The organism is Herpetosiphon giganteus (assembly GCF_016907925.1).
In the GTDB taxonomy this organism is placed as follows: Bacteria; Chloroflexota; Chloroflexia; order Chloroflexales; family Herpetosiphonaceae; genus Herpetosiphon; species Herpetosiphon giganteus.
In genome coordinates, this window is record NZ_JAFBCZ010000033.1 from 1 (window position 1) to 57,671 (window position 57,671).

The following is a 57,671-nucleotide window of genomic DNA, read 5'->3' on the forward strand; positions in this document are numbered from 1 at the left end:
GCGAGGATGAACGGATTAATTCGGTGAGCAATTAATCCGTTCATTTAGTACTTCACATAGAAGATGGCAAAAATTGATTAGCGATAGGGGCTGATATTGTCTTTTGTATCAGAACCGATAAAGAGGCTTGATACCGCTCAGGGAGCACGTGCAATTCGGTTGAAACGGTGATCTTCTTGCGACGGTTGGGCAAGAATGCTACACTAGTCGTACACGACTGCACCGTGGTCATCCATCACCAAGGAGGCGTGGTATGCCAACCATTACGGTTCCCGAAGCGCTGGCGTTGCGCTTACAACAACATGCCTTGGCCCAGCACCAATCCGTGGAAACGCTGGCGGTCACGTTATTGACCACGGCCTTAGATACCGTGGCTGATCCGCACGTCTTGGCCGTCGTCCAGCGGATCCAGTCCACGCCAGCCAATCCTGCCCATATTCGTCCAGCCCACGGCGCACTCGCCGCCGCACTCGCGGATGATCACCCTGATCCTGCGGTCGGGCAAGCGTGGGATGCAGCCTGGCAGGCGGTTGAAACCCAGATCCAGACCTTGAATGCGGATGATGCCGCCCGCGAGGAACCACGCTAACATGCCCATCTATCTGCTCGATACCAATCATGCCTCACCCTTAATCACGCCGGGGCATCCGCTGCGGCAGCGGGTCACGAACGCCATTGCTGACGGCGCAACGTTTGCGATCTGTGTCCCGATGGTCACGGAACTCATTTTTGGCATTGGCCTCTTGCCACGCGCGGTGGCCAATCGGGCGGCGTGGGCGCAGCTGCAAGCCCTCTTTCCCTGCTACCTGCCTGACGAAACCGATGCTGTGCATGCTGCCGATCTCCAGATTGCCTTACGGCGGCAAGGCCGTCAATTGGCGACTGTGGATGCGCTGATTGCCGCACTGGCGCTCCGCTATGGATTAATCCTCTTGACGACCGATCGTGATTTTGTTGCGGTTCCGAATCTCCAGCAGGAAAATTGGCTGCGCTAACAGGGTCTCATTTTCGGACTAGCGTCCTGATCTATTGTCCCATGCAGACTTCACAATCGTTGAACATGAACATGGATCGTGGAGCACGGTCAGGCTCGTCGCTTGGCATAGCGTGCCTCAACCGCCTGCTGCCAATCACCCTCACTTGGCACGATGGGCAAGAGCACCTGTTCGAGTGCATCAAGCTGTGTTGGCGATGCGACAGTGACGCGAATCCCGTCGCCGACTGGCGTTACGACGGCATAATCGGCGAGCATCTGCGGGGATGGAAGCTGATCCAGCAACGTTGGGCCGATCCACATGCGTTCTGTAACGCTCCGCAGAAACCGCGCACACCACGCATAACGCATCGTGATTTGTCCATGAACCCCACAGACGAGTTCATAAGGGTTGCTGTCCAGACTGTATGGCACATTCCTCCAGCGCGCCAGATAGGCCTGAACCCCGTTGTATGTGGCAAATAATGCGTCAATAATGCCCGTGAGGTGTGCGATCAGGAACTCCTGGCGGTCTGGTGTGGCCCTACGCAGATCAACCCACAGGTTTAGTTGTGGTGCACTATCGTCGGGGGTATGCTGCAACAATATGGACATCCGCTCAACCATACCACCGGCACGTCCCATTCCATAGTTGGTATCCACAAGATTGTCCAGATCCAGCATCCGTGGTGGTGTGGGCGGAGCCTCAAGCGTGACCCGAATCATGGATGTTCCTTGGAGGGTTGATCGGAGTCGTTTCCATCGTTTTCCCGCTGACATCGTGCGTGACCGCATCTTGGTCGTGGTACTCCGTTGATCAAGTGCGGTGCGGGCATTAATGCGATAGTGCGCCCGCTGATCGGGATCAAGGGCTGTATGCCAACGCTCAAGACCATCCAAAAAGGCCGCGCTCGCATGCACGGTCGGCGGCAGCACCAGATGGGCCTGCAAAATCTGGGGGGTATTCAGCTGAAGCAAATAGCCCATCAGGGCCTCATCCGGTACGCGACGTTGCGCCATCGCCGATCGTTCGGCCATCCGCAACGGGGAGCGTGCAGCAGGGTGCGTGACGCACGGCAGATCAAGCGTGGTCGTTGCCGCTGCCGTGGTCAGCAACCGTGTCTCTAGGCTGAGCCGCCCCGCGCCAGCAGCGAGCACGATGCCTGTTACCCGTACCGTCATGGTTGCATGGGCTTGATCGTGGAAAATAGCACGCCAATTCCATGCCTCTGGCCGCAGGTGTGAGCCAACGCGATCAGGCGGGAGCAGCAGATCGGGAAACTCGACGGTGACACGCTGATCGCGCTCGTCGTCCTGCAGCACGTGGTTAAAGTGTTGATGGCGTTCGGGATCGGCCACCCATGTGCTGATCGATTCGAGCCTGATTAATCCCATCGTCACGGCGGTTCCGTCTACACCCACCACTAATCCATACCCAGGTCCACCTGCGGAACGCACCATCCATGTCACCGCAACGCGGTGGCCAACCATGCCCTCCACGGACATCGGATGTCCCCCCCGCAGTAATTGCGGTTCGCCCTGAATCGGTGTTCGGTGATGGGGAACCTGCGTGGATTGGAAGCGGAGCTGGAGGACATCCGCAGCAGCCTCCAGACCACCACACCAACGCGGATTGATGCCCAAGAGGGGGGCCATGGCATAGAACGTTGTTTCCGCAAAGATCGGACGACTGTCGAAGAGTTCCTGAAGCATCGGAGAGGATGCCGTTGGCATCAGCAGATCCTCCCAGCGTTTCGCATGACCAGCGACTTCTTTCCAGCGCCGCCGGGGCAAGCGTGGGCTGAGGGCATCCGGATCGCTGACATAGTGATCCACGAGGATGCCCTGCTGATATAACCAGAGTTGGAGGAGATCGCTATCAAAGGCGCTTGCAATGAGGACGGTTGTCCGCAACGTTGCGGACAGTTCCTGGGCGCATGTTTGCAACGCATCATCGCCAAAGTCGGCGGTAACGCCCCCATCGAGAGTAATCCATCCAGAGTCGCCAGTCGGACTGACGCAAATAATGCGATCAACACTCGGCGCGTCGGTTGCTGCATCGACGAACCCTTCCGTCAGTACCCGCGCGCGCAGTGTCTCCACCAGACGATGACGGAGGGTAGTGGATGTCGTCTGGTCGCCGAGGACGTGGAGTGTCGTGAATGTTGTTCCCATGGCTCTCCCTTTCATATGCATCAGCGAATGGTTTCTTCAACATCCGTGTTGCCGTGGGTGCACAGCATCGACGAACCCATTCGCCACCGCTGGCCGATCGCGTACCGAGCCGCTAGCGGGCTTTTTTCATGGCGGGCATGGGGCAAATGGAGTATCCATTGTAATGGGAGGGCTAGCCCGTGTAAAGCTTGATGCACCCTCACGATTCACGCTCGGCCACTAAATCATTAGCCAAGGGAATGCGATCATTCGCGATGGCCTGCTAGGCGACATAGCGTCCCGGCGTGGCAAAATTTGCCCACCCGCCCGCATTGCGCAAGGCCTGAATCGGTTGGAAAGAGACGATTGAGGACTGATATTGTCGTTTGTATCAGAACCCATCATTCCCAGTGAGGCTGCTCAGACAGAAGAAAACCGTATCATTCCTGTGAAAAATCGAGAGGATGATAGAGCTGATGCTAGCAGAATCATGCTAAAATAATACCATGACCAGCGTGCTACCAACGGAGGAACGCCATGACCCAAAGTTCAAAAAAGTCACCGCAGCGCCTGCGGGTCTTGGATCAGAAAGCCGCGCGCCGTGCAGCGGCACCGACACCTCGTCCTTTGAAACCAGCACCCAGCACGGGACAGTCACTTGCCGCCTTTCGCGGTCGCTGGGCCGGAGATGATCAGCATGAGCGACTGGCAGAAGTGTACCAACTGCGTGGGCTGGCGGGCCTTGATTAATGTTTCTGCTGGATACCAATCATTGCAGCCTGATTCTCCAAGGCAATCCCATCGTGCTGGAGTACTTGGCCACCATTGGCCAAACACCCGTCATGACCTGTGTGATTGTGCAAGGAGAATTAATTCTCATGGCCGAACGGTCAGCACGGCGTGCCGAAAACCGCCGCACCATCGATGCCTTCTTGCGTGAAATCACGATCTTTTCGATTGACCAGATCACGGCGCACACCTATGGCAGCCTCAAGGCCGCCGTCTTGCAGCACTTTGGCCCGAAGGAAAAAGCCAAACAACGGCATACCGCGCTCCACCAACTGGGCTTTTCGGAAAATGATCTCTGGATTGCCGCGATTGCCCTCCAATATCAGCTCACGCTGGTCTCGATGGATAGCGATTTTCAGCGGATGCAGGCGGTGGTCTCCCTGCCCACGGTGCGCTGGGATCAGGCTTAAGCGGGAATCTCCATGAAGACACTCATCGATGCCAGCTTCAGTGCGGTCCGGGGTCAGCTGGATGCGACCCTATCGACTGCCGAGCCGGGTGAGGAATCAGACACAAGAATGCGACAAACACTGCGACACCGATGCTGGATTATGCTCTGTATGCTCGCGCTGCTTGGCAGCTGTGGCCCCACCGCCACGGGTGGTATTCCTGAGCGCGATGATCGGTTTACATTTACGCCGCTGACGGATGACATGGCGCGGTCTGGAACATCACGCATGCCCATTGATATGCTCCAACGAACGTTGCAGATACCCTATCGTGCCCGCTTTCGGGGATCGCTCTTGGCCCTGTTTGGCGAGCCGTTAAGCAGTTCCACCGATGCGGAAAGCGCCTTTTCCTATGTCCTTTCCGTCCAGAATGATCGCGGCGAGACGTGGGTTATGACGGCCTATGAAGGACCGACCGGGCCAGCATTTGGTGGATTCATGCCCGCGACGACGGATGAACCGATACGCGGAGCAGAAGCACTTCTCGCCCTGATCGAGTCCACGCCACCCGCCGATTTTGATGCGGTTCTTGAGGCCGATGACTATGACAGCCGTATTTTCTATGGCTGTCGCGCAGGAGATTGTTACTGGCGCGAAGAACCCCAATAACGGATAATCGCGACTGTATACGCGTTTGATGCTTGGAATCGGCAATTCTGACCACGCTCGGTACGCTACATCTGCGGTGTGAGCCGTGAACGGTTTTTCTATGCTCTGTTTTAGAGGAGGCACCAGTGAGTCTTGAGCAGCGTTGGGACCTGTACCAAGAGCATGGATACCGTGCCGATCAGCCAATTGGCGCAGATCCGCTGGATCAGTTCTATGCCGCACTGCTGGCGTTCGGCCACCAAGACCTCGCCCGTGCCGCCGAGTTGGCGCGTCAGGCGGCAGCAGGTGACCCAGACGACCGGGTGTTTACCGAGGCGGCGGCCTACCTGAACCGCGTGGCTGGTCAGGGCAAGCACAGTGTCTATGTGAGCGGCGACGCGTTTGCGGCCTTCATCGGCGGCGGTGGCAACGTTCCGCTATACGCGGCAACGAGCGCGGCCCTGCGTGCCGCCTATGACGAGTACGAACGGCTGGATGTGCTGGATATCGGCGTTGGCAATGGCCACGCCCTGCTCCCGGCACTGACCCCAACCATCAATCGCTTGGGGGTGGTCGAGCCATCGGCGGCGCTGCTGGCCGAACTCCACGCGCGCCTGGATGCCAGCGGACGATCCCGTGAGGCCTTTGCTGGCACCGCGCAGGAGTTCGCGCATCACGATAACGGTGGGTGGACAATCATGCAGGCCACCTATAGCCTGCACTCGATCCCGCCTGACGAACGACCGGGGCTGTTGCGTCGGCTCCGTGACCTGGGCCAGCGCCTGCTGATTGTCGAGTTTGATGTGCCAGAATTCACTGCCATGTACGACCCAGCGCGGGTGCGCGATATTCTGGGCCGCTACGAGCGCGGACTGGCCGAGTACACTGACGACGGCGGCCTCGTTGCCCAAGGCTTTCTGATGCCCGTCCTTCTCGGATACTTCGATCAGACGGCGGCCCGCACGACCTACGAGCAGCCGATCGCGGCATGGGCAGACCTGGTGCGCGCGGCTGGCTTCACAGCGGTCGAGGTACGCCCGTTGTATGACTATTGGTGGGCGACTGCGTGTTTGGTGACCGGCAGCGGCTAGCGGAGTGCGGCGGAAAACGCATGGTCGCCGCTTCAACTCAACAGTGCACCTATGCGTTCTCCACCCCGTTGAAGCGGAGGTGATGCAACAACGGGGGCAATATGCGAGCGCATCACCCTCCTCATCAGCGTTTCGGCGGTACATTCCCCAGCACGGATAAGGGGGTATGGTACTGATTTAGGATACAAATACGTTCGCTGTCAGCCGAGACTATCACAACTCATCTCTCGTATGGTTTGTTGATCATTTTTGCCTTTTCTTTTTGGTATCCTGATGCAGGCGTTGCACGCGCCCTACATCCTGTTGGAGAGATTGCGTATCGGGGTGGGTGAATCCCAAGATGCGTTTACTGATGGAGAATGCTTGTTCATAGAGGGATTGTGCTTTCGCATACTGTCGTTGCGTTTCAAGCACACGTGCCAAGTTGTTCATTGTTGCCATGGTATCGGGATGATCTACTCCTAACATTGCTTTCCTCACCACCAACGCCTGTTCGAACAACGCCTGCGCCTCGCCATACCGCCCTTGCTCATCTAAGACCATTGCCAAATTGTTAATGCTTATCGCCGTATCCGGATGATCTACTCCCAACATTCTTTCCCGCACTGCTAATGCTCGTTCGAACAACGCCTGCGCCTCAACATATCGCTCTTGCCGCTCCAAGATAAATGCCAGATTGTTTAAGATCGCAGCAGCCGCCGGATGATCTACTCCCAGCACAGCCTCATTGATGGCCAACGCCCGTTCGAACAACGCCTGCGCCTCGCCATACTGCCCTTGCTGCGCCAAGACCGAAGCCAGATTATTTACACTCGTCGCTGTATCGGGATGATCTGCTCCCAACATTGCTTCCCGCACCGCTAATGTTCGTTCGAACAACGCCTGCGCCTCGCCATACCGCCCTTGCCGCTCCAACACCAGTGCCAGATTGTTTAAGATCGCAGCCGTCGCCGGATGATCTGTTCCCAGCACCGTTTCATTGATGGCCAACGCCCGTTCGAACAACTCCTGCGCCGCGCCATACTGCCCTTGCCGCTCTAACACAACCGCCAGATTGTCTACACTCTGAGCCGTCTCTGGATGGTCTACTCCCAACACCGCTTCCCGTACAGCCAATGCTCGTTCGAATAACTCTTTCGCCTTCGTATACTGCCCTTGCCGCTCCAACACCAACGCCAGATTGTTCACACTTTGAGCTGTCGCCGGATTATCGGCCCCCAACACTGCTTCATTGATGGCCAATGCCCGTTCGAACAACCCCTGCGCCGCGCCATACTGCCCTTGCCGCTCCAATACCAATGCCAGATTGTTGATGATCATCGCCGTCTCCGGATGATCTACTCCCAACACCGCTTCACTGATTATCAGCGCCCGTTCAAATAATGCCTGCGCCTCCCTGTATGCTCCCCGCTGTTCTTCAAAACCTCCAAGATTATTAGATAATCGTGCCGCACGTACACCACCGCGCTCCAACGCCCGCATGGTTGCTTGACGCAGATGAGGTTCAAGGGACAGCATATTGCTTGGCACACCCGTAGCATGCGCACGAGATGCAGCAGTGCCAAGCCGATCCTCGACCATTAACAGTGCTTCTGGAGATCCTAATCGCGCGTGGACAACTTGCGCCATTAAGGGATGTAAGATCACTGTATCCGTGCCATCTAGCAATCCAAGCCGTTGTAAGAGCCGCAGTGCATCAACCGCATCATCGTTATCGGTACCATCAGGCACAAATGCCAACACTAGATAACGCGACAATGGCACACCATGCGCACACCATGCTGCGCCATCGAGCATTTCCAATGCTAAGGCATCGATGGCATTGGTCGGATCAAGCTGGTTAAAGCTCAAGCTGAAGGTCGCTTCGACATCTAGTTCATGCCGCGTGGGCGAAGGCAATGCGCCATGGCCCTTGAGCGAACGATGGGCAATTGTTAAATCCTTGCGGTACTGGTCAACCGTATGATGGGGATAGGTGTTGAGATAACTGCCCGCAAGATGGAGGGCCAATGGCAAATGCCCAAGATCGGTGACAATCGCATCGGCTTCCATATCGTTCAATCGCGCACAGAGATTTTGCAATAACGTGCGACTATCTACTAACGAGAGCAGACCAAGGCGGATTTGGGTCACACGTGTCCAGTGATCGGATCGCGAGGTTACTAGCACCCGGCAACCGCCAATAGTGGGCTTCCATTGGTCTAGAATGTCCTGATTTTCACAATTATCAAAAATCAGCAAGCGCGGCATAGGGGATTGCCACGCAATCATAACCCGTTGTGCCTGCTCATTAAGTGCCATTCCAGCAATATCAATGTTAAGTCCAACCGCACAGGACGCAATCTGAGTGGCTACTTGATCGGGGTCGGTACAGTTCAGCCAAAACACCCCACCATGAAAATACACACCATAGCGATAGGCAAATTCCGTCACCAAGCTCGTTTTACCAATGCCACCCAATCCGGTGGCCACCGCTGGCATGACGACCGCTGGCCGAGCCGTGCCAATCGCCTGCGCGAGCGCTTTCAACTCAGCCTCGCGCCCAACAAAATGGGGACTCGCTTCAAAGGGCAGGCGTGAGGCGTGAGGCAAATCCAAACGTGGAGCAGGAACATCGTTCAATGGTATAGAGGCTATCGCAGCAAGCGCTGCGGGCAGCGGGTCAATCGGCTGCGGAAGTTGCACGGTAATCGTATGATCTGCATAAACATCACCAACCGAGATCAAAGCATGAGAAGAATTGGGAGATTCAGGAAAAAACAGAGAAACAGCATGACCATTAATGAGTGCTGGATTGCCCATAAGTATTGATTCAAAAGCAGTAGTTACCTTTTTATTATCATAATTAGGGTAATTAGTAAGAAACGCATCTACCAGATACGGGATAGCAGGATTTATAGGTCGATCAAGATCCGTTATATTAAGGATCTCTATGCCGTTAAGTTCTTGTACCTTAACAGGAATACCATGTTGATTGATTAAAGCTATCTCTAGCGAGGCATCATGTTCACTACTTTGTGGGGAGACCAGAAATTGTGCTGGGCCGTAACTTCCGCCGAATCGGTGCACTACGATCTGACGTTCAATGGTATCAACATCAAAAAGTTCATTTCCGTTAATTATGCAAGTAAACGGATATTCTTCGCCTATAGTATGCCATATATCTTCTTGAAGGGATGTATTAACAATATCAGCAGTAATAAGGTATGATTGATTGATATACATCCGCTGCGGATACACTACCTTCAATTGGATTTGAAATCCTAATCTATCTATAGTCATACGATCTCTCCTGATCGTGGTCTGATTTTAAGCCGACAGAGTGGATTTCCATAATAAATATACATATGACTATATATTAATGCAAGTCCTACATTCCTCGGGCTATCAGATGCATGCTCATAATCATCAATGGCTCTGCGTCGCATAAAACGTAAAAATTCAGGAATGGTAATCCCAGTAGGATTCGTTGATGCTGTATCAAATAGTTGCTGTGCAAGCCTTTGTGCAAATTCACTCTGTACTTGTCCCGTTACCCCGATGTATCCATCTGCTTTTCGTGATAATATAACCTCAGCAAATCCTGTAGAAATCCCTTTTTTTGTCATCGTTCTTCCTGAATAACATGCATTAATAAAGACAATTGTTTGTTTAAGATGATCTGGCTTGAGTCGTTCAAGATCAAGAACTGTCAAGTAATCTTCAGGGGACTTGGATATTCTTGGCCCAATACGATTTAACGTCGCATCATCCATATTAAATTCACCATGACTAGCAAAATAAACCATTCCTATTAATTCTAGTTGTGAATAAACATCATTTATAAATAGTATAATATCTCTATAAGGATTATTATATTTTTCTATCATTTGAACTTCAATATTTCTTATATATTCATCTTCATGGTCAATATATGGCATTATGTATCCTATAACTTCTTTCTCATCAAATCTTAAACGTATATATCTGTCAAAATCACTTACCTTAATCCAACGTGTTATCTTAGCAATATATCCAATATACTTTCCTGATTTTATTTTTATAAATTCCCATGGAATATTCTTATTAGAATTATCAATAATAATAATATTAAGATCGTCATTAAAATATTCACATAAATCAATAAACCAACCTCCTATTTCAATAAAATCTCTTGAGAATTTTGATAAAGCACTAATTATATCATTAATACCTCTTTTATTCTTAATTAAATATTCAATTGATATATCATTTTCTATATCAATTGACTCAATATTAATATTAAATTTCCCATTAAATCCTTGAATTGATATTTCTTTATCTGATTGGCGGTTTACATAAATAATTACATATCCATATGGCAATTCATAATTCATATCAACATCAACAATTTTTTCTAATTCTTTCATATTAACATCTTCTATTCGTGTTATTAATTCTGTATTAGAGTTATCTTCCATTAAATTTATGACACCTCCTAGTAATTTTATTGCATCATCATTAGTGGTTTTTACTAAAATTGAAATCTCGGCTGCAGGAATTTTATATCCTTTATTTACTTTTATGCTAAATTTATATTCACTGCTTACACCATTCCAAATAAGATTATTTTGTTCAATAATCATATCAGGAACAGATGATAGTAGACTTATGGTTCTAATCTCTGCTATTTGAAATTCCATCACTCCTGATGAAAGAGAATCACCGCGAACTGGACAAACATGTATCGCATAGGTTTTAGAAGGATCAATTATCCATTGATTTGGATTCATAGAAGATGGGGTTACAACTCTGCTCTCCTCGCGTATTTCTAGTTTAAACCATACAAGGGGTTGCTTTTTTCGAGAATGAACAGAGGATACCAATTTTGGCCAGAAACCCATATTACTGTCCTCTTTCTATTCGGGGAAGAACAGTAATCAAATCCGCTCCAAGAGTTCGTGCAAGAAGCCTTGGTAATGTTCGTAGATATTTAGGTTGGGGATCAAGTACAATCATCGTTACGCCTTTTATTTGACGTAACATCTCAGCCTTAACAAAGGCATCATCAATTCCCTGGCGTTGCACTGCTTCGGTCGGGATCACTCCTTCCCTACTATTTTGGAGGGGAATATTTCCTCTCCCATCAGTTAATACAACCAAGGTAATATGCTGCGTGTATCGTCTATTATCAGATAGTTCACGAACGATCGTTGTATACGCGACATCAAGTCCATGCGCTAAGGGGGTTGCACGTCCTGATGGGGTTGTTAGGATTCTCCCTAGTTGTGGAACTAAGACATTTTTTAACTCAACTGATTGTGCTCTAATTGATTCTTCTGGTATGGGATTGTGTATTCCAATCTGAATAATATGAATGCGCGCACGGTGATGATACGCTTGCTGTAAATAGGGATTTATGGCATCTTCCCATTGACAATAGGAAAAGCAGGTATAGTCTAAAGCTAGAATAAGTAAATAATCTGGATTCGGTTGGCGGATATAGGATTGAATATGTTCTCTGTTGATCACCATTGCTTGTCCGTTCTGCTGTTCTTCACGACGATGCCGAAAAGCAGTAAAAAGCGTTGGTATAATTGCAATATCAGTTGTATCCCTTAAAGGACGATAGCCTATTGGATGCCCAAAACTTAATCCGGACAAAGGCGAGGGTCGTATAGAATACTTTAGTGCCGCTTGCTGATTGTTAGTAAAAGAAAAATTATCTTCTAGATACATCATTTCTTCGGTAAATGAAATATCTTCGGACAATGTTGTCATGACTTCCGAATTTGCAGAATCGGCCAAAAAGTTACTCGTCAAATCTGGTACATTTTGAGGGAATGTCCGATCTTGTGGTACGATGAATGAAGTTTCCTGTGTAGGCTCCTGTGATATCTGATTGCGATATGAAGTACCTACAATTTTCGGTTTTTCTTTCACATTCCGACCAAGCAATCTAGCAGCGGTCTGAACATGGAGGAGCCGAACATGCGGTTCGCCTTGTAACCGTGCCAATGTATAACTTAACATAGTCAATGTAATATCTCGTCTCATTCCCAAACCCGACATTGGATAGGTACAAAGATACTCAAGTAACGATTTATCAAATGTTGGATGTATAGCGATAGCACGTTTTAATTGGTGTCTTAATCCAGACTGTTGCCACAACACATGTATCCTTTTAGGCTCAAGTGTTCTTGGTCGTATACGAACAGAAAATCGATCAAGAATATGGGGTGATACAAGTGTAATATCTTGCTCCATAGCCTGTGCAATCCACCACATATTAGGTTCCCACAAATCTTTCTGCCCATAACGTTCAATTGCTATATGTGACTGATTAATGCACACTATACATGTACGCTTTGCCATAAGATTGATACGTGCAAGATCGGGTATTTTAATGATTCGAGGATTAAGCTTATCGGAGTATAATATACCCTCACTGTTAAAGGGGAACCCAGGAATTTCTGGAAACCCCCATAATTCATCTTCGGTTGAATAAGGAAGAATAACGCCTTGACGTGGTGTATAAGAGGTCAAACAAATCATTTCTGAAAGTATCGATACAATGCTTTCAAGAATCTGTGCAGACCCATCCAATATGAGAATATTCCGAAGATAAGAACTTAAACTCGCACTGGCCAATAAATGAAGAATATCGTCTTCAATCATGATAAATCAATTCTGCTAAACGCTCTTCCTCCTCCTCTGTCCATCCATAGTGCATACTTTCCATACGCCGATGATAAATTGCAAGTGGAGCTATCTGCTTAAGATGGTCTCTTGGATCATCAATATGTGATTGAAGAGCCTTCGATGCCTTGAGGGCTAGTGCCATCATCTGATCGCCCCGATGACCCTCAAGATTGAAGCCCTGCGCAATTCGCGCACATCGACGAAGATCATCATCACTTAATACTATAGTAGTCGCATCTATCCGTGCACGATTAAGGATGTCTCTTCGGGTATGATCATTGGCAAGTATGTCTTGGAGCCATGGAGTGATGTCATGGTCGCGATTATAGCTCTCCACTGCCGCATTAAAATTAAGTAATGTACGAAGGATATCAACACGTATTTCAATATCATCTTCGGTAGACGGCATAACCATCAAGCCAAACCGATCCAATAATTGAGGGCGTAATAATCCTTCCTCAGGATTCATGGTTCCAACGAAGGTGAAATTTAACTTTTTCGATTGTTCATTTCGTCCTTCACGCTGAATCGTTAATAAACCGGTGGCAGTTACATCAAGGATAATGTTAACAATATGATCATCTAATAAATTTACTTCATCGATATAGAGTAATTTTTTATTCGCCTCTTCTAATAATCCTTGTTCTGTTTGGGCCTGACTTTGAAGTAGGGAGGGAATATTCCACCCTCCAATTACCCGATCAGTGGTTGCATTAATAGGGATTGTTACGGGAACATGTCCGTCCATCATCATAGAGAATGCTCGTACAGCCGTGGATTTTCCCGAACCTCGATGACCACTAATTAAGACGCCTAAAAGCCCTGGTTCTACATAGGCTAGTTCCAAAGCCAACTTCAGGGTATTTTGTCCAACAATGGCACTATAGGGCAAGATGGCCGGATGAAACGGTGAAGGAATAGACATTACTGGTGTTTCCATAATAACTTTACCTGTAATTGTGCTTCTGCACCAACTTTAGCTAAAATTGCACCCGTTTCTGTACTTAATTTAATAGCCAATTGAATTTCAAATTCATTAGGACGAATGGACTGATCAAATGCCTTAATATGAGTGATGGCAGCCTTGGCACAATTTCGCACTAAGGTGAAGCCTTCTCCCATTAAATCCGCTGTTGAACGAATAACTTTTTGGGGGCTTCGAAAATGCTGATCAGAGAAATCATCATGAACCCCGCTTCCATCGGCTGTTACATCACTTGTCTCAATCAAAAATGTAATTGGCTCTCCATCAACATACTCGGTTGTCTCAATAATAGTCATAATGTATACCTCATCTAGAATGGAGTAAAAGTATCCTAGCAAACAAATATGGTCTTGACAATAGGATCATTAATCTTACAGGGATATACGATGGAACTAGTTAAAATGATGCTACAAAATTCAATCCCCTTTTCCATCATCTCCACACGCGGGATGGACACGCCACCATGCTCATTCCACGCCAAATCTATTCAGCCCGATTGGCGGCTATCGCCTGAAGCTGACCAATCATAGGCTGATAGATCTCCCCCAACCCCGTCATATCAACTGTCTCCCCTTGAAGGATTGCCCGTGCTGCTCGTAACGCGCGAGCAGCATCCATCCAGGGCGAGTCCTCTGATCCACCCGCAGCGGTTTGGTCACTCATGGTGCTCAGGCGTACGACAAGCTGACTGATGATGGCAGGATCATTCTGTTGGAGCGCATCGGCAGTGGTCTGCAATAGGGGCATGACGTGGCGGTAGATTGGATGGATGGCAATCCGCATCTGCGCAATAGTAAACTGGAAATGGTCGCTCAGTTGCGGGAGTAACATTTGCCATAGGGTTTCATCGTCACGCAGCCAGGCTTGAAGCGTCTGCATAAAGCGTGCAGCGCCCTCCATCGGCAGCGCATCGTTCGTTGCGAGTGGCTCAAGCTGTGTCGCAACCTGTTGGCGGGCAGCAAGGTCATCCGTTTTGAGTGCTGTAACTACTGCCTGACAGACCTGTTCTAGCACGGCCTCACATCTGGCGGTCTCACGCGCACTGCTGAGCCACTGGTCAATCAGGTCGGTCATGCTGCGTGGTGGTTCAATCGCGGCACGCATCTGACGTAGAAGATCGGCAAACAGAGGTGACAACTGTGGTGCCAGCCGTACCATCCGCTCCCCATCATTCCGCAACCATGCTTGCAGAAATCCCAAAAATGTATGCGCACCATCAAGCGGCAGAGGGGGTCGGCGACGAAGGATCACCAGTTGCTCGGCGAGCCATGAACGCAGCGCCGCACTATCTAGCTGGATCGATTGCACTACCCGTTGACACAAGGCTTGGATGAGGATTGCCAGCGTATCGTGATCCTGAGAATGTTCCGTCCACAGCAGCAATTGCTCACGCAACGGCAACATCGCCTGCCAAACCAATGATACATGAGCGATTCCTTGAGCCGCCGCCTTCATTCCGGCAGTCATTGCCTGTTCCTGTGCCTGCGCAAATTGGGCAAACCCCTCCACATGAGCATTCTGCGCAAGGAGCATTTCCCCCAGCAAATATTGCGTGGTGACCGCTGCCAACACATTGCCACGTCGTTCGGCGATTATCAATGCTCGTTCATATAACCCCTGCGCCTCTCCATACCGGCCTTGCTGTGCCAAGAATCCCGCCAGATTGTTCATGCTCGAAGCCGTATACTGATGATCTTCCCCCAAAACCGCTTCAATGATGACCAAGGCCCGTTCGGACAACGACAGTGCCTCGGCATACCGCCCTTGTTGCGCCAAGACCCCCGCCAGATTGTTCATACTCGAAGCCGTATGCGGATGTTCGGCACCCAATACCGATTCTCGCACCACCAACGCTCGTTCATATAATCTCTGTGCCTCGGCATACCGCCCTTGCCACGCCAAGACTGAAGCCAAATTGTTCACACTCTGCGCCGTATCCGGATGATCTTCCCCCAACGCCGCTTTCGTCACCGTCAATGCCTGTTCATATAATCGCTGTGCCTCGGCATACTGTCCTTGCTGTGCCAAAACTCCCGCCAGATTGTTCATACTTGAAGCTGTATCCGGATGCTCCATGCCGAACACTGTTTCCCGCACTGCCAACGCTCGTTCATACAAGCCCTGTGCTTCCCCATAACGCCCTTGCTGCTCCAAGACCGAAGCCAGTCCGTTCATACTCGCAGCCGTATGTGGATGTTCAGCCCCCAACATTGCTTTATTGATGGCCAACGCTCGTTCTAACAAGACCTGCGCCTCGGCATACTGCCCTTGCTCCGCCAAGACTCCCGCCAGATTGTTCAGACTCGCAGCCGTATGCGGATGTGCGTCCCCCAACACTGCTTCATTGATGGCCAAGGCCCGTTCATACAACCCCCGCGCCTCGGCATACCGCCCTTGCTGTGCTAAAAATCCCGCCAGATTATTTATACTCGCAGCCGTATCCGGATGATCATCCCCCAACACCGCTTCTCGTACTGCCAAGGCCCGTTCATACAACCCTCGCGCCTCGGCATACTGTCCTTGTTGCTCCAAGACCCCCGCCAGATTGTTCATACTCGAAGCAGTATCCGGATGATCATCCCCCAACACCGCTTCATTGATGGCCAACGCCTGTTCACACAACGCCTGCGCCTCGGCATACTGTCCTTGTCGCTCCAAGACCCCCGCCAGATTGTTCACACTTGTCGCCGTATTGGGATGCTCATCCCCCAAGACCGCTTCATAGATGGCCAACGCCCGTTCATACAACCTCTGGGCCTCCCCATACCGCCCTTGATTATCCAAGACTGAAGCCAAATTATTGACACTCGTCGCCGTCTCCAAATGCTCGACCCCCAACACCGATTCATGGATGGCCAACGCCCGTTCATACAAAGGTTGCGCCTCTCCATACGCTCCCCGCAGTTGTTCAAAAAAACCAAGGCTATTCGTGAGACGGGCGGCGCTTTCATCTTCACGATCTAGCGCTCGTATAGTTGCATAGCGCAGGTGTGGTTCAAGGGATAACATGTGGCTCGGTATCCCATGCTTATTAATATGGACTGCTCCTGCCTTAATCCGATCTTCGACCACGGCCAGCATTTCCACTGATGCTAATCGCGACTGGACAAATTGCGTGAGCAAGCGATGTAACACCACCGTGTCTATGCCATCCAGCAAGCCTAAATGCTGCAAGCGCCGTAACGCATCAACGGCATCATCGGCATCGGTATCATCGGGTACAAACGCCAGCACCAAATCACGCGGCAGCGGCACGCCGGGCGCACACCACGCCGCCCCATCGAGTATGCTCAACGCCAAGGCATCAAGCGCATTGGTTGCATCAAGCTGGTTGAAACTGAGCAGAAACGTGGCTTCCACATCCTGTTCATGCCGTGTGGGTGAGGGCAACGCTCCCTTGCCCTTAAGCGACTGGTGGGCAATCGTCAAATCCTTGCGATATTGTTCACCCGTGTGATGATCATAGATGTTGAGATAACTTCCTGCGAGATGTAACGCGAGCGGCAAATGCCCCAGATCCTCCGCAATCGCATCCGCTTCCTTATCAGTCAACCGTGCACACAGTCGCTGCAAAAGTGCTCGACTTTCTGCTGGTGAAAGCACCCCAAGCCGAATCTGGGTCAAGGTTGGCCACTGATCCGACCGCGCCGTCACCAGCACCCGACAGCCGCCGACCGTGGGCTTCCATTGCTCCAGAATCATATAGTCTTCGCAGTTGTCGAAAATCAGCAAGCGCGGCATCGGGGATTGCCATGCCACCACCACCCGTTGCACCTGTTCATCAAGCGGCATGTCTCGCGTATCGATCTCCAATACCGAAGCGCATGCCGCAATTTGACTGGCCATCTGACTAGGATCTGCACAGTTCAGCCAAAATACCCCACCCCGAAAATACCAGCCATAGCGATACACAAATTCCGTCATCAGACTCGTTTTGCCAATCCCTCCTAGCCCACTCGCCACCGCCGGAATTACCACCGCTGGCTCGGCATTCCCGACGGCTGCCGCCAATGCTTTTAATTCCGGTTCCCGTCCCACAAATGAGCGAATCGCTTCGAACGGCACACGGGAGGTTTGCGGCAAATCTGCACGTGGTAAGGGAATCTGATGTAATGGCAACTCGGCCAATACGGCAAGCGCATGCGGTACTAGGTCATACCACGCCAGAAACCAACGACTTGTCACATCCCAGCCACTGAACTGTGGTTCCGGTGCACCCGTCCATTGGGGCGATTGTTGGCTTTCCTTCAGCCGCTCTGTCAGATAGCCATGCAACAAACGCAGGGTCACATAGCCATCACGATCATGCCGCGCACCCTTCAACCCATCGATCAGGTGGTACGTATAGACACTCATCCGAGCCGATTCTCGGGCAACCGTCAGTCCATGGGTCGATACCAGCATCTGCCGATGGGTAGGGGCATTAACCCGGGGTTGATTGAGCGTACCCAACGTCGTTCCAAGCAGACCGCTATAACAACAATCTACAATCAGAATCACATGCCCCACCGCATAGCGTCCATCCCGCAAGATCTCCTTTAACCAGTACAGACTCAGACAGGTGTCGGGCTGCTGCGCAATGATGGTCGTAGCAGCATCGGGAGTCACTAACACCACATCATTATCACCACTGGGGGTCGTTGCCAGATAGCCATGGCCACTGAAATAGATGAGCAACGTATCCGCCACGGTTAATGTGGTCATGGCCTGCACAATGGTGGCGCGAAGTATTTCCCGTTGCGCTTGCGCCCCACACCATTCCTCAACGGTAAACCGGCATGCGGGACTGTGGAGTACAGCAGCGAGTTGGGGGACATCTCCGTGTTCGGGAGCGGTCAAGGATTCCAATGCCAAACTTGGATGTCCCACATTGACCCCAATCAGGATCGCGTGGCGGGTACTCGGATGGGAATCCAAGGGATGTGGACGAATCACGTTCATGCTATTCCTCTATTTACTCAGCCTGCCGAAGCTCTAGGAGGATCGGTTCATCGGGATTCGCTGCCAATAAGGTGGCTAAGAGTGCGTCCTGCGATGCTTGGTCGATGGTCATTGTACCGGTTGCGGTCGGTGCATCTGCCGGAATCACATAGCCGACTTCTAACGATGTATCTGGATGTGTTTCAGCCAATCGACTCAATAGCGCAACGATTCTGGTAATAAGGTACGTACAAAATGGGAGAGAGAGGTAGGGAAGTACATCACCAAGAGATTGGATTGCATACTGCGATCCTCCTTTCATTCCGGTTCCCGCCCCACTTAGATAAAGCGGGGAAGTAATACACTCTCTAAGCGCCGCGCCAACAGTTTGCTCCAAGCGCACCGATGCGATGGTTGCATCGCCACCCTTGGTCATCATCACGTGCACATATACTCGACTCATAGACTCTATCCTCCACGTCTAGAACTACCATTAGGGCACATTGTTGTTAAGGACTACGTGATAGTGGAACGGTTATGGACAGCGGACTCGTTGGCATGAGAGGGATGGTGGATGTGAGTGGGGCATTACCCTGACCACAAGGAAGAGTTGCCAACGATACCTGCTGATATGCGATACTTTGCACATCTGCCAGTTTGACCATGCGCACTGTCTGCGGCAGGCAATCACGAGTGAGTGCGGTTGCAACAAAATATTGGTCGCTATTAACAGTCACTACGACCACTTGGGGATAGGCATACAGACCAAGGGTGGGAGATAACGGCACCACAGGGATACTCCCAAACAATGGTTTGTTTAGGATGATATCCGCCACGAGCGGTGTATCTCGAAAATCTTTGTAGGCTTGCTGTTGAGCGTTATGAAAAGCCATATCTGCCGTTCCTAAGAGAATCAATAGTGCTACCATGAGGATACTTATCTCGTCAAAGAGGGGCAGGCGCAGCGTGTTCGGCAAACGTTGTGTTGTCGCATAGGTGGTACGACTAATACCAAGAATACCCGTTGTTATGCCAATCACCAGAGGCCAACTATCCTTCAAGCCGATAAAAAAGGCAATTATCCCAATGCCTATCCCTGCAACGAGACCCATGATACTGGCCATCGTCCAGGATCGTGGTGATACGATCATGCCTAACCACGTGATCAAACTGAGCGCCAGTAACAGAAATGCCTTGGCCAAAGCGGGCCAGCCAAATTCGCCATATTCCCACAGGGTCCATGTTAATTCACTGCGTGGAATTGCCAAGGCTTCGTAGTACCCAAAACTAGCTTGACGACCAAGAAACCAGAGCGGGGCAACAAGGAATGCTGTTGTACTAGTCACACCAAGCAGCAGGTTTTTTAGCGTCGTTAGCGATGATTGAGGATCATTCGGTGCTGTCATCATCCCTCCACGTTCATGTATCTTAAGGCTAGTGAGATCTGAGTAGTAGGTATACGCTGGAAGCATCTATACTCATCACTATAATCAAACTTAATGCTTCATACTGCTTAATGATTTAAGGCTTTCACTCTTTCTCGATGACTACGAGTAATTTGTGTATCAGGATGATTCATGCCCAGCACTACTTCAAATATGGCAAGCGCCCGCTCATAGTATTCTTGAGCTTTTTCATATTGCTGTTGGGATTCTACTACTAATCCCAAATTGTTCAGGGTTTTGGCTGTTTCGGAATGCTGTATCCCCAACATACGTTCTTGAATTGCTAAGGCTCGTTCTAATAATTGTTCGGCTTCTATATCTTGCCCTTGATAATACAACGCCATTCCTAAATTTTGCATGCTCGCCGCCATATCAGGATGAAACTGACCTAAGGTTGCTTCAGTCACTTCTAAAACTCGTTCCAAGATTGATTGTGCCTCTGCATATCGTTCTTGACTGCTTAAAACCAGTGCTAAATTACTCATAATAGTGATCGTTGTTGGATGCGACTCTCCAAGAGATTGTTGATGGATATTTTTCGCTTGTTCCAATAATTGATATGCCTGGGGGTAGCATTCTTGTTCATCTAAGAGCAATGCCAAATTGCTTAAGCTTTCCGCAATTACAGGGTGGAAACTACCAAAGTTTGTTTTTCTAATCCGCAAGGCACGCTCATACAATTCTTGAGCTTCGCTATATGCTCCTTGATGAAACAGAGCAAGCCCTAAATTATTTAATCTGGTTGCCGTCTCTGAATCTTCTGCGCCTAATACCTGTTCACTGATTGATAATGACTGTTCAAATAACGCTTGTGCCTCTGTATACTGGCCTCGTTTTAAGGATATCATGGCCAAATTATTATAACTTTGGGAGGTTAAATCATGGAGGAATCCAAACACTTTCTCCCGTATAAACAAGGCGCGTTCATGTAATGGTTGTGCTTCGGCATATTTTCCTTGATAGACAAAAATCTCTGCAAGATTATTGAGACTGTTTGCCGTCTCTGGATGTTCTACCCCAAATACGCGTTCATTTATTGCCAGCGTTCGTTCAAATAATACCTGGGCTTTATGATAGGCTCCTTGTAATTGTTCACAAATCCCAAGACTAGTCGCTAGCATAGCAGCATGTTCATCGTCACGATCGAGCGCTCGTATAGTCACATGGCGCAAATGCGGTTCAAGCGCCAGCATGTGGCTTGGTATTCCACCATCATTGATATACGATGCCCTAGTATTAATCCGCTCCTCCACCACGGCCAATATTGCTGACGAACCAAGCCGCGCGTGCACAACCTGGGCGAGCAATCGGTGCAGCACCACCGCATCCGTCCCATCAAGCAACCCAAGCTGCTGTAAGCGCCGTAACGCATCAACCCTATCATCGTTATCGGTTTCATCGGGAACAAACGCTAATACCAAATCACGAGGAATTGGCACGCCTGGCGCACACCACGCCGCGCCATCGAGCATGCCCAACGCCAAGGCATCAAGAGCATCGTTTGGATCGAGCTGGTTGAAACTCAGCATGAAGGTGGCTTCCACATCTTGTTCATGGCGTGTGGGTGAGGGCAACGCGCCCCGACCCTTGAGTGAGCGATGGGTAATCGTTAACTCCGTGCAGTATTGTTCGACCGTATGATGGGGATAAGTCGCAAGATAACTGCCCGCCAAATGCAAGGCCAGCGGCAAATGTCCCACAGCCTCGGCAATCGCATCAGCCTCGGCATCGGTCAGCCGCCCACAGAGGCGCTGCAATAACGATCGGCTTTCACCAGAAGAGAGCAACCCTAACCGAATCTGCGTCACGGTTGGCCACTGGTCCGATCGTGCTGTCACCACCACCCGACAGCCGCCGACCGTGGGTTTCCATTGATCCAGAATGGCATAGTCTTCACAGTTGTCGAAAATCAGTAAGCGGGGGATGGCCGATTGCCATGCCATCACCACCCGTTGCACCTGTTCATCGAGTGGCATGTCCGTCGTATTAATATCTAATCTCGAGGCAAACCCAGCAATTTGACTATCTATCTGACTAGGATCAGCACAGTTTAGCCAAAACACCCCACCCCGAAAATACCAGCCGTACCGATACACAAATTCCGTCACCAGACTCGTTTTCCCAATCCCCCCCAATCCGGTCGCCACTGCCGGAACTACCACCGCTGGCTGCGCATTCCCGACCGCCGCCGCCAATGCCTTCAATTCCGGTTCTCGTCCCACAAACGAGGGACTTGCGGTGAAGGGCACACGGGATGTTTCCGGTAAATCCGCACGCGGCGGGGGAAGCTGATTCAATGGTAAGTCAGCCAACACGGCAAGGGCATTCGGTATCGGGTCATACCATGCCAAAAACCAACGACTTGTCATGTCCCAGCCACTGATCTGCGGTTCCGGTGCACCCGTCCATTGCGGCGATTGTTGGCTATCCTTCAACCGATCCGTCAGATAGCTATGCAACAACCTGAGGGTCACATAGCCATCGCGATCATACCGCGCACCTTTCAGCCCATTGATCAGGTGATAGGTGTACAAGCTCACCTGATTCCATTCCCGTGCCACCGTTATGCCCGATGTCGATACCAGCATCTGCCGATGGGCAGGTGCTTCGACACGCGGTTCCTCAAGGTTCCCCAGGGTCGTCCCCAAGAGGCCGCTATAACAACAATCCACAATCAGAATCACATGGCCCACTGCATAGCGACCGCTTCGCAACATGCCCTTTAACCAGTGCAGACTCAGACAGGTGTCGGGCTGCTGCGTAATGATGGTCGTATCAGCATCGGGAGTCACCAACACCACATCATTATCACCACTGGGGGTGGTGATCACATAGCCGTGGCCACTGAAATAGATCAGCAGCGTATCCGCTGCGGTTAATGTGGTCATGGATTGCTCAATCGTGGCGCGGAGTGCATCCCGTTGCGCTTGTACCCCACACCATTCCTCAACGGTAAACTGGCATGCTGGACTCCGCAATACGGCAGCGAGTTGGGGGACATCTCCGTGTTCGGGGGCGGTCAAGGAGTCCAACACCAAGCTGGGATGGCCCGCATTGACCCCAATCAGGATCGCATGGCGGATGCTTGGATGCGCTATGAACGGTGACGTGTTATCCTGCATATTTCCTCAATTACCCGAGATGACTGAAGCATTGCAAAATGATGTAGCCATCATTGAATAAACCATCTATTCAATCGTAACCTCATCATTCCTCGCCCACACGCCCATACTTCAGAATAGCCTCAACATAGAGATCAATCAGATGAAAGAAATAAGGATAGGCTGTATATTGCTTATGCCGCACAAATTTTACTGCCATCATTTCCAGAAATTGCTTGATCTCTATGTGGCGTGCATTTTGATAGATGTCAAATTTTCGAATGCGTTGGGCGCGTACTTGCACGTCCTGTAATCCTGTTGGACTTCCCACCATGAAACACTGTTCATCATCAAACCAGATTCCTTGCGAGGATTGGACATCAACCCCTTTCGCACTCAAAAAATGGCCTTGGTGCCGATACCGATCAATAAATTTCTTTCGGTTATACTTGCCACGATCATCAGGGAGAATATTAAAAATCTGCGCAATAGTGTGCATCAACGGTTCCGACGTCAGTTCATTGAGTGACACTGACATCCGTGACTGGGCCAGCTCATCTAGGAAACGGTTATACTGTTGATGTTGCTCTTGCACGGTTGGTAGACTATCAGTATCTTCGATCTCATCTATATCGTCATCAAAAACCTGTTGGGACTGCGTGAGCGGGCGTGGATCAATGGGTAACTTGAAGCTCTCAATCGCCATAGGCATATTAAAGGCTTCTTGGCGCTGGATGATTGTGGGATAGTCATACAACACTTGTTCTTCAATATCTTCTAATTCGATGATCACCTGTGGTGCCAGAATAAAATCATAGCGTTTAATATCCTCTTCCTCTCGGTCTGGTTTCCACTGTTTCTTATTAAACGGCTCAATAATATCCTCATCCCAATCAAGCTCATAGTCATCAAGCAGGGCATAGAGATGTTGTCGGGCCACCGGGTCACGAAGATCAACAAAATTAAGCGTTGATCCCTTTAAGAATAACAAGGTATGAAAGGAGGTACCATCATAAGTCTTTTTTCGGATAAACGCGACGGATGGCATCATATTGGTGTCCATATCAAACATCGTAATTTGGCGTTGCATTGGTTCTGGAAATCCCGGCAAACGGCTACTCGGTGATTTTTGATGGACAACCAAGTTTTTAAGATACAACTGATTGAGACACACATCAAAGCGCAGATCATAACGTCTTTTCTTATCTTTAAGATTAAGCATGCCATAGTTCAAGTAGTCTGTTGCAGAATTCGTATCGACAGGATTTTGGGGGTTGATATTGATCGATTGCTTCGGAATATGCGAATAGTGCTGGTAGAGGTGCTTATAGGGATCTTCATAGGCTTCTAATCTACCTGCAAGCTCGAAATCCTCTGCTTCGTAGTCTTGTAGAATTAACACTGGAAGTATCTCATCTTGGGGCATCGATGTTGTCCTATGAAAGGTGTAGTCTGGATAGGTATCCTGTAACAGTGTCTGATATGCTGTTGTAGGAATGGTCTCTTGGTTAAGGCGATTATCAAAGATGAGGATCGTCCCAAACGCGTGTTTCGGCAACACAGTGTGCTTGCTTTTTACCGAATATTTTTTGAACGTGCGCACCTTTGGGGTTGCGCTAATCCCATAGGTTGCTAAATACGCAGTAAAACTATCAATAAAGGTATATAACAAATAGCCACGCGTATATTCTGGTTGGTCTTGTTCATGAAAATTAAGACTGGCTGGGCTTGAACGACTATGATAAATCCGATAGATGACGCCTTCAAAACTGCTGATTTCTGCAGGAGTTAATCGTCGAAAAAAGGATTGGCCATCTTTTGGGGACATTTTACAAAAGTAGGGAAACAGTGATGGCCAATCTACTTTAATATCCTCTTTTTTTATCGGAAGGAATCGTGTCGCGTGGCCAATGATTTTAAATTCCTGACATACACCTTCCACGCGTTCGGGATTTTTTCGATCCCCTTTGATTTCAATCTCTAGGCAGATGATGGCATTTTTTTCTGGTTTGGCTTGGATATAATATTTATTCTGGCTTACAAAGGCGGCGCTCCGGACGCTTTTAAAGTAGGATGCCTGTAAGAGTTTGATGACAAGATGGATCGGTAGATTACTCCATTGTCCTTCACTCCAAGGGAGGGGATCTTTACTCAGAAACGGAACGGTTATCGTATGGGGTGTACTCTCCAATGGATAGAGCGCATAAATACTGGGCGTTGGCCTATCATAACTAAAGAAGTGATATGGTTCCGGTAATTGATCTTTCAATGTGGTATGAAACCGCTCAAATTTATATTTATTTTTCATAAATCGAAAATCTGCCGGAACAGCGTACTTAACTAACCGAAATTTTTGCTGAAGCATGTGAAAATCGATCGGTGTATCAATGCACAACGTTGTCGTTCGCATCGGCATACTCTTGTTCATCTTAAGCTCCTTAGTTACCACGGGCTTCATGAATCTCTTTGATCACATGATCCATCTCGACACTAAGTGTATCGGGACGTGTCGCATTAATGACACTTGGAACGAAAATGATCGATGCCGCGTCCATCGTTTGGACAGGTTTAAATGCGGCATCAAAGTATTGATTTCCTCGCTCTTCCCGACTGCTTAGATTAATATAGATAAGCTTGCAGTTCTCGGGATGATTATGATGAAAAGCACGCAGTGTCATCAACTTTTGGACGGCTTTGCGCGTAAAATCGGCATTATTCAGATTTGGTCGCCATGCGGGATCATCCGAAGACAAGGTAAACTGTTCGAGTGTGCGCTCGCTATAATTCTTACAGTCGATATACCACGGTAGTCCAGCCAATTTAAGATCAACGATTTCAAACAAGCTATTCGGCATAGTATCAAGATGAATCAACTCGTCTTGGAAAATCGCCGCCACGGCTTCTTCACCAATGGCACCTAAAAGGATTGCTTGATAACAGAAGGGTGTTAACATGCGGTTCAGTGTTGGACTAAACGCTAATTCATAGCCCTTCCGTTCAAAATGCTGCCGAATAACGGGATGTTTCACAATTAAATCATAGGGACTATTGAGTGGCCATGGACTGACCGTTGCATGCCATATTCTATGGGGATATAGGGTGAGGGTATCCCAATCAATAAACACATATCCATCGGCAATATAGGATGTTGAGAACCAACACCCATAGCGATCAAGAAGCGGGCTATGGATCGTATGTTGGAGCACATCATGCCGTAGCTGAAGCCATATATTCCGTATATCCTCATTACGCTGACCGCGTCGGAAAGCACCGAGGTCATCGAGAAGTGTATTAATCGCTGCCTCACAGGCATTGTTCTGGGCATGGAGTCGTTCTTCCGCTTTACGGCGCATCTCTTTGACCATGCGCTTCGTTTGATTCGTTATCTGGGCAAATACCTGGCGAAGATTATTAGATAGCGTTGGCAATCGCTGCTCACGGAGCGATGCATATGCATCGCTCGTACTAAAGAGCTCAAAAACTTCATACACATCACGACTCATGTGGATGGTTTGATCAGGCATCACACTCCAAACGCGTTCAACACGCCCGATGGCCTGAATAAAGGTTGCAAGCTGGTTTAGGGTTGCATCATGACGCATGGTCATATCCGTATGATACCGACTATTAAGACTTGCATTATGAATATTTGTCAGTTGGATTTTGAACTCTTGCTCGCTAATGACTTTCCCCTCATATAATTTTGCGAGATACCAGATATTCTGTTTGACAATTGCATTGCGTTCTTGTTGTGAGTGCTGTGGGTCTGGCACGCCAAAATAGAAATAGGGACTTTCGAGCAGATGGACATGCTGAATATCTTTCTCTTCCTGTTGGTGGTCATCAGGGTAATATTGGAGATTAATTCCATTGCCTGCTGACGGGTAGGTTGTGATAATCAGGACGGGTTTTCCACGCCAAAAGAGGCTTTGATAATACGCCTTAAGTTGCTGTTCAGCATTGATCCGTTGACCTTGTTTCGCATCATAGAAAACGACAAGATAGTCTCGGCCTGCAAATGCCAACTCATAACTCGCGAGCAGACGATCATGCGGCTTAGGGATGTCGTCAAGCAGCGTAACGCGAAAGAGATCATCTTCTGGATACGGATGGGTAACAAACATATGCTGAATTTGGCGATACGAATTAAAAAAGAGCAAGTGCGTATCGCTGCGCTCAGCCGAGGGCTGATCCGCTATCCATAGTAGGGTCGCAAAGAAGCGTTCTACGCGCTTCCGCCGATATCCTTGCGGATCATTGCCGCCAAATCCGTCATCATCGGCAATTCCCTTGGTAAACTGCATCAGTTGCTTGTGAACTTGATTTGTCGAATCAAGATCGGTCGTGGGGATCACGGTAACCCTATTGCCTCGTTTTATTTGCTTGTCGGCATTCAAATGCTGCACAATCGCAATATCGTTCTCGGTTACAGGATGATAGTGTAAGCCTTCTTGCTGTTGAAGCCAGGTATCGTTGAATCCGCGCAGATAGCGAGGAATATCAGCGGTTGCCGAAAGTCCAAAAACGAGATTATGAGTTGCGAGATTAAGGAGCAACTTTTCAGGCGTAGTATAGATCCCATAATAGGCTAAATCAACCACATCCGGGTCACTCGTATGTTTGAGCCGATGCACTTCATACACACCATACCCACGATCAAGTAAGGTATTAAAGCGCGTGCGTTGGACAAGCGGCAGGTGCGGTGGTTGACGAATCTGCTCTAATTGGCGTTTAAAAACGGTTGTGTCAAAACATTGCTGGACTAATTCACGATACAACGCTGGATCAGCAGACTCAAGGTCTTTTAATACGCGAAGAATATCAGTGGTTACCTGATGCACGACACGAAATAGTGTATCAACATCAATCGTCGTTCCTTGCCGAGCAGCAGTAACAAGCTCAAATGATCGTGTGGTTGGCTGCACATAGAGGTCGTTGGTAAGGAGTGTTCGACTCGTTTCAAAAATTGTGATTGGTTGTTGCATCTCGTTCGAATAGGTAAATTGATTAATTTGGGGATAGTCTAATCCTGCCAGGTGCAATTGGTCAATTTGCTCAACAATATCCTCAATGGCCGTTCGGACGGGAGTAGTGCTTAAATACAGCGTGGATGGTAATTTATGCCGTTTCATCGCCCGATAGAAGGCTTCAACAAAGTGAAGTGGGGCATCAATTTGTCCATCATTGCAAATCAAGTCGATTAAGTTGTTCTCTAAAAAATCAAACTCATCAAGAAAGATAATGTGCTGTCCATGGTCACCCATCAAGGTACTGAGATTGACATGCGTTTTTCCGTCAAAGAATCCATAGAATGCCTTCTGAATCGTGAGGAGCAGGATTCGTTTCGTCGCATCATGGCGAAACTTAATATACGGAAAAAGCTGCTGAATAACGGGATGTTTCAGGAGGGTCTGATGATCGTGAGTTCGTTTGCGCGTAGCGGCATCAATCAGAAGGCGTTTCACAAAGTTTAGGATGCGATGAACTTGACGGCCAAGATGATCTTCAAGAAAGGGAAACTGGCGTATGTGTGCGAGATGCGAGCCAACGTCATGACAGAGTTTCTCAATACCTGCTATCCCACCACGAAGGGTAGTGCTTTCTGCATACTTCACGACGAGGGGATGGCGTAAAAACTCGTAGAAGCGCTCGCGATGGTCATCATGGAGGAGGCTATAGACGGTATCCGTGTCATTTTGAAGATGGACATAGCCAATCCCATCAGCGTCCAGTCGTTCAGCCATCTCTTGCAGCAATTGAATGCGATTAGCGCAATACATATATTTTCTATCGGTTTGCGTGTGCTTAATGGTTGCCGCAATCCCACTTGTTTTCCCCAGACCCGTTCCACCAAGAACCTGTTTAATCCCAGTAGTATGGGCGGTAATAATAGGATGGTAATAGTCAAAGTATGGGTGAACGAATGACATAACACCTCATCTCAAGATAATTCAAAAGATATCCTAGTGTAGGGAGACAATGTGACATCCGGTGACATAGAGCTATGCTTCATCCAAACCAATATGATAGTCGACATAGAGAAGGAGAGATTGTATGGAAAAATTACTATCATTCCTAGATACGCTTGATGGCTTAAGCGAAACAGCGAGTGCGTCAAAGGACCTTTACAATCCGCTCATACCGATAGATACGCCTGATATAATGACTGGGAGACGCATAAAATAATCCGTATGGTCTATCAAGCGAAGCTTACCCCATATATTATATAGATACAATTCATCGCAATTTCTAGCATGAATGGCGCAAAAATCACCTCCATGGGTGAGACTTACGCCCTCGTATACCATGGATCATCCGCGCAAAACGCCGCTAATAGGAGAGCGCTAAAAACTCGGGAGCAGCGGTCTCAGTGGCTAACGGCTCCCGCTATGGGTACTTCGGCTTCGAAATCTCAACCAGTCGGCTGATCGGCACCACCGTGTGCTGCTGTTCGCCATCGCGTTGCATGCACCCGACTTTTTTCTCTACCCCGCTCAACATGATTGATAAGACGCATTATCAATCACGTTATCCCTCCCTACCCCATTAACGTGATTGATAATGCGATCATATTCTGCTACACTGATGCCAGTATATCGTGATTGATAATACGGAGCGCTCTATGCACGAATCGTTTGGTCGCTATATTGAAACCTTCAGCGTTGGAAAATCGATCCATACGCTCCGAGCTATCCGATCGGATCTCCAGCGATTTGCAACGTGGTGGGAAGAGCGGATGCAGCAGCCTTTTACACCAGAGCTCGTGCGTGATCGTGATATGACTGCGTGGCAGATCTATCGCCAAGTCGAAAGCGGCGCGAAGCCCACGACGATTAATCGCGAATTATCGTCGTTGCGGGGGTATTGTGCTTGGGCAGTGAAGCATGGATGCATGCCAACCAACCCTCTGGCGGATATGCGGGTTCTTCCGCCTGATCCCTTGGCACCCCGTTCGCTTCCGATTCTCGCCATCGATATGCTGCTCCGCGAAGTTGGCAAAGATGCAACGAATATATTTCGCCAGCGTGATGAAGCACTGATCGCCCTGCTTGCCTATGCTGGTCTGCGGGTACAGGAAGTTTGCGACCTGCAACTGCGCGATATTGATCTCGCCGGCGAAACGATTACGGTTCGCCGAGGCAAGGGCGGAAAAGCGCGGCGCGTCCCGCTCCACCAATCGTGTCTTAAGACGCTCGCTGCGTATCTCGTACTCCGGTGTCCACCCGGTATTCCTCCGATTGGTGATCCCGCAGAGCGAAGAGCCGTCTTTCTGGGAATGGATATTACCCAGCCTGGCCAGCCGATCGAAAACCCCATTAGTCCACAGGTTATTCAACGGCTGTTCCGACGCGTGGCCCAGCAAACCCAACAACGACTCTTGGCCGATGCCCATCGAACATCCATCGCAACGCGCAAACAGAGCCTGATCCAGGCTGCACAGAGTTTGACCGAGGCCTCACCACATAGTTTACGCCACAGCCTCGCCCGGAGAATGTTGCATAATGGTGCCACGATCGTCGAAGTACAAAAAGTTCTTGGCCACAGCCGTCTCGAAACAACCGCCCGCTATCTGATGCCCAATGAGGATGAGATCCGCGATGCAATCAATCGCTCTGGTCTCTAATACTATTTTTGCAACCAGATGCGCCTGATCCGTGCCTCGTGCCCCCTAGAACAAGAGAAGAGCCATTGAGTCGTTACGCTGAATTGTAATGGCATCAATCATCTCAGCATGGCGAGATGATTGATGCGGAGGCGCTCCTGTATAGTTCACTATTGTCGTATACGCATGGCGTACCGAATGGGACATGCGCTATCCATGAGCATGAACGAATGGATGATTTAAAACCCTAGGTTTCTGTTCAAATGCTCTCACTCGTCTAGACATGGTCGCTTGAAGTGGCGCTGTGGAGGCATATTATCAGCACACGACAGAATGACCATGAATAATGGCCAATTCCAACGATGCTCAAGGAGAATTGAATGACGATTATTGACATAACCAAAGCGCAACACGATCTTGCTGCCTTGATCGAGGCCGCCACCCAAGGTAACGAGGTGATTATTACCCGCCCCGATGGCAGCGCGGTGCAACTCATTCCCGTGGCGAAGGGCACGCCCCAGTTTGGCAGCGCCCGTGGCAAAATTCGCCTGAGCGCTGATTTTGATGATCCGCTTGAAAATGGGATGGAGGATGCGGCATGAGGTTTCTGCTGGATACGCACACGCTGTTGTGGTTTTTGGCAGGCGATCCCCAGCTGCCCGCAGCGGTGCGCGAGCGGATTGAGCAGCCCAACGCACGCTAAGCCACGACATGATCATGTCGTGGCTTAGCGTGCGACGCTCCTTAGATTCATGGGCCAGAACCAAATGGAGCGTTTTTATGTCTGATAACTCCATTTATCAGACATAAATGGCCTATTTGAGCGCTGATGATGTCTGATAATCCTGCAAATACGTCCGCTATTCAATATCTGATAATCATCAGCATATGAAAAAATAGCCCATCAAAATGCGCTAAAACCCCTATGTTGCCGCTCGCCGCATCAACGTTGGGTTTACCCCATTCATGGTGTGTAGCAATTCAATGATGCCATAGGAGCGTCTTTTATCAAAGATGGCGATAAGGTTGATGCCTATGGGCTAGCTGGATTAATCCCCTATATGACTCCATTTGGGATCATCGATTCTAGGCTAACTTGTGTTGAAAAATATGTTAGGTGGTCGCATGGAACTTCGATAAATCTTATGGGCTCTTTAGAACGGGGAGAAATGTTCCGGACACTGCTTACAGCCACCGCGATATCGTTGGGTTGATCGTCAAAAGCCAGACTTGCCAAGCGATGCAGCGTTTCTTGAGAAAAGGCTTGTGTAAGACGTTGTATCAGCCGATGAAACCTCTTGTGTGCCTCAGGGCTTTGCAGTCGCGGAATCAAACTGGTGTTACCAGCAATAACAGTGTAGGGGATTTTGGGATCAGCATTCTCTGCCATACCAGATAGAAATGTTGAGGTAGGATGCATCTGATCAAGCGTTACATCAACATGCTCGATCAACGACACCAAACCAGATAAAATTTGGGCCGTCCATCCAAGTTCTGGAGCCATATTTAATCCCAGTCCAAGTAATATTGTGCCCAGATCCTGGTATACCGGCCAAGGAGATCCACCGTTGGGTGTGCCAAGTAATACAAGGTGCTGTACAACATCCTTGCCACCCAATTGCTCAATAAACCATCGTGAGACAAGGCCACCCATTGAGTGAGCGATGATATGAAATTGCGTATGATGGCCAGGTTTTAGGCCCACTGCAGCGAGTCGTTCTCTAAGTTTAGTTGCGGTAGTTTCGATTGAGGTTTGGAGATTCTCGTAGTCGAAGGCCAAGATAAGGTCATAGTGATCCACAACAGATTTCAGAGCACCAGTCTCTGGAAAATTAATAGGGCGGCTGCTCGCAACCATACCTGTTGTATCTCCAATAATGCCGTGGATATAGAGCACAATTCTTTGTGCCGCAGCGACTTGCTCTGCGATTACCTTGGTATTATCCTCATAGCTGACGATACCATCGTCACTGACCGTTGCGGAACGCAGCAACGGATAACGCTCTGGCTTGCCCAAACGCCGGCGAATGACGGTTTGTAAGAGAATCCGGATAGAACCTGTTAGGCTACGGTCACCGATCTCCAGATCGCTAGAGTCATTAGCTAGAATGGGTGGAGGCAGATGACGAAGCACGACTTGGAAACCGTCTGCTGTACGGACGCTATGACCGAGGGGCAGGAAAAACTCGCCATCAAAAGCATAGGGCAACAACGCTGTATCGCTTCTCAATACTGTATCGCGAGATTCTATGGTGATGATATTTAGCAGTAATGGTGCTTCTGGCGTAACTGCTTGATAATTAACTACATCTAGTAGTTCAATCACGCTCAGACCAGGATCGTTACTACGGCTAGTTGTGAACTGATATAAAAATGTATCCTGTGGCATATCTCGTAGCAGTGCTGGTTGAGCTTGAGTTCCTAAATCACGGCTCATATGCGGTAGGGTTGTAAGCCGAACACGGCCCTCCAACGCTGGATGTGACGCTAAGCTAACGATTACCGCACCATTGTTTAGAAGCTCGCGAGGCTCATCACCAGGTTTGGGAAGAGCTACGCTCATGCCCGGATGGACAATAGTTATTGATGCTTCACTTGTGGCCCAATCGACATATTCATCGCACAGGCCCGCCTTTATCGGCTTGCGAGCCCGCACATTGCTGAGCAGTTTGTCGAGCGATGTGGGAAAGTTAGTTCTTATATCACGCAACGCGAGCGGAATATCAAGCTCATCCTGTTCTAACAGCGTGGCATCGAATGGCTCTGTACTAATAATCAGCTTGTACTGATCTTGATATTCAGTCATACCTTGTTTCAGCAGGTCAGCAGGGATTTCTGATGGGATTGGCATTCCTTCATTAGCCCATACCTCTCCTTGGCTCTCAACAGTTGTTTTTGGCTCAATCCGCACAGTACCACCACGAAAGTAGGAATTTGTATCAATGCCAAACTCTTCGGATAGGAATGCTAGCGTGCAGAACATGGTTCTTGATGTAGTATTAACCAGGCGGATTTTGTATGCTGGTGGTTCCCAACGCTGGCGGGTTTGATTGTAACGATACTCAAGCCGAATATTCGCATTATCTGGAAATACCTCAGTTTGTTGTGATTGATCAGACTGCGAACGTACCCCTGGAGCGCCAGTAACACCATAGATCTCCAGACGCACTGCACCATCCAATGAACTCCCTGGATTCTCTAATTCGGCAACAGTGGACCAGCGCGCTATGTGTTCTAAGCGTCGAACGACGATTAGCGCCTGCTCACTATCGTAACCGCTTACATCTATAGTCAGTGGTCGTGAACTATAGGGGTGGGTAATAGCGTAGCTATTGGTACGGGCTAAAACACGCAACTGGGCGAGTGATGGCTCCGTAACAAGCTGAAGATAAAGCGATGGCTGACCTCCGCCGCCCGACTGCGCCAATGCATCTTCGACCAATGCCAGACCGGCTCGATCACCCTCAAGAACCACACCTAGTCGTTGGATAGGAATGCTAATGACTATCGCCTTATATGTTTCATCATTGACAAGCGAACCTTCATCGGCAGCCTTGATACTAACAACACTCGCCTGCGGTAGAACCATACTGATCTCTGCCATTGCCAGTGCCTTATCCAGCTTACTCAGTTCGTCGGCAGTGCTTGTGAGAGGAAATATTGCCAATCGAGTTGTCTCAGGTGTTGTGGTAAGAGGAATACCATGTACGGAGCCACCGTCAATTGTCCAATTTCCTTTATCACCGCTGTAAGCAAGCGTAAAATATGAACTTCTGTTGATTGCGCCACCCAGGAATGGCCGATCGAGATCGTTGCTAGCAGTTGCCTCGACTTGCGGTGTCTGATTCTGAACCCGATTTTTAACCAGCATCTCAACTTTCTTGAATAGGTCTCGATATGTCAGGCTATGTCCAGATTGACGCAATGTTTTCAGTAGGGCGTAAGAAAAGATGCCGCGGGATTGTCCATCAATGGACAGTTCCTTGGCAGTCTCGGAATCATAGCAAGCAGATAACACTATATGTTTCCCAGCTGGCAGAGCTACCCAATTCTGTTCAGAAGTACCAGTACTGGCAGTAAAGGTGTCGAGTTCGGCGGCAGTAAAGGTAGTATAGGTGTCTAATGGACGTTCGCGTTGATCTGTTATAGCACGGCGAATACTAACAGTACTTGTTACGTCATCACGGGTTGCCGTACCTGAATGGCAGGAATCGAGGATCACCACAATGTGTGGGTCTTTGGCGGCAACCTCAGCAATAAGTTTACCCAGTTCTTTATCAGACAGATCATAGTGATTAGGAGTGCGGCTGTCGTAGCATACTAACGTCTCGTTTAATCTGTCCGGCTCAAGATGCCAGAAAATCTCTGGAGCTGGCTCTTGCGATCCGTGTCCACAGTAGTAGAAAAGCGCTACGTCGGTAGCATTAGCCTTACTAAGATGTGAACGAAAACCATTTATGATGCCTTTGTATGTTGCCTGTTCATTAGTGAGCGGAAGTACATCAAGGTGATAGCTAGTGCCAGCGACGCGTTCATACAAAAAATTTTCAAAGGAACTAATATCGTTAACACAGCCATGGAGTGATCGGATCTGAGGCGCAGCGTACTCATCAATACCAACTAAGAGCGCATAGATCGTGGGAGTACTCATACAGTATGCTCCTTCTAATGTTTCACGTCTTATTCAGCTGTCCAGTATAGCTTCTCCAACACGACAATCTGCAGCAACTGGTTATCCGATTAAATCGCATAATCTTCGGCTTCGCGAATCATTGCATTAATATCGTTTTCACTTAATCCAAGCGTCCCAATAATGGTAAGCTGTTTAGAATTTCCAGTGCGACTATTCTGCCCTGATACATGAATAATCCCATCGGAGTCAACCCGAAAGACTACCTCGATAATAGGTTGACCAGCAGGTGCTGGCTCGATACCTCTTAGCACAAATTGCCCTAGTGGTTCGTTCTCAGCAACTTTAGCTTTTTCGCCTTGAAATATTTCAACCTCGACCTCTTCTTGACCATCAGCAACTGTTGAGAATTCCATCGAAACTTCCACGGGTACAGGAGTATTACGTGCAATCAATGGTTGCATAAACCCACCTTTTTTGCGTACGCCTAGGGTAAGTGGTACAACATCAGCCAACTTTATCCCTGTATCCTCACCTGCCAGCATAGCCCCTTGCACCGCTGCACCTAATGCGACCACCTCCTCCGGTGGAAGATCGGTGTTGGGAACACGGTTAAAGAACTTCTCCACAGCACTGCGGATCAGGGGCATACGAGTCTGCCCTCCTACTAGTAGAACCTCTTCAACATCTGATGGCTGTAGTTTGGCATCGGCCAATGCCTTGCGGCAAGGCTCCAGAGTGCGCTGAATAAGTGGTTCGGCGAGTATTTCTAGCTGTTGGCGGGTTAATTTCACATCCAAATCGTCCATCTTGATAGAAGAGCTAAGAGGTCCGACAACCTGAATGCGGGTTGTAAGTTCAGTAGAAAGCTCTGTCTTGGCACGCTTTACTGCTGCTCGCAAGAGGGACAGGGCATGAACATCGTTACGCAAGGCAGTGGACTGCGATCCGTCTATCTGATCCAACACCCACTGAACAATTACCCTATCAATATCATCACCACCAAGGAGCGTGTCCCCGTTAATAGCCCGTACTCGAAATGGCCTGCGTCCGAATGCCTCTAAAAGTGAAATATCAAAGGTACCACCGCCTAGATCATAGACCGCGATAACACGACGATCTTCAGAAGATTTTTTGTACCCATATGCTAGGCAGGCTGCTGTTGGTTCGTTAAGTACCCTTGGTATATTTAGGTGAGCAATCTGCCCAGCATCAAGAGTTGCTTGACGCTGCGAGACATGAAAGTAGGCAGGCACAGTTACTACCGCTTGGTTGATTGAGTGGCCGAGTTTATACTCCGCGTTACGCTTCAAATGTTTTAAGATCTCCGCTGAGACTTGGTGGGGTGTTAGGTGGTAGCTACCAATTACCGCCGCGATTCCGCCTCTCCGCCGTTTTGCAGCTTGCACCTCATACGATACATATGACTTATGAAGAGCTTCTTGCACAATTTCATCATCATATCGCCTACCCATAAACCGTTTGATAGATCGAATTGCGGCGGTCGGTTCCCTTGCCGCAATAGATTCTGCCTTGTAGCCAACCTCAAGTTGCTGGATTTCAGTATTAAGGGCAACTATGGAGGGAATAATAGGATTGCCCTCAGGGTCGGGGATAATTCTAGGCTCGCCATCTTTCCAGATAGCGATAGCTGACTTGGTTGTTCCGAGGTCAATTCCAACAATTATGGTCATAAACTCTCCTTTACGTTAGATCCGAGAGGATTAAGGATTCAGATCGAGTTAGGAGTGTTGGTAACGGTAGCAACTTACGCCAGCAGATGTGCCAACCCATAGTTCACAAGTGCTTCCTACGACACGCACTGAGAGGGCGGTAATCCAGTCATCAGCCAGGCCCGAGTTTTCGCTTGTAAAGTGCGATGGCTCAATGCTGGTAGTTAGTGAACTGTCTAGCAGAGGATGTCGCTCAAGGCCATTTTTGGTGCCCAGCCAGAGTCCGCCTTCAGATCCGGGATTGAAGGCTAGAGCGTAAATTGATGAGGTACCAAAGCGATGCCAGTCAGGGCTACTAAACAATCCTTCATCTGTGCCAACCCACAACTCATTGGTGTGTGGATCAAAGGCCAATGCCTGTATAGAACGGTGCTCGAGTTCGCCCCGGACCAACTCAAGCTGATCAATATCTGGGCGATATGCGAATAATCCGGCGGCTGTACCGATCCAGATAATGGCGTTGCTTGTGCCTTTTGTAGTGGGAGGCTGGTAGCACATAACCTGAATAGCTGGATTTGGGGCAAGATATCCCTTCCACGTGGAGTTGCCGTAGCTACGTCCATACAGTGCATCGGGTGTGCCCATCCATAAACCTCCACTCCTATCCGCCGCCACTGCCAGTACATGGGTAGTGGGTGAGAATATTGGGAGATCAAAACACTGCTTGATATAACGTAGCCCGCTCTGTCCCGCAGCGACCCACAACTCATCAGGGTTGGTACCAGGAACTAGTGACCGGATATTCCAGGGGAGTGGCTCGTTCCCATTGCTGCTATTGACTTTATGCCATTGACCTGCATTAAAATAGAATAATCCTCGGGCTGTGCCAGCCCAGACCGAATCTGCGTCAGAATAGAGGCATTGGATACTATTGCTCAGCTCATCTTCGGGATCTTGTCTAAAGGCTGGAGTGAGGCCATTCGTTTCCACCCGATAGACTCCCTCAGATGCGATGGCCCAGATTGAGTTCATTCCATTCAATATGCCGCTACCAAGTAGTTGTGGGAGGACTGTCGCAGATGGCCCGCTTTCCCAGACACCATTAACAATTCGACCTACTCCACTGACCGTTGATATCCACATTGTGTGGTTATTTCGATCGAGCGTCAGGCTGAGAACTTCGGATATCATACCTTGAACAGCAGTCTCATACGAAAAGCAGGTGGGATCGAGGCGATACAATCCCCAGTTTGTACCGATCCATAACATCATATCAGGACCGTAAGATAATGCTCGGATTTGTATCCTCAGTCCACGATTACCCTCCTTGTCAATCGAGAGATCAACAAAACGGGGCTTACTAACACCAGTATTATAGTACAAACCCCAGTCTGTTCCCAACCATATAGAACCATCAGCATCGGCCAAAATTGCTGATACATCGCCTTCTACACCATCCAATATCCTTGCTGGCTGTAAGTCAAGTTTATCGACTAATGGGTCGGTTTCAGCTATCGCTATACCCCCATTAACATGCCGTAATACGGCAACGATGCCACCACTAGGGCGCGCAATAACGTGCTGTGCTCTCCAGTCTAGCCCGGTTTGATAACACTGCCAGCCATCTTTCGAATTAAGAGTAAGTTTACAAATCGCACCGCTTTGCGTTACGGCCCATACATGTCCCGCTTGCTCCACCGCAATGCTTTGAATCGGATTACCAACCAATCCGTGTTCGCTGTTGTGCCGGATTACTTGCCGCAAGGCGGGTGACCAGCAGAGTATCCCCCCCCACGTGGCAATCCAAAGATTTGTTTGTGAATGATCCAAAACAAGGTCACGCATTTGAGATTGACTAGAGAAGGTTGTCCAGTTGGGATACGGTGGTACTGAAGGAGCAAATTGGAAATGGCTATTGATTTGCACATATGAGGCATCAATGGGTTGTATCTCTCGTAGTTGCCTGGGCTCTATTGCGCGGGCTTCTGGATCAGCCATGGGTCACCTCTCCGCCAATTTTGGCTTTCAGTTGCTCTTGTAGAACGTCGATCTTCTTTTGTAAGCTTTGATTTGCAGTTAGCTGCTCAACGGCAAGATTATCGAGAAATTGTTCCCATTGATCGGTGGTTAGGAGCTGACGGTCTTGCCACAAAGCGTAGGTTGAATCTTTTTCAAGCCGCCGTACCTTGATCTTCCAGAAACCCAATCGATCGTTTAGTGCTTGTTGCCAGGTATTAAGGCGGCTAAGTTGATCATCCAACGTTTCATATGGAGTGCGTTGCAACCAGATTGCACCCCAAGTTAACAATTCTAAGATATTCCCTATATCCTGCTGATCGTCAACTACACAGGCATTGATCTGTTGCATAATCATTTCGTGATCCTCAAGCGAGACAATCTCCTCCAGATAATCAGCCAAGTCGCGTTTACGTTTATCGCGCAGGTCTGCCGTTAGATTCTGAGCAGGGACTTGTGTACTGGCGATAGGGATATTGACAACAGTTGATGCTGTTGTCGAGGTCTGATTATGCGCCTTTGGTGGAGTAACTATAGGTTTGAGTTGTATTCGCAGATCTTCAAGCCGTTGATTGAGTTCAACGGCTATGCTGTTGAGAGTCTGGAGGCGAGTTGCATACTCCCTACTTACTGTAAACAGTCCGGCCTCAATTTGCACGGCACGTTCTCGAACAGCAATGATCTCTTCCAAAATGTGCTTAAGGTTTTCGAACATTGCATTAATCTGATCCTGAACTGTCATTGCATTCCTCCGAACTTACCACAGTTGAATTTTTTGATCTGAGACGGCATATAGTCCATATGCCAATCCTAAGGGATTATTATAGTGTTTTAAGAAATAGAGGCGCGTTGCTAACAAGACCTCAGCAAGATACTCCAGACGATAAATCTCTACATTTAGCTCTGCGGCATCTAAGATCGCGTGAACTTCCCGCGAGGGATTTGGACCAGCCAAAAGCAGTTGATAAAACACACGGGCGAACTCACTAGCGAATACATCGGGCATCGTACATGCTGTCGCAATCACACTGCCAGCTCGAAAGTTAAGAAAGGCACTTGGTAAACTAATTGTCTGCAGCAGATGCCCCAGATTTTGAGTCTCACACGCATTCACAAAAATAAAAGGATTATGGCGAAAGCCCTTCTTTTTATAGTTCAGGAGGTCAAGGATCGAGATTTCCAAGTCTTTGTTATGCACGGTAAGATTAAGCGAAGCCTTTGTTGCTCCAGCATAGGCTGGATTATTACAGTGGCATGCAAAATGAATGATTCCATAGGGGAAATTTTGGTCGATAAATAGCTCCATCAATGTATCTGAGGTTAGTGTGTCAGCAGATAAAGCCTGATCAAGCAGAGTCATTTTTAATGCTATGTCTAGAGCTGTTAGATTGGTACGAAGATGCTCTACCTCTTTAGACGATGCAATTAGTTCACTATGAATGCCTGCTAGAATACCTTCACGAAGATTGATGAGCTGAATCATAACAGTATCCCAAAAATAGCGACCCAGTGGATAGCGAAAACCCCAGAAACATTCAGGATCAACCTTTCCGGAAGGATCACCGCTGTACAGAACCTCCCATATTAAATTCAATTCCATTGGTATTTCTAATGTAAGTCTGGGCGGTAAATTAGGGTTCTTATGATCTTCATTGAGGAAATGGGTCTGCGTTATCTCATCAGATAGGATTGTATTATAGGCTGCGAGGCCAATTTTTCGCAGCTCGGTAAGGTAATTCGACTGCCCTGTTAAATCAACCCCTTTTCTTTGGACATCCTTACGCAGTTTATCCAAGACATTAATGATTTCATTGTTTAGGTTTAAAATATCTCCAGCAGCAAAGCCAAGCGAAAACCTCTGCCCATTAATTCGTCCATGCGATGCACCAGGTTCGATAGTCATGCCGATTCGCATGCGATCTCGGGTGGGATCTTTTCTTGGTCCAAACGAATCAGATGCTTTGAGATTACTCATACGCGGTGTCCCCCGCATCTTTATCGGCAACAGTAAAAGAGATCTGCATAGTCTTTAGATACTCATTATCCTGAAAAAATTGAGCATTGAGTCGATATATTCCTTGCTTGGGTGCCATCAGCCTGATTGTTGCTGCAAGCATCTGCTGGCTAACCATCTCCATCGCTATTGGATCCGAAAAAGCTGGCTCCAAATTTGGTGCCATAAACAGGACTGTCATGTTGTCCGGCAGTTTCTGGACTCGTACTAGACGTTGATGATGCCACTCTGGTGGTGCAAGTCGAACGCTAGCTCGGAAGGTATAGGCTTTATGAGACTGCAAGGGATCATCGTCATCAAGGCATTCCAGGACAGTGTAGCCATCACTCACTTCCGGCTGATAGGGTCTCGCTTGGGGATTTCCAAAAGATGTATAGGCGAGAGCATCGGGATTTCCTGGCAGTGCTTGAACTACCGCATGCCGCGCCCTATGTAAGGCTACACCTAACGTCACATTTTGGAAACCGAGTAAATCGTAGAATGTGGACCAGAAGATTCTGTCTGCAGCAGCACATGTCGACCACCAAGGACCTACTACTGCGCTTGCCCCTGCCCGAAGGAAAGGTAGTACCCGTTCCGGTAACAGCCATTCGTCATCATCAGATGTCATCGTAGTGCTACGAAGCATGCTGAGGGTAATTAATGGCCGTTTCCGTTGGAGATCCAGTCGTGCGCGAAAGGTCTGTTCGTGTAGTTGAGATTCCTCCTGTGCCAGCGATACTCCTCGGGGCATAATCTCACGCCCGGTGGTGGTATCAATAGCACGCAGCACATGTAATCCATAGAATCCCTGGTCTGGGTCGGCCACAGTACCAATATCATTAGTCAATTTCGCACCCAGCAGCTGTGCCCAGCGAGCCGGATTCGCGTGGGCAGTAGCAGTATTTTGGTAAGTTGCAAGGGCTAGATCACCAATGACTATCTCGGGATACATGATTGAGCCTAATCCATGAATCCAGCGGCTTAGTTCGTAGCGCTCGCCCAGAAAGCGTGGTGCTTGGTCATCCTGGTAGGGTGCCACCAATTCCCAAGGTAGCCAAATATTTCCTTGCTCGACAATCAGCCAATTGGTAATGGACTCCGCATTTAACCAGAAGTGCTCACGAAAGGCGGCGGCTGTATTCAGTGGGAAGAGGAGATCGTAGAGGTAGGTGCCAAAACCCAGTAGAATGGCCTGTGCATCCTTTGGCGCAGCACTAGAGGCATGATGTCGTGCAGTAACAAGCATGGATTGAAGGCGGGAAATCGCGCCTGATGGCAGCAGGCATGTACCGACATCAGCAAGCCAAAGTGACTTGCCCCTCAGGCGACTGCTAAGACGATAGGTCAACATGCAAGAGCCATTCGCTCCATCAGGTAGGTGAGTGTCAACCTGAAGGAGAAAAGGTGGCAACATACCGACCTGCACATCAAGCCTTGGCAAAGGTGTTGGAAACTCGGTATAGGCTGGTGCATCAACACTGATGGTATATTCATTACTCTGATAGCGGGTACGCTGACCTGTCTGTGGGTCCTCTATATAGAGATCGATCGTAAAGGTATGCTCTCCCGGAAGTTTGGCTTGAAGCTCAAACTTCTGCGTTATAAAGGTACCATCGATGCGGCGAGTCATGGTGGCAAGATTGGGGCTGCAAAGGTGCATTAGAGTGTCAGTAGGGCTGATAGCGCAATATACCTCATCAAGATTGACTGGTAGGGTAATCGGACCCTCCATCGCTATTAGTACTGCAGATACCTGCACAGTTTGGCCAACTGTGCTGCGTAACGGTAGATTAAGATTCAAGCCATAAGTAAGTGGAACAGAGCGAACGGATAACACCAAACTATCTAATACAAACACTTTGCCGCTCGATCCGGTGATCTCAATACTGCTGACTCCCTCAACCATATTGTGGTCGTCGTTGTTAATCCACTCGTGCCATATACCACCACGCGGGAACGGCACATCAAGGTACTCGGTGTTGATCCCAAAATTCAGCACTACCACAACGTGGCTGCTCTGATCATCGCTCCAGCGATAGTAGGCCAGTAGCTTACGATCATCATCCATTATGAGTGGAGCAATATTGTTGCCAAACAGTGCTCTGCACTTGGCATGCAACTGGCTCATCCTGCGATAGAACGAATGCAGGTCGTTGCCCTGAGCATCCTGAAGCAACTCCCACTGCAGCTTGTTTTGCTCAACAATGCGCTCAGTTTTCATGCCGAACTCTTGGCCGTGGTAGAGCATTGGCACACCGACAGCGGTAAATAGGGTAATCGCGCCCAACTTGGATTTGTGGTACATGATGTCTGGCTGAATGTTGGGGTTATTCATAACTTCATAGAATAGTCGCTGCTCATCATGCATCTCGATGAAGTTAATCATCTGGGGGTCGCCAGTATAACCAATGGCTCGAAAATGACGCATGGTTTCATATAAGTCGGCGTATTGTTTGCCATTAAACTCGCTCTCTCGTAAGTTAGCAATCATTTGGTTGCGGAAGGGGATACTCCACGAAGCATCGGCATCGGTATTGCGTACCATTGAGGTGTAGTCGTCGGTGTTCTCGACGATCAGATACACGTGCGATTTAACCTGGCGGGCCTGCCAGGTTAAAAACGAGATGCCGTTCTCGCCGTGATCCCCGATCCCGATCGCGTAGTAGTAGCGCAAACCATCGACGTGCATATCCACCAGCCAGTAGGTCTGCACATCGCTCAGCAACTGCTTGACTATCTCACTCTGATGATTGAGCGTGGGGAATCCCCATGGGCTAGCATCGCTGCTAAAGTAGGGATTTTCATCGTAAGGATAGAGATAATTAATTGGACTTGAGCTATCAATAAGACTAAATACCACATCAAGAAATATCCCAATGCCGTGCTGATGAGCCAGATCGATTAGATCGCGTAGATCATTGAGTGTACCGTAGCTGGTCTTGGGCGCAAAGTAATAGGATGGATTGTATCCCCATGAATTATCACCGGGAAATTCAAAGATCGGCATCAGTTGAATAGCAGTTACCCCAAGGTCTTGTAGATAGGAAAGTCGCTCAATAATGCCTTTGAAGGTGCCTTCAGGACTAAAGTCACCGACGTGAATTTCGTAGATCAACAGCTGATTAAGAGGCTTGATAAGAAATCCATCGTCATTCCACTGATAGGTGCTGGTACCGACACGGATGATCGTGGCCGGCTGGGAACCGCCAATCCAGCGGACCTCGCGGGCGTAGGGGTCGCCAATGATGGTTTTGCCATCGATCACAAACTGATACGCGTGCTCGCCGGCCGGCAAATTCTTGACAATCCACCAGATGCCCTGCTTGGATACGGCCAGTGGGTCGGCGGTGCGATCCCAGCCGTTGAATGAGCCGATCAGGTGGATGCTTTTTTTCCCCGGTGCGTACAGCGCGAAGCTGACCTTACCCTCGCTGCGGTCGTAGGCTCCCATCCAAACACCTTCAGGAAGATTTGCCTTAATAGGCGGGATTGGAAGCGTCCAGAAGCGTGCTGTAGTATCGCGTGATGCAGAGATTGCTGTGCGACTGTCAGGTGTTACAGCGATGCGGTACACAGCATCGCTGTGTCCAGTAAATGTTTCTAAGACGGCACCAGTGGTTGCATCCCAAACAATCACATTTCCATTCTGCGACCCTGCTAAAATCATCTGGCCATCTGGTGTGATTGCAACGCCCGTGAATCCATCTCTATCAGTAGCTATAGTGCGTTCCTGAACACCTGTCACAATATTCCATAGCCTTAATGTGCCATCTTCCGACGAAGAGATGACCAATCGACCATCGGGTGTAACCACAATATGTCGGATTGCGCCAGTATGTCCAGTTAATGTACGCTGTGCTTGACCTGTGTACAAATCCCAGATTCTTAATGTACGATCTTCAGATCCAGATATTGCTAAGTCTCCACGGGGCGTAACCGCTACAGTCCATACACCTGCTGTATGTCCAGCGAATGAGAATATTAACGCTCCCGATTCACTATCCCACACTCGTACCGTTTGATCGTCTGATCCTGAAACGATACGCCTATCAGAAGTCATTGCAACTGCAAATACGGCTGCACTATGACCAATACACATCGACACAGTAGTTCCAGTTTCTATATCCCAAACCCTTATCGTTCGGTCACTGGATGCTGATGCAACTCTACTACCATCAGCGTTAATAACTGCCCCCCATACCGCCGCAGTATGGCCTATGAATGTTCGTACCAACTCACAGCTTTCTGCATCCCATACTTTGATTGTTGTATCTATTGAACCAGTAATGATCAAGCGACCATCTGGTGTTACAGCAACTGATTCTAGACTCGATGTATGACCAAATAGTATTGTTGCTTGATCTGCTGCCAGCGCAAGATGTGTGCTATAGTGATTCCTCGCATAGACACGCCGTGCCTGCTCGATGGGGTCACGATCATCAGTCCAAATCGCATCCCCATCCTTCGCACACCAGTCAGCCAGTCGTTGGTGCCAACGTTTGACTTCGCGGGGATTGAACACCGATGCCGTCAAATAATCGCGAAAGAGCAGGTGATGCAGCGCAACCCGTTGATCGATCCCTTGACTGACCAAGCCCCCCAAGACCCACACGGCATCCTGCATGGTATCGTAGTCATGTCCCAGTAAATTACCGAGCACAGCCAGCCGGAGTGGTTCTTGGGCCACGAGCAATAGCGCCAGCATCGGTTTCCAGACCGTATCCCATTGTGTCTGTGATCGACTCTTCATCCGCTCTAAGGTAATCCCAAAGAGATTGCTGGGATTGTGATCAATCTGCCGAGTCAAACTGATCGCATTGACCACCAACGCGCCCTGCATCGTATCCGCCGCCAGATGGACAAACAACGCATTGCCCTTCAGCGCGGTATAGAGATCATGCAACAGTTCATTCTCCACATCAGGCTGGACGGATCGCCACAGTGCCAAGGCATCTGGCTCGCTGAGTGGTGGCAGATCATAATCGACGCGATGCAGAATCTCCAGCGGTTTCAAGGTCTCATCGGGCCGTGAGCCAAGCACGATCACGATGCCTGGTGGCGGCTGCGGTGGGAGAAAGGATAAATCGCGCGAGCCGTCACTCTCAGGCTGTAATTGATCGAGGTCATCCAGATAGATTGTCTCGTGAATTCCTTGCTTGGAAAGATCATCCAGAATCCGCACAAATTCGCCCTTCATCGCCGGATAGCTTTCTTCGGGGAAGTAGGAAACGGTGAGATTGTGTTTCAGAATCAATTGGGCCACCACGGCCCGCAACAAGCCCAATTGATACTCGCGGCCTGTCGTGAGGGCAATAAAGTGGTGGGGTGTTTGCGCAATTCCCGCTTCCTGAACCATTTTTGCAATGATACTGCTCTTGCCTTCGCCTGCCGCCGCCTTGATCAGCACATAGCCACCCGTGGAGCGCATCGCTTCGATGAGCCCGCGAATCGCCGCCAGTTCGTTGACCCGACCAACGAAGCCCTGAAGGCGCAGCGTCAGGAGGCGATCACTCTCGATTTGCTGCGCCGCTTTCGTGATGCGTTCGCGGTCGCGTTGGGCAAGTGGATCAACGGGCTGTGGCGTTTGATCTCCCCACAGCTGGCCGTGCGGAACCCGACTATACAGAGTTGGAAATCCCCATGCTCCATGCTTATGGCCATCGGCCAAAATCGCCTTGCGAGCCGCAATCAATGCCTGATCAATTGATCCGCTCGTGCCCAAGGTGGCATAGAAGGCGTTGGCAAAGCAGTGTCCCGTCCGATTCAGGATCACGGCCTGCATGCCAATCACGGCGGGAATGCGATCGGTCATAAAAATAGGAGCAAAGCTGGTGAGGAGGTTCTCGCCAGCGCTGAAGACCACCAGTTGCACCCCTGACTGATGGATCATGGTGCTGAACTCGCGGGCCGAGAGGCGATCACGCGACTGGTCGGCGCGTTCGATGTCGAGGTAGCCCATGCCCCGTTGGATGTTGCCATGGCCGATGTGGTGCACGATATGGGGTCGCTGGTTGGTGAGCAGATCGGTCAAGCGGTCGCGCGTGAGATGGGGGATTTCGATCAGATCAATTGGTCGTGAGCTATGCGTGATGGCAGCACGGATGATTTCAACTTCGGCTTCCGCCGCAATCGGGAGGTTTGCCAACTCCATAGGCAAGGCCGAGGTCACGGCGAGGCGGATACGCTCACCCGAGGAAATACCCAACGTGGGAATCGGATCATTCCACGGAAAGGTACGCACGAGCGCATGTTCCAGCATCAGGGGACGGCCCGCCTCAGTCGCCATCAATTCCCAAGGCAGGGCGGCGGCTGCGCTCAGGCGGGTATCGGTATCAATCGCCAGCTGGATGCGCAACGCCGCGTTGTGCTGGTCGGCGTGGGTGCGAGCCGTGGCAAAGGCTTCGGCAATCGTTCCTTGAAACAGGGTTTGGTACAGGAGTTGGCCAACCGCGATGACCACTGATTCATCAATCGGTGTGTGATAATCCAGCGCTGTCTGGTAGACGGTCAGCGTCGGATCATCAAGCGGCAGCAGCAGCGGTTCGCTGACCTCATGCCCTGCTTGGGTACGGGCAGTCACGGGATAGCGATCCCCGTGGGGGGCGGCAATCGTGAGATGGAAGGATTCAAAGGCGCTGCTCATCGTGACAAACCCTCGGCCTGCTGGCACTGTGTGGTTAGCGGTGGTGTCTTATCCTAGCAAAACAATGGTCACGATGCAAGCGATTGCTGACGGTTTTGTGGCTATGGATGATGCCTATTCTATCCGATGCCCCATACCTTGGTATCAGAGCGCGATTCCGCAACCCAAAACTTTCGCGTCATCACAAACGTTCGATATAAGAAACGGGGGGAATCTGCGTTGGTGAGCGCACATTGCATGTCCATGCAGCGAAAACGGCCCCACCATTAAATAATCTTAATGGCGTGGCGTTCGGTAGCACGAATCTTGGGCTTGTGATGAAAATTGAAAGCGTTGTTATGCAAAAAAACGCTTATGTTCAGTCTGCGGCTCGCTGCACGAATGTTGGTTGACATGGCGCGGTCGCTTCTCTATGATAAATTATTGATTGTTACAAAGTATAGGGGTTAGGAATGGGACCACATTCAGAAACCGTCAATGCGTACAATACATTAATGACCCAAACAGAAGATAGACTTCGCGAATTATATCCTGATGTTATTTGGATGACAGGCCGCTATAGTGATCTCAAAAACGTGGATGGGATTGGTCATGGCCTAGATGGATACGAGAAACCAATAGTTATTTTCCTTATAGGTGAAATCGACAAGGGAAATAACCAAACAGAAAGCAGAAACACCGTTATTCCTTGGGATGTTGAACAAAGGATGTCGCCTTATTATGACGATGTATATGGCCTCACTATCGTAGATGCCGCCAAAAAATTACGCAATGAACTATTAGAAGCAACGAAATAACTTAAAACAACAGAACCCTTTTCGCGATACAACATATATTGTTTAATCTGCTGTATCGAAAAGGTTTGGGCTATTCCACTTGGCAAATCCTAACGCGATTCAATCACGACATCATGCACGCGAGTCGTCCCCCATGGGGGTGATGTTTGTGCCATCCATGCCAGAACTGTGCGACAATAAGCTCTCTCTAAAGAAGAAGTCCCACTTAAGCGCTGTGTGAGGATTTGCCCATGGATTTCCCCGCGTTCATGACCATCGTGGCTGATGCCATTCTTGCCCACTGCCCGCAGTATGATCGTGCGAGTGTTATGGTGGCACTCAAATCGGTGTTTGCTGGCCATCCTGCGCTGCTTGGTGGAAATACGATCTCCATGCTGTTTGGCCAGAACAATGATTTTACCAATGCCACGGTGACGATTGGGGATGTGCATGCAGGCCACACGATAAACGTCCACCTCCCGCAGCCGCTTGATCCGACCCTCGCCGCGTTCATTAGCCGCTTGATCCGACCCTCGCCGCGCTCATTGCCCGTGCCTCGTTACCTGCCACCATCCACCATGGGGATATGACGATCAACGAGAGTAGTGTTTCAGGGATTGCCGTCCGCGACAATTATGGGCCAATTCATCAGACGATTCACCAGCATCAGCCGCATGATCCGCTACCTGCTGCCTTCGCTGCGCTCGCCTCACTTCCGCTCGACCATGTGCCCCAACCCCGTGCGGATTTGCCTCACGCCTCGCGCCTGCCCTTTGAATCGAGTCCGCACTTTGTCGGTCGTGAGGATGAATTGAAACAGTTAGCGGCGGCGATTGGCACGGCGCAGCCAACGGTCATCATGCCAGCAGTGGCTACGGGCCTTGGTGGGATTGGCAAAACGAGCCTCGTGACGGAATTTGCCTATCGCTATGGGGTCTATTTTCATGGCGGGGTGTTTTGGCTGAACTGTGCCAACCCTGATCAGGTGGCGAGTCAGGTTGCGGCCTGTGCGCTTGGCTTGAAGATTGATACCACGGGTTTGTCGCTCGATGAGCAGGTACAGCGGGTGCTGAACGCGTGGAAATCCCCGATGCCGCGCTTGCTGATTTTTGATAACTGCGAGGATCGTGCGGTTCTCAAACGGTGGAAGCCCACCGTCGGCGGGTGTCGGGTGCTAGTGACGTCACGATCCAATCAGTGGCCAATGCTGACGCAGATCCAGCTTGGGCTGCTCTCACCCGCCGAAAGTCGATCACTTTTGCAGGCGCTCTATGCTGACCTCACGGATGCTGAAGCTGATCTGATTGCCACTGATCTTGGGCATTTGCCGCTCGCTTTGCATTTGGCAGGAAGCTATCTCCATACCTATCGTCCTGCCATCTCGGTGTATCGTGTTGCCTTGGGTATTGCCCATGAATCGTTGCACGGGCATGGGGCGTTTGACTCGCCAACCGCGCATGAACAAAATGTCGAAGCGACGTTTATGCTCAGTTTTAATAAGCTTGATCCAGCCAACGCGATTGATGGATTAGCCTTGCGCATACTCGATGGGGCGGGGTGGTGTGCGCCCGGCGTGCCAATACCACACGATTTGGTGCGGACATTCGTGCCGAATGAGACGACCCAGACTGCGAGGATTGATGCGGTACGGCGCTTGCAGCAATTGGGATTGCTCGATGACACCGAAGCCGTGGTGCTACATCGCTTGCTTGCCCAAGTTGTTCAAGCACGATTAGGCTCGCCTGAAACGTTGGGAGTGGTAGAAGATAGTATTTATGCTGCGGCATACAATGCGAATGGGACAGGTCACGCTAAGCCACGACATGATGGCTCTGGAACATTCTTGGTGCAACGGCTATGCTATGCTTGAGGTATGCATGAACTCCAAACCACGCTTCAAGCACTCGTCGTCGGCGATGATGGGATAACCATTGATACGATCACGACGCAGGCGCAGCACTGCCAGATCGCAGCGCATTGCACGACCAGCGTCGCGGCGTGTCCGACCTGTGCCACCCCATCGTCGTCGGTGCATAGTCGCTATCGCCGCCGCCTTGCCGATCGCACCGTCGGCACGACATCGATCACCCTTCAGCTCACGGTGCGGCGCTTTCGCTGTCGCCATCACGGCTGTCCCCAGCAGATTTTTACCGAACGCCTTCCAACCCTCGCCGCTCCTCGCCAGCGCAGCACCATTCGGCTCACCCACGCCGTTCAAACCATCGGCCTTGCCCTTGGCGGACGGCCAGGAGCGCGGGTTGCCCAGTCACTCGGCATCCCAACCAGCCACACCACCATGCTGCGTCGTATCCATCACCTGCCCATCCCGCCCATCACCACCCCAACCGCCATCGGCATTGACGAATGGGCGTGGCGCAAACGCACCGCCTATGGCTGCATTGTCGTCGATTTGCAGACGAATCGCGTCCTCGATCTCCTCCCAGACCAAGCGCAAAGCACGATTGTCGCATGGCTCCGCCAGTATCCATCCATTCAGATTGTCAGTCGTGATCGCGGTGGTGGGTTTGCTGCTGCCATTACCGCTGCGCTGCCGACCGCAACCCAGGTGGTTGATCGCTGGCATCTCATCAAGAATTATGGCGAAGCCCTCGAAGCCGCCTTGCTGAGCAAACGGGCGGTACTGCGGGCGGCTTGTGCTCCGCCTGAAGCACCTGCGGCTGTGCCCTTGGTCGATCCCTTCGTGGGGGCACTGACCCGCACGGGTCGCCATGGGCCGGATGCCCCGATGCTGGAGGCCGCGATCGCGGTGCGACGCGAGCGCCATGCGGTGCTGTGTGCCCTGCATGCGCAGATTCATGCGCTGCGTGCCACTGGGGCCGATATTGTGACGATTGCCAAGATGGTCGCAACCAACCGCTCGACCGTCTATCGCTATTTGGCCATGGACAGCCCCCTGATTGGGTTCAGCCCCTACGGCGGACCACCCTTGACCCGTACAAGGAATTCCTCTTGCAGCAATGGAGTGCGGGATGCGAGAGTCCGCGCCAGTTGTGGCGCATGATTCGCGCCCAAGGCTTCACCGGAGCTGAGGTCGCGGTGCGGCGGTATCTGGCGTTGATGGGCTGTCAAAAAACCAAACCACGGACGATCATCCATCCAACCCACGCCTTGAGTAATGGACGGATTCCCTCAGCTGGACAAACCGCCCAATGGGTGCTGCTCGCGCCCGCACGCCGCACGGCCAGCCAACAGGCATTTTTGGATGCGGTTGCGGCGGCAGATCCCGACTGTGCCACGCTGATCAGGCTCAGCGAGCAGTTTCTGGCCATGATTCGCGCCCATGAAGCGGCGGCGCTCACAGCATGGATCACGGCGGCGGTCACCACAACGGGGCATATCCAGCGCTTTGCGCAGCGGTTGCGCCACGATGAAGCAGCGGTTCGCGCCGGGATTGCGGGGCCATGGAGCAATGGGCCAGTCGAAGGGCAAATTCATCGGTTGAAGCTGCTGAAACGGCAGGCCTATGGTCGTGCTAGCCTCGCACTGCTGCGCATCCGCCTGATCGCTCAGCCCCCAGCGGCATCACCTCCATAGCCTGCCGTCAAGCGCCGTTGCACCGAGAATGTTCCAGAACCACCATGTCGTGGCTTAGCGTGGTGGCACAGTGTCGTCGCGATGCCCTCGGATGCAGTGATACCAGCTACCATAACCCTTATTTGAGTGGTTTTGCGTTTAACCCCATGCTCAAGCATGGGACGGCCTATGTGGATACGGGTCACGATGCGTACGAACAACGCTACCGTGATCGCGTTGTCCGAAACCTCACCCAACGCGCAAAAGCCTTGGGCTTGGAGTTGGTTCCTGCGACGATCACGCCAGTTACTTAGGAGAGTCAATTTTGGGTTTAACCCAATCATCACGGTATCTCTCCAAATCATGAAGTCTCACCATAAACAATACTGAGCCCACTGCGTAATTCATGGCACTGCATTTAATATAAATTTACTGCTGCTTGTTGATTATTCCAGAACCAGCCGAATGGCTTCGCCGAAGGGAAATGCTTCGCTATCAAGGCCGCCAGCAACCACCACCCACAATAAAGGATAATCGGGGGGCATCTGCGGAAAGCTGCCATAGCCATCAGTCAGATAGACGGCAACTACTGGCATATGGGGGCGAATTAAGCCCTCAAGTGCTTGAAAGAAGGGTCGGAAATCGGTGCCGCCACCACCGATTGGCTCAGGAATCGGGCTATGGGCGGTTAGTTGAAATGGCCCATGAGCCTCGGCATCAACATAAAAAAGATCACAGTTGATATGCGGATACGAGCGCAAAATCCCCTGCACCTCATCCATAAATAAGTGTAAATGGCGCTCATCGATTGAGCCGCTGGTATCCACCGCCACAAAGACTTGGAGACTCTCGCCAGCTAAGGCATCTAAGTAGAGACCCCGACTAATAAAACGCCGATCAAAGCCCACAAAATCGGTAGGGGTTTGGACTAAATAGCGCCATAAATAGGTACGCCAATCGAGTTTCTCTGGGTCGGTGCTGCTCAACTCACGGCGCATGCTGCTTGGCAAACTACCTTGAGCCACCATGAGCGCAATCAGATCAGCTTGGTGGCGAGCATTTCGCCAGTGAGCTTCAAGCACTGCATTGCGTTTTGTACCGCGGGTTTCCTGTTCAAAACCGCCTTGGCCACTCAGCCCTGAGCGATCAGCCTCGGTTGCTTCGAGCAAATCGAGCGAGTCGGTCAGGGGGTAGCGGCTGGGGTCGCGCACTAGTAATTCGTAGACTTCTTCGACACTTAATGCTTCAAGTTCAGGGTCGCGCAGTGTCATAGGGTCGCAGCCAATACCCTCAATTGTGCTGACAATGCCATTCAGCACAATATCGCAGGCAGTGTTCCAAATGCGTGGGTTGCGACTGCCACGGCGTGGAATGTGCAACAGCGCTGCATGCAACACCTGATGCAAGATCAAGCGATCTTGATCTTGCTGGCGCAGGGTGGCGAAATAGTCTGGGTTGACGTATACCCGTTCGCCATCGGTTGCTGTCTGATTCACATTGGTTGCAGCCACCACTGGCGCAAACAACACCAGCGTTGCAAAGTAGGCCGAACGGGTGCGCAGCCGCAGCACCGACGCACTAATCATGCTGTCAAGTTGGCTGGCACTCATGCCAACATCCTTTGATATTGCTGGAAGAAGGCTTGTAATTGTGCATCGCCTTGAACATAGGCAGCAAAGGCTCCAATTTGGCCCTTGAGCCGTAATTGACGCATAATATCGGCAATAAAGACCTGTACCCATTCAGTTGGGGCTTGAGCAGCCATCCAACAAAAGGCTTGATAGGCGCTATCGGCGGTTGAAGCCCGTAAGGTCAAGCCGATTGTATTGGCATAGCGTGCGCCTGGCTCGCTTGGAAAGGCAAGGCTTGAGCCTTCACCACTGAGAATCGCATCAAAATCAGGTAGCGTTTGATAGAGTTCAGTATAGGAGTAAAATTCAGCCGCTGCATCAATGCCCACCACTGGAGCAAGATCAAGCTCGGCTTGGTAAAGTTGACTTGCCATAACCCACGAGCGTGGTGATGGCCAAGCTGGATGCTGTGGATTAAGTTTGTGCAACAGGGTTGGCCGGAATGAGAGAAAGGCAATTACCTGCTCGGCAACATTGGCATTTAGGGCATAGGCTTTGAAACTATCAAAATCAGGTGCGACTTCGAGGTGAACAAAGCGATTTGCCAAGGGTGCTGGCATATCGAATACCGAGGCGCGATCCTCTTTGCGATTGCCTGCCGCCCAGACAAACCAGCCCTCAGGCAGGGTGTACGAGCCAACCCGCCGATCAAGAATCAATTGTTGGGCAACCCCTTGCATGGCAGGTGGTGCCATGTTTAATTCATCAAGAAACAAGATGCCTTGCCCAGTTTGGGGCAGGAATTCTGGTGGGAACCAGCGGGCAATGCCGTTATCGGGCACTGGTAAGCCTCGCAGATCGGTTGGTGCAAGCTGCGATAAGCGCACATCAATAAACTCAATGCCACTATGCTGGGCAATTTGCGCCACGATACTCGATTTACCAATCCCTGGCGGCCCCCAAATCATGGTGCTGAGATAAATCTTTTTTTGCACCAGGGTATCGAGGTAGTGTTGTAATTCTAACGGATTCATGCCTGCTCCTTCAATCGTTGCTCAAGGGCAGCTTGGGCTGCACGGCGGACAAAACAATTACTATCGGTGGTTAGTAAACTGACAATTTCTACCGGAACTGCCGGATTGAGCGCCAACCCATAGCGGGCATACCAATACGGTGAGCGTACCCCTTTGCTCAAATGTTGCGGATCGGTGTATTGATTGGCCATGGCGATAAAGTGAAATAGTGGATGCGCCGAATAGAGCGCAGCGGTTAATGCCCGATCAAGCAATTGTTGGCGGGCGCTAACCGATGTTTGAGGATTGCGCACAACTTCATTGCGAACCTGAATCGATTCATCGGTGGCCAACCGTACTAAAATATCGGGGGTCACATTGGGATGACGGGCAATTGCTTTGCGCATCCGTAACGCCGACCAGCTATAATCGCGAGCCATTGTCGCCAACAACTCAGCCGGAACATTTGGGTTTAGTGCAAGGGCATTGCGCACCGGCTGCACGTCGTCAAGCTCTAAACGGGGCAATACATCAAGCGGTGTATTAATATTGAAGGCGACACGAGCACGCACACTTGGATCATCATCATCAGCCAGCAATCTGAGGAGTTCAGGGTCGCTTGATTCAGCGGCAAGCTTGCGTTGTTCACGATCTGCCGTGGCAATGCTAGCGAGATCAAAGCTCTGATTGTTGACCGTATAGCTCATCGCCGCAAAAACTTCTTCTTCCAAGACCGTTACCGTTTGCACCAAGGCTTGTTGAATATGTTCTTCGTTTGATTCGCGAATGCGTTGCTCAAGCCATGGTGGCAGCGTCTGCAGCGCTAGGTGCTCAATCAAAAACTCTTGGCCATCGACTGGTGGCAGCGGGATATGCGCCAAAAGTGCTTCGGCCTGCTGTTGCCAATCAGCGCCAGCCTCACCATAAATATTAATATGATAGGCAATCGCCTGGGCAACATTTGGCGAAGCATAGCCACGAATCGTATTTAGCAGATTAGCAGGGATCGATGCATGGCGCAGAAACACTAATAAGCGTAACTCATCCATCTGCCGAAATAAATCGGGATGCTCAAGCAACAATAGCAGCAGCGCCGGATTGTTGAGAAAGGCTTCGGGAAAGTCGGCGGCGAAATGCAAGAGCGTTTTTTGCGGCGTATTGGGATTCGCCACCAATGCTGCAACGATTGGTGAGCGCGAATTACGCTCTAAAACGACTGATAATGGCCCTTGGCGACCAACAAACCGCAGGAAGTCGGTTCCTGAAGCAGGGCGCTCAAAGTCAGGGTCAGAAACCAGATCGAGATAGTTCGCAATCCGGACAAGTTCCTCTGGCTGCGTTTTAGGATCACACGCAGCTTGTAACAGTGCTTGTTCATCAAGCGATAATTCATAATTCGTCACAGGAGACCCTCACTCACTACCATAAAGCGAATTGCTTTAGCCGAACATTCTAAAGTTGTTCGGGTATGTTTAGCTGCCAACCTAGCTTCGCAGCCTAGGCTAACAAACGTGGTTTGGCTGGTTACTCTAATTGATTGAATGTGGTTAAGAGATTAAGTTCCTCATTGATGATTTGGAGCAGCAGATCAGGTTGGTTGCGCACAAAAAAATGATCGCCTGGAACCTGACGCAGATTAAAGCGCTTGCTTGTCTGTTGTCGCCAAGGGCTCAAATGTGCCATCGTCATGGTTGGGTCATCGATACCACCAATAACGGTTAGTGGGCAATCTAATGCTGGCTGATCAGCATAGGCATAGGTTTCAACCATCTGAATATCGGCATGCATAATTGGCACAAACAGGTTCATCAACTCAGGCTCTCGTGCCACTTCGGGCGGAATTCCTTGATAATGTTGAATCATATGTTCGGTGAATGCCTGCTTGCTTAAGTGGGCTATGCGAGGGCTAGTATCGAGTAGTTGCGGGGCACGGCGGGCTGAGAGCCATAACCACGAAGGCTGAGCCACTTGCAGGCGGCGCAATTCGCGGGCCAATTCAAAACTAATCATTGCCCCTAAACTATGCCCAAAAAACGCAAATGGCTGATTAAGCTCAGGCGCGAGCACTTGGCCAAGATCGTTGACTAAGCTCATCAAATCGGTATAAAGTGGTTCGCGCAGGCGACTTTCGCGACCAGGCAATTGAACCGCGACAACCTCAACCCAATCTGGCAGCTTTAAAGGCCAAGTTCGAAAGAGCGAAGCAGCCCCGCCTGCAAAAGCGAAACAAAAGAGTTTTAGTTGCGGGTTCTGGCGAGCAGCCCGATATGGAAACCAAGGATTTGTCATCGCGAGTTCAACCTCTGTTTGTTGATGTTGATGAATTAGATTGAAATTGATTTACTAACACTGCCCAAATCCTGCTTCCATGTGCCACGTAGGCCCAACAGTGAGGCTCCGACCACAATTCCAAAACAAAGTGTTACGAGGATACCATAGGATATTGGCAATAGCGAGGGCGAAAATTGCTGATAATCATTGGTATATACACCAAAGAGTGATGCAAGATATTGTTTGCCCCCAAATGACCCAATGATCAACCCTAAACTTGTGGTTATCAGCAATTCTAAAATAATGATGCTGGTAATTTCTTTGCGCTGAGTGCCAAGTGACCGCATAATTGCCAACTCTTCTTGCCGTTCACGCAGATTGATGGTTACGGTATTAAAGAGCACTGCCAGCACCAGCGTTCCCCCAGACATCAGGTAAATGTAGGATAAATTCAGGGTCAGCGCAAAAAACGAGCGCAGATCGGTGTTGATTACCGCGACTGGCTCGATGCCTGCAACGCCCGGCAGTTGTTTCAATGCAGTTTGCGTCTGATTAATATTACTAGAGTTGATAAAGAGGGCATTCGCCAGATCGCTGCCGGCGATTGCCTGGGCCAGTTTGCTGCGTTCAACAATCATGGTTTGGCCCATGAGCGATTTATAAACGCCACCGATTGTCACATTTAAGTGTTTGTCTTGGAGTTCAAGCGTTACTTGATCGCCCGGTTTGAGCTTCCAGGCAGTTGCCATCACCTGTGAGATCCACGCCTGATCGGGGTTGCTGAACAGGT

Annotated in this window: 36 protein-coding genes (1 of these 36 running past the window's edge); 13 read left to right on the top strand and 23 right to left on the bottom strand. The window is 49.9% G+C overall.

All coding sequences use genetic code 11. The annotated features are described in order from the left end of the window. The first annotated feature begins 253 nt into the window (after window positions 1-253). Window positions 254-589, top strand: coding sequence for a hypothetical protein (locus JOD20_RS22160; RefSeq protein ID WP_204757367.1), 336 nt, complete (start codon window positions 254-256; stop codon window positions 587-589). A 1-nt stretch (window position 590) separates the two neighbouring features. Further along, window positions 591-995: a type II toxin-antitoxin system VapC family toxin gene (locus JOD20_RS22165; protein ID WP_204757368.1), complete on the top strand. Its 405-nt coding sequence runs from the start codon at window positions 591-593 to the stop codon at window positions 993-995. A gap of 89 nt (window positions 996-1,084) precedes the next feature. Here the strand turns inward: JOD20_RS22165 and JOD20_RS22170 are convergent, their stop codons facing one another. Beyond that, on the bottom strand, window positions 1,085-3,148 hold the full coding sequence (locus tag JOD20_RS22170; protein ID WP_204757369.1) for a hypothetical protein: 2,064 nt from the start codon (window positions 3,146-3,148) through the stop codon (window positions 1,085-1,087). A gap of 728 nt (window positions 3,149-3,876) precedes the next feature. Here JOD20_RS22170 and JOD20_RS22175 point away from each other — a divergent pair. The 3 genes from JOD20_RS22175 (at window position 3,877) to JOD20_RS22185 (ending at window position 6,044) form a co-directional block, all read left to right on the top strand. Continuing rightward, window positions 3,877-4,326, top strand: a complete 450-nt coding sequence (locus JOD20_RS22175) for a type II toxin-antitoxin system VapC family toxin (protein ID WP_204757370.1) — start codon at window positions 3,877-3,879, stop codon at window positions 4,324-4,326. A gap of 150 nt (window positions 4,327-4,476) precedes the next feature. Further along, window positions 4,477-4,974 carry a hypothetical protein gene (locus tag JOD20_RS22180; protein WP_239584016.1) on the top strand — a complete coding sequence of 166 codons (498 nt, stop codon included), beginning with the start codon at window positions 4,477-4,479 and terminating at the stop codon, window positions 4,972-4,974. A gap of 125 nt (window positions 4,975-5,099) precedes the next feature. Beyond that, window positions 5,100-6,044, top strand: coding sequence for a class I SAM-dependent methyltransferase (locus tag JOD20_RS22185; RefSeq protein ID WP_204757371.1), 945 nt, complete (start codon window positions 5,100-5,102; stop codon window positions 6,042-6,044). A 243-nt stretch (window positions 6,045-6,287) separates the two neighbouring features. On the opposite strand, the gene JOD20_RS26575 is transcribed toward JOD20_RS22185, so the two are convergent. The 11 genes from JOD20_RS26575 to JOD20_RS22240 form a co-directional block, all read right to left on the bottom strand. After that, on the bottom strand, window positions 6,288-9,326 hold the full coding sequence (locus JOD20_RS26575) for a tetratricopeptide repeat protein (RefSeq protein ID WP_239584017.1): 3,039 nt from the start codon (window positions 9,324-9,326) through the stop codon (window positions 6,288-6,290). Then, window positions 9,323-10,906 (bottom strand): CHAT domain-containing protein, encoded by a 1,584-nt coding sequence (locus JOD20_RS22195; RefSeq protein ID WP_204757372.1) that lies wholly within the window; start codon window positions 10,904-10,906, stop codon window positions 9,323-9,325. The genes JOD20_RS26575 and JOD20_RS22195 overlap by 4 nt, the downstream gene beginning before the upstream one ends. A 1-nt stretch (window position 10,907) precedes the next feature. Continuing rightward, on the bottom strand, window positions 10,908-12,680 hold the full coding sequence (locus tag JOD20_RS22200) for a hypothetical protein (protein ID WP_204757373.1): 1,773 nt from the start codon (window positions 12,678-12,680) through the stop codon (window positions 10,908-10,910). Further along, on the bottom strand, window positions 12,673-13,644 hold the full coding sequence (locus JOD20_RS22205; protein ID WP_204757374.1) for an AAA family ATPase: 972 nt from the start codon (window positions 13,642-13,644) through the stop codon (window positions 12,673-12,675). The genes JOD20_RS22200 and JOD20_RS22205 overlap by 8 nt, the downstream gene beginning before the upstream one ends. Next, window positions 13,629-13,985, bottom strand: a complete 357-nt coding sequence (locus tag JOD20_RS22210) for a CU044_2847 family protein (protein ID WP_204757375.1) — start codon at window positions 13,983-13,985, stop codon at window positions 13,629-13,631. Before JOD20_RS22210 ends, JOD20_RS22205 begins: the two co-directional genes overlap by 16 nt. A gap of 187 nt (window positions 13,986-14,172) precedes the next feature. Further along, window positions 14,173-18,630: a tetratricopeptide repeat protein gene (locus tag JOD20_RS22215; RefSeq protein WP_239584018.1), complete on the bottom strand. Its 4,458-nt coding sequence runs from the start codon at window positions 18,628-18,630 to the stop codon at window positions 14,173-14,175. Window positions 18,631-18,643: 13 nt separating this feature from the next. Then, window positions 18,644-19,072, bottom strand: coding sequence for a hypothetical protein (locus tag JOD20_RS22220; protein ID WP_204757376.1), 429 nt, complete (start codon window positions 19,070-19,072; stop codon window positions 18,644-18,646). Between the two features lie 46 nt (window positions 19,073-19,118). Beyond that, entirely contained in the window at window positions 19,119-20,015 is an 897-nt protein-coding gene (locus tag JOD20_RS22225; RefSeq protein ID WP_204757377.1) for a hypothetical protein, read from the bottom strand. 107 nt (window positions 20,016-20,122) lie between these two features. Then, window positions 20,123-23,176 (bottom strand): tetratricopeptide repeat protein, encoded by a 3,054-nt coding sequence (locus JOD20_RS22230; RefSeq protein ID WP_204757378.1) that lies wholly within the window; start codon window positions 23,174-23,176, stop codon window positions 20,123-20,125. A gap of 85 nt (window positions 23,177-23,261) precedes the next feature. Next, window positions 23,262-25,583: a hypothetical protein gene (locus JOD20_RS22235; protein ID WP_204757379.1), complete on the bottom strand. Its 2,322-nt coding sequence runs from the start codon at window positions 25,581-25,583 to the stop codon at window positions 23,262-23,264. Window positions 25,584-25,593: 10 nt separating this feature from the next. Then, a complete protein-coding gene (locus tag JOD20_RS22240) occupies window positions 25,594-29,085 on the bottom strand; it encodes a hypothetical protein (RefSeq protein ID WP_204757380.1) in 3,492 nt (1,163 codons plus the stop codon). A 692-nt stretch (window positions 29,086-29,777) separates the two neighbouring features. On the opposite strand from JOD20_RS22240, the gene JOD20_RS22245 reads away from it, so the two are divergent. Both JOD20_RS22245 and JOD20_RS22250 read left to right on the top strand, forming a co-directional pair. Then, entirely contained in the window at window positions 29,778-30,779 is a 1,002-nt protein-coding gene (locus tag JOD20_RS22245; RefSeq protein ID WP_204757381.1) for a tyrosine-type recombinase/integrase, read from the top strand. A 359-nt stretch (window positions 30,780-31,138) separates the two neighbouring features. Further along, the gene (locus JOD20_RS22250; RefSeq protein ID WP_204757382.1) at window positions 31,139-31,360 is read left to right on the top strand and encodes a type II toxin-antitoxin system Phd/YefM family antitoxin; all 222 of its coding nucleotides are present in this window, start codon (window positions 31,139-31,141) and stop codon (window positions 31,358-31,360) included. A 455-nt stretch (window positions 31,361-31,815) separates the two neighbouring features. Here the strand turns inward: JOD20_RS22250 and JOD20_RS22255 are convergent, their stop codons facing one another. The 6 genes from JOD20_RS22255 to JOD20_RS22280 form a co-directional block, all read right to left on the bottom strand. Then, complete coding sequence (locus tag JOD20_RS22255) at window positions 31,816-35,409, bottom strand: caspase family protein (protein ID WP_204757383.1); 3,594 nt, start codon at window positions 35,407-35,409, stop codon at window positions 31,816-31,818. Window positions 35,410-35,498: 89 nt separating this feature from the next. Next, window positions 35,499-37,082 carry an Hsp70 family protein gene (locus JOD20_RS22260; RefSeq protein WP_204757384.1) on the bottom strand — a complete coding sequence of 528 codons (1,584 nt, stop codon included), beginning with the start codon at window positions 37,080-37,082 and terminating at the stop codon, window positions 35,499-35,501. Between the two features lie 48 nt (window positions 37,083-37,130). Continuing rightward, a complete protein-coding gene (locus JOD20_RS22265; RefSeq protein WP_204757385.1) occupies window positions 37,131-39,059 on the bottom strand; it encodes a ligand-binding sensor domain-containing protein in 1,929 nt (642 codons plus the stop codon). Further along, the gene (locus tag JOD20_RS22270; protein WP_204757386.1) at window positions 39,052-39,819 is read right to left on the bottom strand and encodes a hypothetical protein; all 768 of its coding nucleotides are present in this window, start codon (window positions 39,817-39,819) and stop codon (window positions 39,052-39,054) included. The genes JOD20_RS22265 and JOD20_RS22270 overlap by 8 nt, the downstream gene beginning before the upstream one ends. A gap of 15 nt (window positions 39,820-39,834) precedes the next feature. Then, complete coding sequence (locus tag JOD20_RS22275; RefSeq protein ID WP_204757387.1) at window positions 39,835-41,052, bottom strand: CHAT domain-containing protein; 1,218 nt, start codon at window positions 41,050-41,052, stop codon at window positions 39,835-39,837. After that, window positions 41,045-47,716 (bottom strand): alpha-amylase family glycosyl hydrolase, encoded by a 6,672-nt coding sequence (locus JOD20_RS22280; RefSeq protein ID WP_204757388.1) that lies wholly within the window; start codon window positions 47,714-47,716, stop codon window positions 41,045-41,047. Before JOD20_RS22280 ends, JOD20_RS22275 begins: the two co-directional genes overlap by 8 nt. A gap of 452 nt (window positions 47,717-48,168) precedes the next feature. Between JOD20_RS22280 and JOD20_RS22285 the strand changes: the two genes are divergently transcribed. From JOD20_RS22285 to JOD20_RS22310, 6 genes are all read left to right on the top strand, one after another. Continuing rightward, window positions 48,169-48,513 carry a hypothetical protein gene (locus tag JOD20_RS22285; protein WP_204757389.1) on the top strand — a complete coding sequence of 115 codons (345 nt, stop codon included), beginning with the start codon at window positions 48,169-48,171 and terminating at the stop codon, window positions 48,511-48,513. A gap of 230 nt (window positions 48,514-48,743) precedes the next feature. Next, window positions 48,744-49,082: a hypothetical protein gene (locus tag JOD20_RS27040; protein ID WP_420828959.1), complete on the top strand. Its 339-nt coding sequence runs from the start codon at window positions 48,744-48,746 to the stop codon at window positions 49,080-49,082. Then, window positions 49,079-50,362, top strand: a complete 1,284-nt coding sequence (locus JOD20_RS22295; protein ID WP_420828960.1) for an ATP-binding protein — start codon at window positions 49,079-49,081, stop codon at window positions 50,360-50,362. Before JOD20_RS27040 ends, JOD20_RS22295 begins: the two co-directional genes overlap by 4 nt. 3 nt (window positions 50,363-50,365) lie before the next feature. Continuing rightward, entirely contained in the window at window positions 50,366-51,514 is a 1,149-nt protein-coding gene (locus JOD20_RS22300) for an ISL3 family transposase (RefSeq protein WP_204757390.1), read from the top strand. Beyond that, window positions 51,463-52,047, top strand: a complete 585-nt coding sequence (locus JOD20_RS22305) for a transposase (protein ID WP_204757391.1) — start codon at window positions 51,463-51,465, stop codon at window positions 52,045-52,047. Before JOD20_RS22300 ends, JOD20_RS22305 begins: the two co-directional genes overlap by 52 nt. Window positions 52,048-52,091: 44 nt before the next feature. After that, window positions 52,092-52,340 (top strand): hypothetical protein, encoded by a 249-nt coding sequence (locus JOD20_RS22310; RefSeq protein ID WP_204757392.1) that lies wholly within the window; start codon window positions 52,092-52,094, stop codon window positions 52,338-52,340. Window positions 52,341-52,472: 132 nt separating this feature from the next. Here the strand turns inward: JOD20_RS22310 and JOD20_RS22315 are convergent, their stop codons facing one another. The 5 genes from JOD20_RS22315 to JOD20_RS22335 all read right to left on the bottom strand — a co-directional run. After that, entirely contained in the window at window positions 52,473-53,636 is a 1,164-nt protein-coding gene (locus tag JOD20_RS22315) for a vWA domain-containing protein (RefSeq protein ID WP_204757393.1), read from the bottom strand. Continuing rightward, window positions 53,633-54,631 carry an AAA family ATPase gene (locus JOD20_RS22320; RefSeq protein ID WP_204757394.1) on the bottom strand — a complete coding sequence of 333 codons (999 nt, stop codon included), beginning with the start codon at window positions 54,629-54,631 and terminating at the stop codon, window positions 53,633-53,635. Before JOD20_RS22320 ends, JOD20_RS22315 begins: the two co-directional genes overlap by 4 nt. After that, window positions 54,628-56,013, bottom strand: coding sequence for a hypothetical protein (locus JOD20_RS22325; RefSeq protein ID WP_204757395.1), 1,386 nt, complete (start codon window positions 56,011-56,013; stop codon window positions 54,628-54,630). Before JOD20_RS22325 ends, JOD20_RS22320 begins: the two co-directional genes overlap by 4 nt. Before the next feature lie 121 nt (window positions 56,014-56,134). Next, window positions 56,135-56,899, bottom strand: coding sequence for a thioesterase II family protein (locus JOD20_RS22330; protein WP_204757396.1), 765 nt, complete (start codon window positions 56,897-56,899; stop codon window positions 56,135-56,137). A 35-nt stretch (window positions 56,900-56,934) separates the two neighbouring features. Continuing rightward, on the bottom strand, window positions 56,935-57,671 hold the 3' end of the coding sequence (locus JOD20_RS22335) for an FtsX-like permease family protein (RefSeq protein ID WP_204757397.1). Its footprint extends 1,609 nt past the window's final position; the window shows 737 of its 2,346 coding nt (coding positions 1,610-2,346); its start codon lies beyond the right edge, outside the window — the gene reads right to left on this strand; the stop codon is at window positions 56,935-56,937.

Bases quoted from the DNA above. Each gene is read 5' to 3' on its own strand.
- JOD20_RS22160 (WP_204757367.1), top strand. From the start codon at position 254: ATGCCAACCATTACGGTTCCCGAAGCGCTGGCGTTGCGCTTACAACAA.
- JOD20_RS22165 (WP_204757368.1), top strand. From the start codon at position 591: ATGCCCATCTATCTGCTCGATACCAATCATGCCTCACCCTTAATCACG.
- JOD20_RS22170 (WP_204757369.1), bottom strand. From the start codon at position 3,148: ATGGGAACAACATTCACGACACTCCACGTCCTCGGCGACCAGACGACA.
- JOD20_RS22175 (WP_204757370.1), top strand. From the start codon at position 3,877: ATGTTTCTGCTGGATACCAATCATTGCAGCCTGATTCTCCAAGGCAAT.
- JOD20_RS22180 (WP_239584016.1), top strand. From the start codon at position 4,477: ATGCTCGCGCTGCTTGGCAGCTGTGGCCCCACCGCCACGGGTGGTATT.
- JOD20_RS26575 (WP_239584017.1), bottom strand. From the start codon at position 9,326: ATGACTATAGATAGATTAGGATTTCAAATCCAATTGAAGGTAGTGTAT.
- JOD20_RS22195 (WP_204757372.1), bottom strand. From the start codon at position 10,906: ATGGGTTTCTGGCCAAAATTGGTATCCTCTGTTCATTCTCGAAAAAAG.
- JOD20_RS22200 (WP_204757373.1), bottom strand. From the start codon at position 12,680: ATGATTGAAGACGATATTCTTCATTTATTGGCCAGTGCGAGTTTAAGT.
- JOD20_RS22205 (WP_204757374.1), bottom strand. From the start codon at position 13,644: ATGGAAACACCAGTAATGTCTATTCCTTCACCGTTTCATCCGGCCATC.
- JOD20_RS22210 (WP_204757375.1), bottom strand. From the start codon at position 13,985: ATGACTATTATTGAGACAACCGAGTATGTTGATGGAGAGCCAATTACA.
- JOD20_RS22215 (WP_239584018.1), bottom strand. From the start codon at position 18,630: ATGAACGTGATTCGTCCACATCCCTTGGATTCCCATCCGAGTACCCGC.
- JOD20_RS22220 (WP_204757376.1), bottom strand. From the start codon at position 19,072: ATGAGTCGAGTATATGTGCACGTGATGATGACCAAGGGTGGCGATGCA.
- JOD20_RS22225 (WP_204757377.1), bottom strand. From the start codon at position 20,015: ATGACAGCACCGAATGATCCTCAATCATCGCTAACGACGCTAAAAAAC.
- JOD20_RS22230 (WP_204757378.1), bottom strand. From the start codon at position 23,176: ATGCAGGATAACACGTCACCGTTCATAGCGCATCCAAGCATCCGCCAT.
- JOD20_RS22235 (WP_204757379.1), bottom strand. From the start codon at position 25,583: ATGAACAAGAGTATGCCGATGCGAACGACAACGTTGTGCATTGATACA.
- JOD20_RS22240 (WP_204757380.1), bottom strand. From the start codon at position 29,085: ATGTCATTCGTTCACCCATACTTTGACTATTACCATCCTATTATTACC.
- JOD20_RS22245 (WP_204757381.1), top strand. From the start codon at position 29,778: ATGCACGAATCGTTTGGTCGCTATATTGAAACCTTCAGCGTTGGAAAA.
- JOD20_RS22250 (WP_204757382.1), top strand. From the start codon at position 31,139: ATGACGATTATTGACATAACCAAAGCGCAACACGATCTTGCTGCCTTG.
- JOD20_RS22255 (WP_204757383.1), bottom strand. From the start codon at position 35,409: ATGAGTACTCCCACGATCTATGCGCTCTTAGTTGGTATTGATGAGTAC.
- JOD20_RS22260 (WP_204757384.1), bottom strand. From the start codon at position 37,082: ATGACCATAATTGTTGGAATTGACCTCGGAACAACCAAGTCAGCTATC.
- JOD20_RS22265 (WP_204757385.1), bottom strand. From the start codon at position 39,059: ATGGCTGATCCAGAAGCCCGCGCAATAGAGCCCAGGCAACTACGAGAG.
- JOD20_RS22270 (WP_204757386.1), bottom strand. From the start codon at position 39,819: ATGACAGTTCAGGATCAGATTAATGCAATGTTCGAAAACCTTAAGCAC.
- JOD20_RS22275 (WP_204757387.1), bottom strand. From the start codon at position 41,052: ATGAGTAATCTCAAAGCATCTGATTCGTTTGGACCAAGAAAAGATCCC.
- JOD20_RS22280 (WP_204757388.1), bottom strand. From the start codon at position 47,716: ATGAGCAGCGCCTTTGAATCCTTCCATCTCACGATTGCCGCCCCCCAC.
- JOD20_RS22285 (WP_204757389.1), top strand. From the start codon at position 48,169: ATGGGACCACATTCAGAAACCGTCAATGCGTACAATACATTAATGACC.
- JOD20_RS27040 (WP_420828959.1), top strand. From the start codon at position 48,744: ATGGATTTCCCCGCGTTCATGACCATCGTGGCTGATGCCATTCTTGCC.
- JOD20_RS22295 (WP_420828960.1), top strand. From the start codon at position 49,079: ATGACGATCAACGAGAGTAGTGTTTCAGGGATTGCCGTCCGCGACAAT.
- JOD20_RS22300 (WP_204757390.1), top strand. From the start codon at position 50,366: ATGCATGAACTCCAAACCACGCTTCAAGCACTCGTCGTCGGCGATGAT.
- JOD20_RS22310 (WP_204757392.1), top strand. From the start codon at position 52,092: ATGTCGTGGCTTAGCGTGGTGGCACAGTGTCGTCGCGATGCCCTCGGA.
- JOD20_RS22315 (WP_204757393.1), bottom strand. From the start codon at position 53,636: ATGAGTGCCAGCCAACTTGACAGCATGATTAGTGCGTCGGTGCTGCGG.
- JOD20_RS22320 (WP_204757394.1), bottom strand. From the start codon at position 54,631: ATGAATCCGTTAGAATTACAACACTACCTCGATACCCTGGTGCAAAAA.
- JOD20_RS22330 (WP_204757396.1), bottom strand. From the start codon at position 56,899: ATGACAAATCCTTGGTTTCCATATCGGGCTGCTCGCCAGAACCCGCAA.